The sequence below is a fragment of the Amycolatopsis sp. cg9 genome, assembly GCF_041346945.1.
GTDB lineage: Bacteria > Actinomycetota > Actinomycetes > Mycobacteriales > Pseudonocardiaceae > Amycolatopsis.
In genome coordinates, this window is sequence record NZ_CP166850.1 from 9420832 (window position 1) to 9477070 (window position 56239).

Annotated in this window: 53 protein-coding genes (2 of these 53 running past the window's edge); 27 read left to right on the plus strand and 26 right to left on the minus strand. The window is 72.1% G+C overall.

Annotated elements, in window-relative coordinates; translation table 11 throughout:
* A protein-coding gene (locus AB5J73_RS43200) for a LysR family transcriptional regulator (protein ID WP_370965117.1) crosses the window boundary here: on the minus strand, positions 1–588 show its 5' portion. Its footprint begins 297 nt before the window's first position; only the first 588 of its 885 coding nucleotides appear in the window; the start codon lies at positions 586–588; its stop codon lies off the left edge, out of view.
* Between the two features lie 85 nt (positions 589–673).
* Here AB5J73_RS43200 and AB5J73_RS43205 point away from each other — a divergent pair, with 85 nt between their 5' ends.
* On the plus strand, positions 674–1618 hold the full coding sequence (locus AB5J73_RS43205) for a threonine/serine dehydratase (RefSeq protein WP_370965119.1): 945 nt from the start codon (positions 674–676) through the stop codon (positions 1616–1618).
* Here AB5J73_RS43205 and AB5J73_RS43210 read toward each other — a convergent pair.
* The gene (locus tag AB5J73_RS43210) at positions 1572–2390 is read right to left on the minus strand and encodes an LLM class flavin-dependent oxidoreductase (RefSeq protein ID WP_370965121.1); all 819 of its coding nucleotides are present in this window, start codon (positions 2388–2390) and stop codon (positions 1572–1574) included. The genes AB5J73_RS43205 and AB5J73_RS43210 overlap by 47 nt on opposite strands.
* Before the next feature lie 78 nt (positions 2391–2468).
* The gene (locus AB5J73_RS43215; protein WP_370965123.1) at positions 2469–3299 is read right to left on the minus strand and encodes a peptidoglycan-binding protein; all 831 of its coding nucleotides are present in this window, start codon (positions 3297–3299) and stop codon (positions 2469–2471) included.
* Between the two features lie 416 nt (positions 3300–3715).
* On the opposite strand from AB5J73_RS43215, the gene AB5J73_RS43220 reads away from it, so the two are divergent.
* From AB5J73_RS43220 to AB5J73_RS43235, 4 genes are all read left to right on the plus strand, one after another.
* A complete protein-coding gene (locus AB5J73_RS43220) occupies positions 3716–4768 on the plus strand; it encodes an NlpC/P60 family protein (protein ID WP_370965125.1) in 1053 nt (350 codons plus the stop codon).
* A gap of 61 nt (positions 4769–4829) precedes the next feature.
* Complete coding sequence (locus AB5J73_RS43225; protein ID WP_370965127.1) at positions 4830–5252, plus strand: hypothetical protein; 423 nt, start codon at positions 4830–4832, stop codon at positions 5250–5252.
* Between the two features lie 67 nt (positions 5253–5319).
* Positions 5320–5520 carry a DUF3072 domain-containing protein gene (locus tag AB5J73_RS43230; protein WP_360771644.1) on the plus strand — a complete coding sequence of 67 codons (201 nt, stop codon included), beginning with the start codon at positions 5320–5322 and terminating at the stop codon, positions 5518–5520.
* Positions 5521–5614: 94 nt separating this feature from the next.
* The gene (locus AB5J73_RS43235) at positions 5615–5923 is read left to right on the plus strand and encodes a hypothetical protein (protein WP_370965129.1); all 309 of its coding nucleotides are present in this window, start codon (positions 5615–5617) and stop codon (positions 5921–5923) included.
* A 56-nt stretch (positions 5924–5979) separates the two neighbouring features.
* On the opposite strand, the gene rho is transcribed toward AB5J73_RS43235, so the two are convergent.
* Positions 5980–7041: a transcription termination factor Rho gene (rho, locus tag AB5J73_RS43240; RefSeq protein WP_370965131.1), complete on the minus strand. Its 1062-nt coding sequence runs from the start codon at positions 7039–7041 to the stop codon at positions 5980–5982.
* Between the two features lie 247 nt (positions 7042–7288).
* Between rho and AB5J73_RS43245 the strand changes: the two genes are divergently transcribed.
* Complete coding sequence (locus tag AB5J73_RS43245; protein WP_370965133.1) at positions 7289–7804, plus strand: ATP-binding protein; 516 nt, start codon at positions 7289–7291, stop codon at positions 7802–7804.
* Positions 7805–8369: 565 nt separating this feature from the next.
* Here AB5J73_RS43245 and AB5J73_RS43250 read toward each other — a convergent pair.
* Together AB5J73_RS43250 and AB5J73_RS43255 are read right to left on the minus strand one after the other, a co-directional pair.
* A complete protein-coding gene (locus AB5J73_RS43250) occupies positions 8370–8582 on the minus strand; it encodes a hypothetical protein (protein WP_370965135.1) in 213 nt (70 codons plus the stop codon).
* A 42-nt stretch (positions 8583–8624) separates the two neighbouring features.
* Entirely contained in the window at positions 8625–9797 is a 1173-nt protein-coding gene (locus tag AB5J73_RS43255) for a glycoside hydrolase family 64 protein (RefSeq protein WP_370965137.1), read from the minus strand.
* A 325-nt stretch (positions 9798–10122) separates the two neighbouring features.
* Between AB5J73_RS43255 and AB5J73_RS43260 the strand changes: the two genes are divergently transcribed.
* Positions 10123–11019, plus strand: a complete 897-nt coding sequence (locus AB5J73_RS43260; protein WP_370965139.1) for a glycoside hydrolase family 16 protein — start codon at positions 10123–10125, stop codon at positions 11017–11019.
* 17 nt (positions 11020–11036) lie between these two features.
* Entirely contained in the window at positions 11037–11531 is a 495-nt protein-coding gene (locus tag AB5J73_RS43265; RefSeq protein WP_370965141.1) for a methylated-DNA--[protein]-cysteine S-methyltransferase, read from the plus strand.
* Here AB5J73_RS43265 and AB5J73_RS43270 read toward each other — a convergent pair.
* Positions 11528–13756 carry a PHB depolymerase family esterase gene (locus AB5J73_RS43270; protein ID WP_370965143.1) on the minus strand — a complete coding sequence of 743 codons (2229 nt, stop codon included), beginning with the start codon at positions 13754–13756 and terminating at the stop codon, positions 11528–11530. The genes AB5J73_RS43265 and AB5J73_RS43270 overlap by 4 nt on opposite strands.
* A gap of 135 nt (positions 13757–13891) precedes the next feature.
* On the opposite strand from AB5J73_RS43270, the gene AB5J73_RS43275 reads away from it, so the two are divergent.
* The 4 genes from AB5J73_RS43275 to AB5J73_RS43290 are packed head-to-tail and all read left to right on the plus strand — an operon-like array spanning position 13892 to position 17935.
* Positions 13892–15454, plus strand: a complete 1563-nt coding sequence (locus AB5J73_RS43275) for an alkaline phosphatase D family protein (RefSeq protein ID WP_370965145.1) — start codon at positions 13892–13894, stop codon at positions 15452–15454.
* Between the two features lie 54 nt (positions 15455–15508).
* Entirely contained in the window at positions 15509–16327 is an 819-nt protein-coding gene (locus tag AB5J73_RS43280) for a helix-turn-helix transcriptional regulator (protein ID WP_370965147.1), read from the plus strand.
* A gap of 40 nt (positions 16328–16367) precedes the next feature.
* Positions 16368–17219: an oxidoreductase gene (locus AB5J73_RS43285; protein ID WP_370965149.1), complete on the plus strand. Its 852-nt coding sequence runs from the start codon at positions 16368–16370 to the stop codon at positions 17217–17219.
* Positions 17216–17935 carry an SDR family oxidoreductase gene (locus AB5J73_RS43290; RefSeq protein ID WP_370965151.1) on the plus strand — a complete coding sequence of 240 codons (720 nt, stop codon included), beginning with the start codon at positions 17216–17218 and terminating at the stop codon, positions 17933–17935. Before AB5J73_RS43285 ends, AB5J73_RS43290 begins: the two co-directional genes overlap by 4 nt.
* A gap of 1 nt (position 17936) precedes the next feature.
* On the opposite strand, the gene AB5J73_RS43295 is transcribed toward AB5J73_RS43290, so the two are convergent.
* A complete protein-coding gene (locus AB5J73_RS43295; RefSeq protein ID WP_370965153.1) occupies positions 17937–18806 on the minus strand; it encodes an NAD(P)H-hydrate dehydratase in 870 nt (289 codons plus the stop codon).
* A complete protein-coding gene (locus AB5J73_RS43300; protein WP_370965155.1) occupies positions 18784–19503 on the minus strand; it encodes a histidine phosphatase family protein in 720 nt (239 codons plus the stop codon). The genes AB5J73_RS43295 and AB5J73_RS43300 overlap by 23 nt, the downstream gene beginning before the upstream one ends.
* 82 nt (positions 19504–19585) lie before the next feature.
* Between AB5J73_RS43300 and AB5J73_RS43305 the strand changes: the two genes are divergently transcribed.
* Positions 19586–20809 (plus strand): PP2C family protein-serine/threonine phosphatase, encoded by a 1224-nt coding sequence (locus AB5J73_RS43305; RefSeq protein ID WP_370965157.1) that lies wholly within the window; start codon positions 19586–19588, stop codon positions 20807–20809.
* Positions 20810–20829: 20 nt separating this feature from the next.
* Here AB5J73_RS43305 and AB5J73_RS43310 read toward each other — a convergent pair whose 3' ends face one another.
* A complete protein-coding gene (locus AB5J73_RS43310) occupies positions 20830–21213 on the minus strand; it encodes an STAS domain-containing protein (protein ID WP_370965159.1) in 384 nt (127 codons plus the stop codon).
* A 168-nt stretch (positions 21214–21381) separates the two neighbouring features.
* Here AB5J73_RS43310 and AB5J73_RS43315 point away from each other — a divergent pair, with 168 nt between their 5' ends.
* From AB5J73_RS43315 to AB5J73_RS43340, 6 genes are all read left to right on the plus strand, one after another.
* Positions 21382–21762 carry an STAS domain-containing protein gene (locus tag AB5J73_RS43315; protein ID WP_370965161.1) on the plus strand — a complete coding sequence of 127 codons (381 nt, stop codon included), beginning with the start codon at positions 21382–21384 and terminating at the stop codon, positions 21760–21762.
* Positions 21763–21788: 26 nt separating this feature from the next.
* Entirely contained in the window at positions 21789–23339 is a 1551-nt protein-coding gene (locus tag AB5J73_RS43320; RefSeq protein ID WP_370965163.1) for a PP2C family protein-serine/threonine phosphatase, read from the plus strand.
* Positions 23336–23758, plus strand: coding sequence for an ATP-binding protein (locus AB5J73_RS43325; protein ID WP_370965165.1), 423 nt, complete (start codon positions 23336–23338; stop codon positions 23756–23758). The genes AB5J73_RS43320 and AB5J73_RS43325 overlap by 4 nt, the downstream gene beginning before the upstream one ends.
* A gap of 87 nt (positions 23759–23845) precedes the next feature.
* On the plus strand, positions 23846–27922 hold the full coding sequence (locus tag AB5J73_RS43330; protein WP_370965167.1) for a SpoIIE family protein phosphatase: 4077 nt from the start codon (positions 23846–23848) through the stop codon (positions 27920–27922).
* Complete coding sequence (locus tag AB5J73_RS43335; RefSeq protein WP_370965169.1) at positions 27919–28221, plus strand: STAS domain-containing protein; 303 nt, start codon at positions 27919–27921, stop codon at positions 28219–28221. Before AB5J73_RS43330 ends, AB5J73_RS43335 begins: the two co-directional genes overlap by 4 nt.
* Positions 28222–28555: 334 nt before the next feature.
* Positions 28556–29278 (plus strand): GAF and ANTAR domain-containing protein, encoded by a 723-nt coding sequence (locus AB5J73_RS43340; RefSeq protein ID WP_370965171.1) that lies wholly within the window; start codon positions 28556–28558, stop codon positions 29276–29278.
* A 5-nt stretch (positions 29279–29283) separates the two neighbouring features.
* Here AB5J73_RS43340 and AB5J73_RS43345 read toward each other — a convergent pair whose 3' ends face one another.
* Positions 29284–29694: an ATP-binding protein gene (locus tag AB5J73_RS43345; protein WP_370965173.1), complete on the minus strand. Its 411-nt coding sequence runs from the start codon at positions 29692–29694 to the stop codon at positions 29284–29286.
* Positions 29695–29818: 124 nt separating this feature from the next.
* Between AB5J73_RS43345 and AB5J73_RS43350 the strand changes: the two genes are divergently transcribed.
* Positions 29819–33085 (plus strand): glucodextranase DOMON-like domain-containing protein, encoded by a 3267-nt coding sequence (locus AB5J73_RS43350; RefSeq protein WP_370965175.1) that lies wholly within the window; start codon positions 29819–29821, stop codon positions 33083–33085.
* A 113-nt stretch (positions 33086–33198) separates the two neighbouring features.
* Here the strand turns inward: AB5J73_RS43350 and AB5J73_RS43355 are convergent, their stop codons facing one another.
* From AB5J73_RS43355 to AB5J73_RS43365, 3 genes are all read right to left on the minus strand, one after another.
* On the minus strand, positions 33199–33492 hold the full coding sequence (locus AB5J73_RS43355; protein WP_370965177.1) for a hypothetical protein: 294 nt from the start codon (positions 33490–33492) through the stop codon (positions 33199–33201).
* Between the two features lie 72 nt (positions 33493–33564).
* Positions 33565–34887, minus strand: a complete 1323-nt coding sequence (locus AB5J73_RS43360; protein ID WP_370965179.1) for a sensor histidine kinase — start codon at positions 34885–34887, stop codon at positions 33565–33567.
* On the minus strand, positions 34884–35573 hold the full coding sequence (locus tag AB5J73_RS43365) for a response regulator transcription factor (protein ID WP_370965181.1): 690 nt from the start codon (positions 35571–35573) through the stop codon (positions 34884–34886). The genes AB5J73_RS43360 and AB5J73_RS43365 overlap by 4 nt, the downstream gene beginning before the upstream one ends.
* A gap of 101 nt (positions 35574–35674) precedes the next feature.
* On the opposite strand from AB5J73_RS43365, the gene AB5J73_RS43370 reads away from it, so the two are divergent.
* Entirely contained in the window at positions 35675–36139 is a 465-nt protein-coding gene (locus AB5J73_RS43370) for a hypothetical protein (protein ID WP_370965183.1), read from the plus strand.
* Here AB5J73_RS43370 and AB5J73_RS43375 read toward each other — a convergent pair.
* Positions 36136–37152 (minus strand): aldo/keto reductase, encoded by a 1017-nt coding sequence (locus AB5J73_RS43375; RefSeq protein WP_370965185.1) that lies wholly within the window; start codon positions 37150–37152, stop codon positions 36136–36138. The genes AB5J73_RS43370 and AB5J73_RS43375 overlap by 4 nt on opposite strands.
* A 176-nt stretch (positions 37153–37328) precedes the next feature.
* Between AB5J73_RS43375 and AB5J73_RS43380 the strand changes: the two genes are divergently transcribed.
* The 3 genes from AB5J73_RS43380 to AB5J73_RS43390 are packed head-to-tail and all read left to right on the plus strand — an operon-like array spanning position 37329 to position 39843.
* On the plus strand, positions 37329–37850 hold the full coding sequence (locus tag AB5J73_RS43380; RefSeq protein WP_370965187.1) for a YbaB/EbfC family nucleoid-associated protein: 522 nt from the start codon (positions 37329–37331) through the stop codon (positions 37848–37850).
* Positions 37847–38161: a hypothetical protein gene (locus AB5J73_RS43385; RefSeq protein WP_370965189.1), complete on the plus strand. Its 315-nt coding sequence runs from the start codon at positions 37847–37849 to the stop codon at positions 38159–38161. The genes AB5J73_RS43380 and AB5J73_RS43385 overlap by 4 nt, the downstream gene beginning before the upstream one ends.
* Positions 38161–39843 carry a hypothetical protein gene (locus AB5J73_RS43390; protein WP_370965191.1) on the plus strand — a complete coding sequence of 561 codons (1683 nt, stop codon included), beginning with the start codon at positions 38161–38163 and terminating at the stop codon, positions 39841–39843. Before AB5J73_RS43385 ends, AB5J73_RS43390 begins: the two co-directional genes overlap by 1 nt.
* Here the strand turns inward: AB5J73_RS43390 and AB5J73_RS43395 are convergent, their stop codons facing one another.
* The 10 genes from AB5J73_RS43395 to AB5J73_RS43440 form a co-directional block, all read right to left on the minus strand.
* A complete protein-coding gene (locus AB5J73_RS43395; RefSeq protein WP_370965193.1) occupies positions 39844–41325 on the minus strand; it encodes a PucR family transcriptional regulator in 1482 nt (493 codons plus the stop codon).
* A 132-nt stretch (positions 41326–41457) separates the two neighbouring features.
* Positions 41458–42528 (minus strand): DUF917 domain-containing protein, encoded by a 1071-nt coding sequence (locus tag AB5J73_RS43400; RefSeq protein WP_370965195.1) that lies wholly within the window; start codon positions 42526–42528, stop codon positions 41458–41460.
* A 21-nt stretch (positions 42529–42549) separates the two neighbouring features.
* Positions 42550–43260 (minus strand): SDR family oxidoreductase, encoded by a 711-nt coding sequence (locus AB5J73_RS43405; RefSeq protein ID WP_370965197.1) that lies wholly within the window; start codon positions 43258–43260, stop codon positions 42550–42552.
* A complete protein-coding gene (locus tag AB5J73_RS43410; protein ID WP_370965199.1) occupies positions 43257–44351 on the minus strand; it encodes a DUF917 domain-containing protein in 1095 nt (364 codons plus the stop codon). The genes AB5J73_RS43405 and AB5J73_RS43410 overlap by 4 nt, the downstream gene beginning before the upstream one ends.
* Positions 44348–45418 carry a DUF917 domain-containing protein gene (locus AB5J73_RS43415; protein WP_370965201.1) on the minus strand — a complete coding sequence of 357 codons (1071 nt, stop codon included), beginning with the start codon at positions 45416–45418 and terminating at the stop codon, positions 44348–44350. Before AB5J73_RS43415 ends, AB5J73_RS43410 begins: the two co-directional genes overlap by 4 nt.
* A complete protein-coding gene (locus AB5J73_RS43420; RefSeq protein WP_370965203.1) occupies positions 45418–46959 on the minus strand; it encodes a hydantoinase/oxoprolinase N-terminal domain-containing protein in 1542 nt (513 codons plus the stop codon). The genes AB5J73_RS43415 and AB5J73_RS43420 overlap by 1 nt, the downstream gene beginning before the upstream one ends.
* Before the next feature lie 12 nt (positions 46960–46971).
* Positions 46972–48300, minus strand: a complete 1329-nt coding sequence (locus AB5J73_RS43425; RefSeq protein ID WP_370965204.1) for a cytosine permease — start codon at positions 48298–48300, stop codon at positions 46972–46974.
* 106 nt (positions 48301–48406) lie between these two features.
* On the minus strand, positions 48407–49270 hold the full coding sequence (locus tag AB5J73_RS43430; RefSeq protein ID WP_370965205.1) for an SDR family NAD(P)-dependent oxidoreductase: 864 nt from the start codon (positions 49268–49270) through the stop codon (positions 48407–48409).
* 85 nt (positions 49271–49355) lie between these two features.
* The gene (locus AB5J73_RS43435) at positions 49356–49724 is read right to left on the minus strand and encodes a DUF742 domain-containing protein (RefSeq protein ID WP_370965206.1); all 369 of its coding nucleotides are present in this window, start codon (positions 49722–49724) and stop codon (positions 49356–49358) included.
* A gap of 102 nt (positions 49725–49826) precedes the next feature.
* Positions 49827–50849 (minus strand): LacI family DNA-binding transcriptional regulator, encoded by a 1023-nt coding sequence (locus AB5J73_RS43440; protein WP_370965208.1) that lies wholly within the window; start codon positions 50847–50849, stop codon positions 49827–49829.
* A 130-nt stretch (positions 50850–50979) separates the two neighbouring features.
* Here AB5J73_RS43440 and AB5J73_RS43445 point away from each other — a divergent pair, with 130 nt between their 5' ends.
* The gene (locus AB5J73_RS43445; protein ID WP_370965210.1) at positions 50980–52266 is read left to right on the plus strand and encodes an ABC transporter substrate-binding protein; all 1287 of its coding nucleotides are present in this window, start codon (positions 50980–50982) and stop codon (positions 52264–52266) included.
* Here AB5J73_RS43445 and AB5J73_RS43450 read toward each other — a convergent pair.
* Positions 52256–52945 (minus strand): TetR/AcrR family transcriptional regulator, encoded by a 690-nt coding sequence (locus tag AB5J73_RS43450; protein WP_370965212.1) that lies wholly within the window; start codon positions 52943–52945, stop codon positions 52256–52258. The genes AB5J73_RS43445 and AB5J73_RS43450 overlap by 11 nt on opposite strands.
* A gap of 66 nt (positions 52946–53011) precedes the next feature.
* On the opposite strand from AB5J73_RS43450, the gene AB5J73_RS43455 reads away from it, so the two are divergent.
* Complete coding sequence (locus AB5J73_RS43455; protein ID WP_370965214.1) at positions 53012–54121, plus strand: FAD-dependent oxidoreductase; 1110 nt, start codon at positions 53012–53014, stop codon at positions 54119–54121.
* 1045 nt (positions 54122–55166) lie between these two features.
* A protein-coding gene (locus AB5J73_RS43460; protein WP_370965216.1) for a hypothetical protein crosses the window boundary here: on the plus strand, positions 55167–56239 show its start. The gene runs 2170 nt beyond the window's last position; 1073 of the gene's 3243 nt are visible here — the first part of the coding sequence; the start codon lies at positions 55167–55169; the stop codon falls past the right edge of the window.

Here is a 56239-nt window from a genome sequence, read left to right on the forward strand (position 1 = left end):
GTCCTCCCCGGCGAGCGCGTCCAGGGTGAGCCGGCGGGCCCGCGCTTTCGGGTGGCCCGCCGGGAGGATCAGGCGGAAGCGCTCCGAACGCAGCAGCGTCCGCGTGAGCCCGCGGGGGTCGGGCAGCGGCGCCCCGGGGTAGCGGTGGGTGATCAGCAGGTCGAGGTCGCGCGAGCTGACCAGGCCGTAGCCGTCGGGCGGCTCCAGGTCCAGCAGCCGCAGCGCCACCGCGGGGTGGTCGCGGCGGAAGTCGGCGAGTGCGGCGGGCACGAGCGTCATGCCCGCGCTCGCGAACGTGCCGACGGTGAGCTGCGCGGGCTCCTCGTCGAGCAGCGCGCGGACCGTCCGCTCGGCGGTGCGCAGCTCGCCGACGATCGTCTCCGCGTGCCCGAGCAGCGCCTGCCCGACCGGGGTCAGGGTGACGCCGCGGGCGTGCCGGTCCAGCAGGCGGGCACCCACGTCGCGCTCGAGCTTGGCCAGCTGCTGCGAAACGGCCGACGGCGTGAAGGAGAGCCGCTCGGCGGCCCGGGCGATCGAGCCCGCGTGCGCGACCTCGGCCAGCACGGCCAGGCGATGGGCGTCGAGCACCGCGACCTCCAGCCATCAGCTCCGCTAACGCCAGCATAGGAGACGTCGCTGGTGCTTACGGCCGGCCGGCGCGCATGCTGGACCCGTGATCAGCACTGCGGATGTCGAGCTGGCGGCCGAGCGGATCCGGGGCCGGGTACGCCGGACGCCGGTCCTCGCCGACGAGGGCGTGTGGTTCAAGCTGGAGCAGCTGCAGCACACCGGGTCGTTCAAGGCCCGCGGCGCCTTCAACCGGATCATCGCGGCGGGTGAGCTCTCGGCGGCCGGAGTGGTGGCCGCTTCGGGCGGCAACGCCGGGCTCGCCGTCGCCCACGCCGCCCGCGAATTCGGCCTGGCCGCCCGGGTCTTCGTCCCGGCGAACGCCCCCGCGGTGAAGGTGGCGAAGCTGGGGGCGCTGGGCGCGGCCGTCGAACTGGTCGGCGCCAAGTACGCCGACGCCTACGACGCCGCCGTGAAGCACGCGGCGGACTCCGGCGCGCTCTTCTGCCACGCCTACGACCAGCCGGAGATCTGCGCGGGGCAGGGGACGATCGGCCTGGAGCTGCTGGCCGACGTCGACGGGCTGGACACGATCCTGGTGGCGGTCGGCGGCGGCGGGCTGCTGGCGGGCATCGCCGCCGCGGTCGAGAGCCGGGCGCGGGTGGTCGGCGTCGAACCGCGGACGGCCCCGACGCTGAACGCTGCGCTGGCCGCGGGCGAACCGGTCCCCGTCGAGGTCTCCGGGGTCGCCGCCGACTCCTTGGGCGCTTCGCGGCTCGGCGACATCGCGTTCGCCGTCGCCACCCGCACGGGCGTCGGCTCGGTGCTGGTCGAGGACGCCGCGATCCTCGACGCCCGCGCGGCGCTGTGGGACCGCTACCGCCTGGCCGTCGAACCCGGCGGGGCGACGGCGTACGCCGCCCTGCGCACCGGCGCCTACCGGCCGGCGCCGGGCGAGCGGGTCGCCGTCCTGCTCTGCGGGGCCAACACCGACCCCGCGGCGCTCACTTCCCCGCCAGCCGCGCCACCAGCGGCGCGAACTGCTCGATGAAGGCCCCGTTGACGCTGAAGTAGGAGACGCCGAGTTCGTCGCGACGCCGCTCGAGCTCCTCGGCCATCGCGTCGGCGCTGCCGCGGACCATGGCGAGCGAGTCGTGCGCGATCAGCGTTTCGGCGTCGACCCCGATGAAGCCGCGGATCCACGGCGGTACCTCGTCGCCGACCACCCAGATGTTCATCGCGAACTCGAGGTCACGCTCCCCGGCCGTCGCGCGGACTTCCGCTATCTGGCCGGTCGTCTCTTCGCGGGTGGTCAGCGGGCCGCCGGCGAGGGTGACGATGTCGGCTTTCTTCGCGGCGAGCACCCGCGCCTTGGGACCGCCCGCGGCGATCATCACCGGCGTGTGCACGTCGCCGTCGAGCCGCCGGACGTGGTCGACGGTCTCGGAAATCGAGTCGAGGCGCTCCTGGCCCGAGCCGTAGGGCAGGCCCAGCTCCTCGGCCTGCTGCCGCATCGACGGGAGGCCGGTGCCGAGGCCGAGTTCGAACCGGCCGTCGGTGACGGCGGTCAGGCTGTGCGCCTCCCAGGCCGCCGCCCGCGCGGTGCGCAGCGGGCCGGCCAGGACGAACGAGCCGACGCGCAGGTCCGTGGTCACCGCGGCGGCGGCCGCGAGCGACGCGGTCGGCGTCGGCAGGTTGAGGTTGTCCGGCGAGAGCAGCGTCGAGTAGCCGAGCGCCTCGGCGCGCAGGGCGGTCTCGCGCCACTTCGCGCCGCCCTCCCCCGCCGCCGCGACCACGCCGAACCGGAATGCTTTGCCCGCCATCGGAACACCCCCGTAGTTGGTCCTCCCGATCAAACCACCGGTGCGCCCGGCCGTGCCACCACGACCGGGCGCCCGGGGTCAGCCGCGCTGGTACTCCTCCCACGTCACCTTGGTGACCGACGGGCCGTCGTCCGCGCCGCGGCCGGCGAGGCCGTTCATGCCCAGGTAGTAGTCGCCGGTCTGGTGCTGGGCACCCGACGACAGGTCCGGGTCGGAGATCGCCATCGCGTGGATGTGGTAGGCGAAGCCCTGGTCCGGGGTGCGCAGCCAGGCCGCGAACCCGACCTTGCGCAGCGCCTTCAGCAGGTTCGTCCGGCTCGTCGACGACAGGTTGGACACCGAGATGTCCATCGCGCCGCCGCCGTCGTGCGTCCCGGCCGAAGCGTCGACGCCGCCCGGGTTGTACGAGCCCTGCGTCAGGCTGACCGAGGAACCGAAGAGGCCTTCGGCGGCCACGAGCATCGCCTTGGTGCGGGTGTTGAGCGTGACGCCGTGGTAGGTGACGTGGCTGCCCGCCGAGACCGGGCTGGTGACCGTGTACCGGCCTTCCCCCAGCTTCTCCAGCGACGTCTTGCCCGGCAGGCCGGAAGCGTCGATCCCGGTGTAGCCCAGCGACTTCTGGTACTGGGAGTACGCCGTGATCGTGGTGGTGCCGAAGTAGCCGTCGACGTAGGTGCTCGCCAGGAGCCCCTTCGCCTGCAGCGCCTGCTCGACGAGCAGGACGCTGTCGTGCGCGCCCGGCGTCTGGGTGTCGTCGGCCCGGCGCGGGTCGATCTGGGCCGCCTTGAGCACGGCCTCCATGTTCGCCGTGGGCAGCGCCGTCGTGACCGCGGTCTCGGCCTGAGCCGGTGCGGCCACGGCGAACGCCGCGGCGGTGAGCGCCGTCAACACGGCGGCCTTCGTGAACATCCCTGTCCTCCACTGGTCGGATTCTCTTCGGCCAGGAGGATCACTCCACCGGATACAAGGGACGTACAAACCTCCGCTTATACGGTTGGGGGGTAGGGTACTGAATCGCGGTGACGACATGTAATCCCAGTCACACCCGGTTACATCACCACTGGTCCAGCCGTGTTTCTCATTGTCACGCAGAGTTTCGGGGGACCCCCTCTGGACGTTGCCGTGTTCCTTTCGTAACCTGTTCGAGATCTCGCGGCCCCCGGTCGTCGATGGACGGCGACGCGAGATCGCCGCCGATACCCCCTGCCGGGTACGGACACCCCCAGCGCGCTCTTCCTGTTGCGGTGGAGCGCGCCCGGGCGAGGCCCCCGACTCGCCCGTCCGGACCCGACGGCGGCCGAACAGCAAAGGAGACCCGCGCGAGAATGCGTACGCATCCCGTAAAGCGCGTGGTGTCAGGTGCCCTCGCCGCGGCTTCGGTGATCACCGTCGTCACCATGGCCCAGCCCCCGGCCACCGCCGCCCCGATCCCCGTCCTCCAGGCCCCGCCCGCGGGTTCGGACGCGCTGGCCAAGTACCGCGAACTCGCGGGACAGGCCGAGAAGCTCAACGAGGACCTGCTCAAGGCCCAGGACGACCTGACCGCCAAGCAGGGCCAGCTCGACAAGGCCAACGCCGACGTCACCGCCGCGAAGGACGCCGGCGCCCAGGCGATCGAGGCGAAGCAGAAGTACCAGACGCAGGTGGACAAGTTCGCCGGCGCGTCGTTCACCAGCGGCGCCCAGATGAACAAGCTGTCGGCACTGCTGGCCGGCACGTCCACCCAGGACTTCCTGGACCGCTCGGCGGCGCTCGAGGTCATCGCGACCGACAAGAACGCCGCGATGGACAACCTCAGCGTCGCGGCCGACAAGGCCACGGCGGCCGAGAAGGCGGCGACGGACGCGGCGAAGCGCGCCCAGGACGCCCGTGACGCCGCCGCCAAGCTGGCGTCGGACATCGAGGGCAAGAAGAAGAACCTGCAGGCGCAGCTCGACCAGATCGAGGCGCAGAGCCGGAACCTCAGCACCGCCGACAAGGCGGCGCAGAAGGACACCGGCGGCGCGGCCCCCAACGTCAAGGCGCCGACCGCGGCGGCGCAGACCGCCGTCAACGCGGCGCTGAGCAAGCTCGGCAGCGCCTACGTCTGGGGCGCCACCGGACCGGGCACGTTCGACTGCTCCGGCCTGATGCAGTGGGCGTACAAGCAGGCCGGGATCAGCCTGCCCCGGACGTCCTCGGCCCAGGCGGGCTTCGGCACGCCGGTGTCGCGCAGCCAGCTGCAGCCGGGCGACCTGGTCGCGTACTACTCCCCGGTGTCCCACATCGGGATGTACATCGGCGACGGCAAGATGGTCCACGCCCCGACGAGCGGCGACGTCGTCAAGATCTCGCCGCTGATGAGCCAGTACGCGGGAGCCACGCGGCCGACGGCCTGAGTTTCGGCGGGTGCCCCGTTCCGGGAGGTGTAGAAATCCCGGAACGGGGCACTTTCGCGTCATGGTCGAGAACCCTGACGCCGCCACCGTCGAAGCCGTCGGCAAGGTCACCGAGGCGCTCGAGACGATCGAGCGCGCCCGCGGGCACCTCTACTCGTTCCACCAGCTGACGGGCAGCGCGGACCTCGCCCTCGGCGAAGCCGTGGAGCAGCTTGAGAAGGCGGGCCACGCGGACTGGGCACGGCGGATCTCCACGGAGCTGATCGGGCTCAACGTGTTACCCGATCGGTGGACTTTCCAGGTCGTCGAGGAGTACGACGACGGGTACTACCAGGCGTGCCGGGACCTCGAGCGCGCCCTGCTGGAATCGCTCACCGGAGGCCGTCGCCACCTGCACGAACAGCGGATGAAGGCCGACCGCCGGACCCACGGCCGAGCGGGTCACGAAGCCGGTCCCCCGACCACCCCGCCGGCCGCCCCGTGAGCGGCGATTGTCGGACCCCCGCGCTAGAGTCGAACCAAGACGAACAAGTGTTCGAACAGGAGGAGTCATGACGGATCAGGTCGAGCCCAACCCGGAGAAGGACCCGAGCGACTGGACGACGGGCGACGAGCCGATGACCGGGCCGCAGAAGTCGTACCTGCAGACGCTGGCCCAGGAGGCGGGTGAAGAGGTTCCGGAGAACCTGACGAAGGCGGAGGCTTCGGCGCGGATCGACGCGCTGCAACAGACCACGGGCCGCGGCAGCTGAGTTTCGCGCACCGGCGATCGGCCCGCCCGCTCCGGCTTCGTGTGCGCGACGACACGGCATGCCGTCCCTCGGTCGCGGGTAATTCTCCGGCGAGATGCCCGGCTCCCCGAAGGAGGACATCCCCGTGTACGTCATCGTGCTGCTCGTCGCACTGGCCGGGCTGCTCGTGCTCGGCGGGGCGGCGGTCCGGGAACTGCCGAAGCCGTATCCCCTCACCGCGAAGCGCACTCTCGTCGTGGCGTGGCTCGTGGCCGCCGCCGGGATCGGGTGGTGGGTTGCCGCGCCCGGGGCCGCGGCGCTCGTCGTGACCGTGGTCGGGTTCGGCTTCCTCGTCGCGGCCCTCAACCGCGGGCCCGAACGGCCGTCCTACCCGCGTGCCACGCCTTATCAGCCACCTCGGTGAGGGGGTTCACGGTCCGCGGCGGGTGAATTGCCGAGGGCGGCGCGGAAGCTGAGCCGTCAGGCCGCTTTGGGCGTCGCCGCGCCCATCACGCGGAGCAGGAACTCGGCGTTGGAGCCCGTCTTGCGGAGCTGGTCGAGCAGCTGCTCGATCGCGTGCGGGCCCGAGAGCGCCCGGCGGACTTCGTGCATCGCGGCGAGTTCGCCGGAGGTGACGAGGAGTTCTTCGCGCCGGGTGCCGGACCCCGGGATGTCGACCGCCGGGAAAACCCGGCGTTCGGCGGCCTTGCGGTCGAGCTTGAGTTCGGCGTTGCCGGTGCTCTTCAGCTCCTCGAAGAACACCGTGTCGGCCAGCGAACCGGTTTCCACCAGGGCCGTCGCGACGATCGTGAGGGAGCCGCCGCCTTCGACGTTGCGGGCGGCGCCGAGGATGCGCTTCATCGGCAGCAACGCGGCCGCGTCGACGCCACCGGACAGCGTGCGGCCGGAGGGGCGGGCCGAAAGGTTGTACGCGCGGCCGAGGCGGGTGAGGGAGTCGAGCAGCAGCACGACGTCTTCGCCGCGCTCCACAAGACGTTTCGCGCGCTCGACGGTGAGTTCCGCGACCGCGACGTGTTCGGCGGGTGGCCGGTCGAAAGTGGACGCGATCACTTCGCCGCGCACGCTCCGGGTCAGCTCGGTGACTTCCTCCGGGCGTTCGTCGGCGAGCAGCACGAGCAGCCGGCAGTCCGGGTGGTTGGTCGCGATGCCGTGGCCGATCTCCTGCAGCACCGTGGTTTTCCCGGCTTTGGGCGGCGAAACGACGAGCGCGCGCTGCCCCTTGCCGAGCGGGGTGACGAGGTCGATCACGCGCGGCAGCAACCGCGACGGCGTGGTTTCGAGCAGCAGCCGCTGATCCGGGTGCAGCGGGACGAGGTCGGCGAAGTGCGGACGCGGCTCGTCCGGGCCGGCGCCGTCGACGCTGATGATTTCGTCGGCGGTACCGGTGATTTCGTCGCCGGCGCGCAGCTTGTGCTTGCGCACCAACGAAAGCGGGACCGCGACGTCGTCGGGCGCCCGGCCGCGGCCACGGCGGACGAACGGGGTTTTTCCGGACAGGTCGAGGATTCCGTGAAAAGGCATGGGTTTCTCCTGATGAGGTGCTGGGCCCGCGCACGGAACGGCGCGGGCCGGGGAACGTGGAAAGAGGCTGATCGGCCTGGATCCGGGAGCTTCCTCCGGGCGGCCGTGGGGCCGGCATCCGCGAGGAGCGCCTCCACTGTAGCGAGACATTTCACAAAGCACAACGGGTAAGACGCGGTCGCGGTGGGTAGCTCAGAAGGGAAGCCCGCCGAAACGGGGGAACAGCGGCTGACGATGGGAGCGGATCGTGTATCGACATACCCCGGACACTGGCGTCGATACGGGCGAGAGCACCGACGCCGACCAAGCCGGGACCACGGCCCCGGCGCGCAGCAGCACCGGAGCCGTGGTCGCCTCGACGTTCGAAGAACTGGCGCCGGCCCTGCCGAACGAGATGGCCGACTTGCGCCGCAAGCTGACCCGCTGGCTGGGCGAGCTCCCGCTCGACCCGGAAAGCACGCACGACATCACGCTGGCCACGTACGAGGCCCTGGCGAACGTGGCGGCCCACGCCTACCCGAGCGGCCACGGCTGGGCCCGCCTCCAGGCCACCCGCACCGGCGACACGGTGACGGTGACGGTCACCGACACGGGTTGCGGAATCCCGGCAACCCGCCCGCGCACCGCGGGCCTGCGCACATCCGGCGGCCGCGGGCTGGTGCTGATCGACAAGGTGACGGACCAGTCCGACATCGAGACGAGCGAGACCGGAACAACGGTCCGCATGACGTGGCGCCCGGTTTCACTGCGCGACGCAAGCTGAACCCGAGCAAGACCAGCGCTCATCGCCGGCTCGCCGAGGTACGGGGAAAGCCCCACGACCGAGGCGGGCCGGGGAGCTTGTGCCTGGACGAGGACGGCGACCGGCCACACCCTGCACGAAGGCTCAGCGCGACGATGCGGCCCGCGAACGCCGATGGGCAGCTCGGCTCGGCTCGGCTCGGCACGGCACGGCACAACGCAAACCCACCGGCAAGGCCAGCCGAACGCCGGACCACCAACTCGCGCGCCTACCGGTGCGGCCAGCGCAAAGCGCGGCTACCCAACGCGCACCCAGTGGCAGCACGGCGAGCCGGAAAGCCAGCCCACCAGCTCGCACGCCCACCGGCGCAGGCCAGCCCACCAGCTCGCACGCCCACCGGCGCAGGCCAGCCCACCAGCTCGTACCCCCACCGGTGCAGGCCACCAGCGCAGGCCAGCCCGCCCGCAACTCACCCGTCCGAGCGACCGCTCAACTCACCCGCAACGCAGCTCAGCCCGAACCCACCCCCGGAGCCCACCCCAGCCCCGGTAGCGGTCCTCCACCCACAAACCCCCAAAAGCCCCTCTCAAGCCGCCCCGGCGAGCCGGACCAGCCGGTTCCTCGGGTACGAAACCAGTTCGCGCTCTTCGTCCGTCGTGAAGATCTCGACGGAATCCTCGAGCAGCTCCGCCGATGTCACCTGCAGTTGCCACGCGGGGAGTCCCGGCGCCGGCTCGTGCCAGAACCATTGGCCCTTGGTCAGCTGGTGCGCCGGGACCGTCGCGTCGTCCGTGTTCATGCAGTGAGGCTAGCCGCCACCACCGACAGTTTTCGCACTGCCTCAGCCATGCGTGGCACCCACTGTGATCGTCAGCACGTCCGGGTCGCCCGCGAAGACCGCGCCGCTGAAGTCCGGGCCGGGGCTCACGTCGTCGTAGGGGAACGCGTAACCCCGGTTGTCCGGGAGTTTCGAGTGGACGATGCGCGCGTAGTGATTGGTCGCCTCCCCTGCGTAGAAGCGAGCCGGGTCCTCGTCGGTCGGCTGGTTCGGGTTGGCCAGCAACGTCGTGCGGTTCAGGGCCGCCGCCAAGCGGGGCACGATGGCCTTGCGCGCGTCGCTCGCCCCCGCGGCCAGTGCGAACGGGCCGCTGTCGCAGCTCCACACGTCCGCCGTGGCCGGCTTGGCGAAGGATTCCGAGCCGAAGACCAGCTGGCCGCCCGAGACGCGGCCGGTGAACTTGCCGACGCCCGGGTTCTGCGAGTCGACGACCAGGTCCGTGCCCTCGTACTTCGCCCACACCTGGTCGATGTAGCCGTCGAGGTAGCCACCGAACTGCGCCGCGTGGTGGTGCGGCGACAGCACGCGCAGGGTGCCACCACCGCCGGTCTGGACCAGGTTCGGCCACTCACCGCCCAGCGCCGTCAGCGACGAGGCGATCTGATCCACCGCGCCCGAGGGCAACCCCTGGACCGTCGAGGTGCCGGACCCGGTCGTGGTCAGCGACAGTCCCATCGGGATGCCCACGAAGTCGACGTAGCTGATGTTGGCGAACAGCTGCGTGTCGTTGAAGGTGAACTCGCTGAACGACCAGTTCTTGCCGTAGTTCGCATCACCGGAGTTGAGGAAGCTCGGGTGGACCAGGTTCGGGCCCGGGTCGAGGAAGAAGTCCAGCTTCGCGTCCGTGACGACGTAGATGCGCGCGCCACCCATCTTCGGCACCCTCACCTGGGCGCCCGAGCCGATCGGGATCGCGCAGTCTTCGGGCAGCGGGGTCGTCGGCGCGGACGGCGACGCCGGGTAGTACGGCGTACCGTCGGCGTGCAGCAGCACCAGTTTGCCGTCCGGGGTGGTGCCGGTGACGTAGGCGTACACCGTGCCGGAGCCGGAGTTGTTGACCAGCTTGAGGCCGAAGGTGTCGGGCGTCGCGGCGTTGGCCGGCCGCGCGAGGGGCAGCACCGTGGCCGTGGCGAGCGTCGCCGCCGAGAGGCCGAGGAACGAGCGCCGGGAGATCATGGTGTCCTCCACGTTGAGGAGACGGCGGAGTCCATAAAGGACGTCCGAGGGCGGTGCGCAGGATTCGTTGTGGACGTAAACAAACTATGACTCCGGTTTCGTTACCTGGCAACCCTGCGAAAGAAGGTCCAGACCACCGTTTCACCGGGCCCGCGCGGTGCCCGGCCACCGCGAATTCCAAACGCGACCCTGCCCGGGTGTGCCCACGGGTACCGGGTGCCGGGTACTTCCGGGCACACCCCTTGACGCGGTCGCGGACCGGCGGCGACAGTGGACGGCCTCGCAGGTCGTGGACGGCCCCGTTCCCCTCAGGAAGCGAGATCCCATGTGCACCGTCAAGCGGCTCACCGCCGTGCTGGCAACGTTGTCATTCCTCGCCTCGGCCGCTCCGGCGCACGCCGAGGAAACCTGGACCACCGTCTTCCAGGACGACTTCGACGGCACCGCGGGCACCGGGCTGGACACCCAGAACTGGCTCTACGACAAGGGAACCGGCTACCCGGGCGGCGCGGCGAACTGGGGCACCGGCGAACTCGAGACCGCGACGGACTCCACCGCCAACGTCTACCACGACGGCCAGGGGCACCTGGCGATCAAGCCGCTGCGCGACGCCGCCGGGAACTGGACGTCCGGCCGGATCGAAACCCAGCGCACCGACTTCGCCGCCCCCGCGGGCGGGCAGCTGGAGATCAGCGCGACGCTCAAGCAGCCCTCCCCCGCCGGCGGCCTCGGGTACTGGCCCGCGTTCTGGGCGATGGGCGCGGACGCCCGCCCGGTCGGCGCGACGAACTGGCCGAGCATCGGCGAGCTCGACATCATGGAGGACGTCAACGCGCTGAGCAAGCACTCCACGACGTTCCACTGTGGACAGTGGCAGGGCGAGTGCCACGACCCGGACGGCATCACCAGCGACCTGCAGGACTGCCCCGGCTGCCAGGACGGCTACCACACCTACTCCGTCGTCGTGGACCGCCGCGACGCGAACGCCGAGGAGCTGCGCTTCTCCCTCGACGGCACGCAGACGTTCGCGGTGAAGCAGAACCAGGTGTCCGCCGAGACCTGGAAGGCCGCCGTCGACCACGGGTTCTTCGTCATCTTCGACGTCGCCATCGGCGGCTCGTACCCGAACAAGGTCTGCGGCTGCACGAGCCCGTCCGCCGACATCACGCCGGGTGCCGAGATGAGCATCGATTCCCTGTCGGTCAAGACCAGCCAGGGCTGACCCGTAGGCTGGGCGCCATGAAGCACGCCGTCATCGCGTCACCGATCGGACCGCTGACCCTGGTCGGCGACGGCGAGGCGCTGGCCGGGCTCTACTTCGACGGCCACCTGCGGACACCCCGGATCACCGACCCCGGGCCCCGGGACGACGACGGCTTCGGGGCGGCGCGGCAGCAGCTCGGCGAGTACTTCGCGGGCACGCGGCGCGAGTTCGACCTCGAGCTCGCGCCGCGCGGCTCCGCGTTCGAGAAGCAGGTTTGGGCGCTGCTGACGAAGATCCCGTACGGCGAAACGCGCACCTATGGGCAGCTGGCCGCGGAACTGGGCGACCCGGGCGCCGCGCAGGCGGTCGGGAACGCCAACGGCTGGAACCCGATCAGCGTCGTCGTGCCCTGCCACCGCGTGGTCGGCACGAGCGGCGGCTTGACCGGGTACGCCGGCGGCCTCGACCGCAAGCGGTTCCTCCTGAGCCTGGAAGAACCACCCGCGGCCGAGGTCGGCCGGTTGTTCTAGCCGGCCGAGCAGGTCACGGCCGGCGCCGTCAGGTTCCCGCCGTGCTCGACGGTGAAGCCGATGACGTTGCCGCTGCCGTTGGGCCGCGCGGTCAGCACGTACCCGGTGCTGTCCCAGGTGCCGGTGTAGTTCCAGCTGCCGATGACCTTCTGCGGCGCGTGGAAGGTGATCGTGAGCACCCAGCTGCTGCTCCCGGTCACCGTCACCTGGCCGTTGAAGCCGACGTTCCACTCCGCCGTCTTGAGGTACGTCCCGGTGCACCCGCCCGGCGGCGGGGTCGTGGTCGTCGGCGGCGGGGTGGTGGGTGTGGTCGGCGTGGTGGTCGGCGGCGGGGTGGTGCCGCCGTTCAGCGCGTCGAGCACCGCGGTGTAGGCGGCCTTCTTCTGGCCGTTGCCGTCGAACAGCAGCGGCGTGGCGGACGCCCGCCACGAATCGGTGTCCCGGATGCCCCACACGGTCATGCCGGTGCAGCGCGCCACCGCGAGGCAGGCGTTCGTGACCGTGCGGTAGTTGTTCGCCTGCGCGGTGCCCGACCCTTCGATGTCCAGCTCGGTGATCTGCACGTCGACGCCGAGGTTCGCGAAGTTCTGCAGCGTCGTCTGGTAGTTCGACGGCACCGGGCTGTTGGGGTTGAAGTGCGACTGGAAGCCGACGCAGTCGATCGGGACGCCGCGGGACTTGAAGTCCTGCACCATCCGGTACACGGCCTGGGTCTTCGCCTGGTTCCAGTCGTCGGTGTTGTAGTCGTTGTAGCAGAGCTTCGCGCCCGGGTCGGCCGCCCGCGCGGCGCGGAACGCCGCCTCGATCCAGTCGTCCCCGGTGCGCTGCAGGTTCGAATCGCGCCGGGCGCCCGAACCGCCGTCCGCGAAGGCCTCGTTGACGACGTCCCAGGCGTAGATCTTGCCGCGGTAGTGGGTCGCGACCTGGGTGATGTGGTTCAGCATCGCCGACCGCAGCGCGGAGCCTTCCATGCTCTGCATCCAGCCCGGCTGCTGCGAGTACCACGCCAGCGTGTGCCCGCGCATCCGGGCGCCCTGGCTCGTCGCCTGGCCGACGATCCGGTCGGCGTTGCCGTACGAGAACTGGCCCTGCGTGGGCTCGGTCGCATCGATCTTCATCTCGTTCTCCGGCGTGATCATGGAGAACTCGCGGCTCAGGATGCCGGTGTAGACGCTGTCCGAGAGCTTGCCCGCCGAAACCGCGGTACCGAAGTAGCGGCCGCTCCCACTCGCCGCGCTCCCGAGCGTGGTGCCCGCGGACGGCGGCGGGGAGGTGGTGGTCGTCGTCGAGGTACCCCCGCTGTTCAGGCCGAGGAACGCGATCGCGTAGGCCACCATCCCGTTCTGCGGCAGCGAATGCCCGGCCCCCTGGACGCTGATGCCCTCGACCGGCGCCTGGACGCCGGTGCCGCCGTAGCGCGAGCGCGTCCAGCCGGACTGCGGGGCATCAGTCGACGACGGCGTCTGGTTCAGCCCGTGCAGGTTCGTCCACTGTTTGACCTCTTCGCCGAAGTTCGGGTAGCGCAGGGTGTCGTCGGCGGTGCCGTGCCACAGCTGCATCCGCGGGTACGGGCCGCTGCGCCCGCCGCTCATCTGCCGGGCCTGGTCGCCCCACTGCTGGGCGGTCTTGATCAGCTGGCCGCCCGAGCACTGGCTGTTCCAGCTCGACCCGTCGGTGGTGGCGAAGCAGCCGGCGGGCACGCCCATGAACGCCGAGCCGGCCGCGAACACGTCCGGGTACTCCGCGGCGAGCACGTTCGTCATCATCGCGCCCGAGGAGAACCCCGTGACGAAGACGCGGCCGGGGTCCACGTTGTAGCGCTGCTTGGCCCAGTTCACCATCGACAGGATGCCGACCGGGTCGCTGCCGCCGCCGCGGGTCAGCGCCTGCGGCGACGAGACGTCGAAGCACTGCCCGCTGCGGGTGGCTTCCGGGAAGACGATGACGTAGCCGTACTGGTCGGCCGCGGTGACGTAGTCGCGGGCGTAGCCGTTGAACACCGCAGACGCCGAGCCGGTGCAGTAGTGGACCGCGACCAGCAGCGCCGGCTTCGCCGCCACCCGGTCCGGGACGTAGGTGTACATGTTGAGGTTGCTGGGATTGCTGCCGAAATCGGTCACGCGCGTCAAGGTGGCCGCCGACGCGGGCTGCGCCGAGATCACCAGCACGACGGCGGCGGCGATCGAGAGCGCGGCGGCGAGGAGGGCGGTGAAGAGTCTTCGCACTCGACGAGTCCTTTCCGGGGGCGGGGCGCAGCTGTCACGATCGTTCGTTCGCCGCCCGGGACCGGTCAACGATTTTCGGGATGTTTCGCGGTCTTTCGAACTGCCGAAGAGCCGGACTGCTGCGAGGATTCCGGGATGACCGAGCTGCTCCTGGGACCGCTGCTGCGGCACGTGAACGCCGACTCGGCGACGATCTGGGTGGAGACGGACGGCCCGTGCGAAGTCCGCGTCGCCGAGGCGACCGCCCGGACCTTCGAGGTCGCCGGGCACCACTACGCCCTCGTCGTGCTGACCGGCCTGGAGCCGGGGCGCAGCACGCCGTACGAGGTGCGGCTCGACGGCGAGCTCGTCTGGCCCGAGCCCGACAGCACCCTGCCGCCCAGCCGGATCCGGACGCTGAGCCCCGGCGACCCGCGGTTCCGCCTGGTCTTCGGGTCCTGCCGCAAGCCGCGGGAGCAGGACGCGCTGGGCCCGGACGCGCTCGCCGCGTACGCCCACCGGATGGCCGGGCTCGACGAGGCCGAATGGCCGGAATCGCTGCTCCTGCTGGGCGATCAGGTCTACGCCGACGAGACCACCGACGCGACGCAGGAGTGGCTGGCCGGGCGGCGCGACACGAGCGAGCCGCCGGGCACCGAGGTCGCCGACTTCGAGGAGTACTGCCACCTGTACTTCGAGGCGTGGTGCGACCCCGCGGTGCGCTGGCTGATGTCGACCGTGCCGACGTCGATGATCTTCGACGACCACGATGTCCGCGACGACTGGAACACCTCGCAGGCGTGGCGCGAGGAGATGGCCGCGACGTCGTGGTGGCCGGAGCGGATCCGGGGCGCGCTGGTCTCGTACTGGGTCTACCAGCACCTGGGCAACCTCGGCCCCGACGAACTCGCCGAGGACGACGTCTACCAGCAGGTGGTCAAGTCGGGCGTGGACAACGCCGGGCTGCTGCGCGAGTTCGCCGACCGCGCTGACCGGGAGGCCGACGGCGCCAAGGGCACGCGGTGGTCCTACCGCCGCGACTTCGGCCCGGTCCGGCTGCTGGTCATCGACTCGCGGGCCGGGCGGATCCTCGCCGGCGGCACCCGCTCGATGGTCGGCGACGACGAGTTCCGCTGGATCGAAGAGCAGGCCGGCGGCGACTTCGAGCACCTGCTGATCGGCACGTCGCTGCCGTGGCTGATGCCGACCGCGCTGTCGGCCGCGCAGTCGGTCAACGAGCGGCTCTGCACCCGGCCCGGGCTCGTCGGGCGGATCAGCGAGTGGTTCCGCCAGCTCGCCGACCTGGAGCACTGGCCGGCGTTCCGCGACTCGTTCGACCGGCTGGCGAAGCTCATCGGCGGCGTCGCGGACCGGGGTGTCGCGTCGGTGAACGTGCTCTCGGGCGACGTCCACCACGCGTACGTCGCGCGGGCCGACCTGCCGGGCGCGCCGGTGCACCAGCTCACCTGCTCGCCGGTGCACAACACCGTGCCCTGGTACATGAACCGGCTGTTCCGCGCCGGCTGGGCGCGGGGGCTGACGCGGCTGAGCGAAGGGCTGGCCCGCCGCGTCGGCGTGCCGCCCGCGCCGCTGACCTGGAGTTGCGTGTCCGGGCCGCACTTCGGCAACGCCGTGATGACCCTGGACGTCGACGGGCGCGAAGCCACCGCGACGCTCCTGCGGCCGGAACGGGACGGGGAGCCGGTCCGGCTCACCTGAGGGTGGGTGCGGCGCGGCCACCCAGGTGCCGCGCGGCCGGGTTAGCCTCGGACCATGCCCGCGGAGAACGCTCTTGGTGAGTTCCTCCGGGCCCGCCGCGAACAGGTGGGCCCGGCGGACCTCGGCCTGCCCGCCGGCGGGCCGCGCCGGGTCGCCGGGCTGCGCCGCGAGGAGGTGGCGGTGCTGGCCGGGGTGAGCACCGACTACTACGTCCGGCTGGAGCAGGGGCGGGAGCGGAACCCGTCGGCGCAGGTCGTCGACGCGCTCGCGCACGGGCTCGCCCTGGACGAGGACGCCACCGCCCACCTGCACCGGCTGGCCCGGCCGGGGCCGCGCCGGCGCCGCCGGGCCCGGCGCGAGCAGGTCAGCCCGAACCTGCTGCGCCTGATGGACGGCTGGCCGGACACGCCGGCGCTGGTGCTCGGCCGCTGCCTCGACGTGCTCGCGCACAACGCGCTGGGCCAGGCGTTGTTCGGCGGGCACGCGCACAGCGACGACCTGGTCCGGCTGGTGTTCCTCGACCCGGACGCCCGCGAGTTCTACCCGGACTGGGAGCGCGTCGCCGTCAACACGGTCGGTGGCCTGCGGGCGGCCGCCGGGATCGACCCGGACGACCCGCGGCTGATCGAGACGGTCGGCGAACTGTCGGTCAAGAGCGCGGACTTCCGCCGGTTGTGGGCCCGCCACGACATCCGGCAGAAGACGCACGAAACCAAGCGGTTCCACCACCGGCTCGTCGGTGAGCTCGTGCTGAGCTACGAGGCGCTGACCGTGAACAGCGCGCCCGGCCAGCAGCTGGTCGTCTACCAGGCCGAGCCGGGCAGTGCGTCGGAAGCGGCGCTCGCCCTCCTGGGCAGCCTCGCCGCTTCCTGAACCCGTTTCCTGAAATCCACAATGGACGGAGTACTTCGTCGTGCCCGAAAACGCTGTCTGGTTCATCACCGGCTGCTCCGGCGGCCTCGGCCGCGCACTGGCCGGAGCCGTGCTCGACCGCGGGTGGCGGGCCGTCGTCACCGCCCGCGACCCGGCGCGGGTCCGCGACCTCGTCGACGCGCACGGCGACCGCGCGCTGGCGCTGCCGCTCGACGTCACCGACCACGCCCAGGTCACCGCCGCCGTCGAAACGGCGGAAACGACCTTCGGCCGGATCGACGTCCTGGTCGGCAACGCCGGCTACGGCTACCTCGCCGCGATCGAGGAAGGCGAGGACGAAGAGATCCGGAAGCTGTTCGACACCAACGTGTTCGGCCTCGCCGACGTCACCCGCGCGGTGCTGCCCGGCATGCGGGCCCGCCGCAGCGGGCACGTCGTGACCGTGTCGTCGCTCGGCGGGCTCGCCGCGTTCGGCGCCACCGGCTACTACCACGCGACGAAGTTCGCCGTGGAGGGCTTGTCGGAGTCGCTGGCCGCGGAGGTGACGCCGCTGGGCATCAAGGTGACCATCGTGGAGCCCGCCGCGTTCCGCACCGACTGGTCCGGCCCGTCGATGCGGCAGTCCGCGATCCGCATCGACGACTACGCCGAAACGGCCGGAGCCCGCCGGGAAGCCACCACCGCGACCCACGGCAAGCAGCCCGGCGACCCGGCCCGCGCGGCGGAAGCGATCATCACCGCGGTCGGCGCCGCCGAGCCCCCGCTGCGGCTGCTGCTCGGCGAAGCCGCCTACACCATCGCCACGGCCCGGCTCGAAACCCTCAGGTCCACTTTCGACACCTGGCGCGAGACCACCCTCGGCGCCGACTTCCCCCGAGAGGAAACCCCGTGAAGACCGTTCTCATCACCGGTGCCAGCAGCGGCATCGGGCACGCCACCGCGCTGCGCCTGGCCCGCGAGGGCCACCACGTCGTGCTCGGCGCCCGGCGCGAAGACCGCCTGGCCGCGCTGGCGAAGGAGATCCACGACGCCGGCGGCACCGCCGACGTGCACCGCCTGGACGTCACCGACCGCGCGGCCGTCGCCGCGTTCGCCGACGCCGCCGTCGAAGCGCACGGCCGGCTCGACGTCTTCGTCGCCAACGCGGGCGTGATGCCGCTGTCGCGGCTGGACTCCCGGCACGTCGAGGAGTGGGACCGGATGATCGACGTGAACGTCCGGGGCCTCCTGCACGGGATCGCGGCGGCCCTGCCGCACTTCCGGCGCCAAGGCGGCGGGCACTTCGTGACCATCGCCTCCACCGGCGCGCACGAGGTGGTGCCGACAGCCGCGGTCTACTGCGGCACCAAGTACGCGGCCCGGGCGATCACCGAGGGCCTGCGCCTCGAAGCCGACCCAGGCGTCCGCGTCACGACGATCTCCCCCGGCGTCGTCGAGTCCGAACTGGCCGACACCATCACCGAAGCGGGCGCGAAGGAGGCGATGCGCACCTACCGCGCGGTGACGATGTCGCCGGACACCATCGCCGGCGCGATCTCCTACGCGATCGGGCAGCCGGACGGCGTCGACGTCAACGAAATCGTGGTGCGGCCGACCGCCCAGCGGTGATTCAGCGCTCCAGCTCGGCGATGACCCGCGGGATCTCCGCGACGAGTTCCCGCGCCAGCAGCCCGGTGCTGCCGGTGTCCGGGATCAGCCGCTGCCCCGCGACGGCGTGGACGTGCGTCGCCCAGCAGGCGGCCTGGTCGACGGCGGCGCCGCGGGCGAGGAACCCGCCGGTCAGCCCGGCCAGCACGTCACCGCTGCCGGACGTCGCCAGCCCGACGTGGCCGCTGCCGTCCCGCCAGGTGCGGCCACCGGGTTCGGCGACCACCCCCATGAGCAGCACCACCCCGCGGTAGCGCCGCGCGATCCGCACCGCCGTCGCCAGGTCGTCGACGTCTTCTTCTTCGCAGCCGTCCAGAAAGGCCGCTTCGACCCGGTTGGGTGTGAGGAGGAGCCGGTCCGCCAACGGCTCGGCCAGCTCCGGTGCCCGGCTCAGCGCGCCGAGCGCGAACGCGTCGAGCACCACCCGCGCGTCCGGGGCGATGGCAGGAACCAGCCGCCGCAGCAGCTCTTCGGTCTCCTCGGCGCCGGTCAGGCCGGGACCGACCACCACGGAACCGGCGCCCGGGAGGACGTCGGCCAGCCGGTCGGCCGCGTCGGCGGCGATCGCGCCGGAAGCGTGTTCCGGCAGCCCGATCACCGAGGACTCGGGCACCGAAACGCCGATGGCCGTCGCGTGGCGTTCGGCGACCGCGAGCTGGAGCGTGCCCGCGCCCGCGCGCAGGGCGGCGGTGCCGGACAACGCGGGCGCGCCCGGCACGGTCCGGGCGCCGCCGACGACGAGCACGGTGCCGCGGTCGCCGGTGCCGATCCGCCGGTCCCGCAACAAGGCCGGGCTGATCGGCGCCGGGTCAGGAGAGCTGCCGCGCGGCATCGTCGTCCGCCGTCGGCGGGGTGTCGGTGGCGTGCAGGTGGCCGACCTCCTGGGCGAGCACCATGGTGAACCCGCCGTCGCGGTCGCGCTCCCAGGACGTCACCGAGCCGTTGGGGACTTCGGTCGCGTCGGCGGCGCGGAGCAGGTCGGGCTCCGGCAGGCCTTCGAGGAGGTAGCGCAGGCCGAAGACGGTCATCTCGTGGGCCGCCAGCAGAACGCGCTTTCCGGCGTGCTCCGCGCTCAGCTCGGTCAGCAGGGAACGCAGCCGCAGCACGACATCGGCCCAGGACTCGCCGCCCGGCGGGCGGTAGTAGAACTTGCCGAGCCGCCGTTTGCGGCGCAGTTCGTCGGGCCACCGCTCGCGGACGCCGTGGGACGTCAGCAGGTCCAGGACCCCGAGCTCGCGGTCGCGCAGCCGTTCGTCGGGGACGATCGCGACCCCGTCGGGCGCGGCCAGCCGGGCGGTGTCCCAGGCCCGGCGGTAGGTCGAAGTGACCACGAGGTCCGGCGGGCGCTCGGCGAAGAACTCCCCCGCGGCCGCGGCCTGCTCCTGGCCCAGTCCGGTCAGCGGCACGTCGGCGTCGCGCTCGGCGATGTCGATCACGTCGGCCCCGGCCGACTCCGCTTCCTCCCGGGCCACGTTCCCGGTGCTCTGCCCGTGGCGCAGCACGGCCACCCACTCCAAGTCGACGCTCACGTCCGATCGGTTACCCCGGTGGGCCCACCACCGAAACGCGGGATGGGCGGTCCCGCAACGGGGTTGCGGCTAAGGTCGTCCCATGTCGCGAAGTCTCGGCGCTCACGACCGGCTGCGGCTGGTGGAAACGATCATCGGCGCTCCCGCCGGTCACCTCGTGCTGGCCGAGGTGCTGGTCGAGACGCTGCAGCGCTTGCGCGAGGTCATGGCGGTCGACACGGCGACGGTGCTGCGGTACCAGCCCAGCGCCCGCCAGCTGGTGGCGTTCGCGGCGGCCGGCATCGAGGAGGAGGTCCACCAGGGCGTGCGGATCCCGGTGGGCAGCGGCTTCGCCGGCCGGGTCGCGCTCGAGCGGGTCCCGGTGATCCTCGACCAGGTCGACGAAACCACCGTCGTGAACTCCCTGCTGTGGGAGCGGGGACTGCACTCGATGCTCGGCGTGCCGATGATCGCCGGCAGCGAGCTCGTCGGGGTGCTGCACGTCGGGTCGGTCGAGCCCCGGCCGTTCGGCGAGCCAGACGTGGCCACCATGCAGCTGCTCGCCGACCGCCTCGCGACGGCGATCCAGCTGGAAGCCCGGGAAGAGAACCGCACCGCCACCGTGGCGCTGCAGCGCAGCCTGCTGCCGAGCAGCCTGCCCGAGGTGCCCGGCCTCTCCTTCGGCGCCCGGTACGTGCCCGGCGCGGAAACCGGGCTCGGCGGCGACTGGTACGACCTGTTCACCCTGCCGGGCGACCGGATCGGCGTCGTGATGGGGGACGTCTCCGGCCACGGCCTCGACGCCGCCGTGATCATGGGACGGCTGCGCAGCGCCCTGCGGGCCTACGCCCTCGACTGCGAAAGCCCGGCCGAGGTGCTCGCCAAGCTCGACCGCAAGGCCAACCACTTCGAGCACGGCGCGATGGCCACGGTCGCCTACGGGATCATCGGCCCGGGCCGTGAAGCCGTGACGCTTTCCCTGGCCGGGCACCTGCCCCCGGTGCTGGCCGTGCCGGGGGCCGCGGGCCGGCTGGTGGACGTGCCGCCGGATCCCCCGATCGGGCTGACGATCGGCGAGCCCGAACGGCGGATGACCATCGTCGACCTGCCGCCGGGCAGCGTGCTGGCGTTCTACACCGACGGACTGGTCGAGCGACGCGACCGGCCGGTGGACACCGGTATGCGGCTGCTGGCCGACACCGTGTACGCCGGGGAGCCCGAGCGGCTCTGCGCGCAGATCATGGCCGCGCTGATCGGCGGCCGGGCGGCCCAGGACGACGTCGCCCTGCTGACCATCCAGCGCCGGGCCGTCCCGGCCGGCGGCTGAGCGCGACCGGGACGGCGCGATCAGGAAGCGGCCAGCGCCGCGTCCCGGGTCGGGAAGAGCGAGAGGCTGTCCTCGAGGCCGGTCAGCTGGATCGGGCGCAGGGTGGCCCGGCCGGACGCGACGATCCGCACCGCGGTGCCGGCGGCGGCGTTGCGGTGGATCGTCAGCAACGCGGTCAGCCCCGGCGAGGCGAGGAAATCCACCCGGGTCAGGTCGACCACGAAGACCGGCGGCTCCTCCGCCAGCACCTCGTCCGCGGCCTGCACGAGTGCGGGCGCGGTGGTCGTGTCGACGTCCCCGGCGACGGCCAGGACGACTGTGCCGTCTTGGTCCGTTCGGGCGATCCGGAACTCCCCGAACGGCACAGTGGCCGATGCGCTTTCAGTATGGGTGTGCTCGGTCATGACGTTCGCTCCTGCCTTCGGCAACGCCACCGGGGTGTCCGGTGGGCGTGCGTGATCACGAAGGCTGTCTGCTCAACCGGTGTCAATCATGCCCGCCCCCGCGCCGCCCCGCCGTGTCAGCACCCACCCGGCTTTCGGGCACGCCCGTGAACAGGCAGGATGAGCACCATGGCCGAAAGAGACGTGACCGGGGACGCACTCGGCGACGCGGCTGGTCCGGCGGGGTCGGTGGCGCTGGAGGACCGCGATGGCACCGCGGTGCTCCGCGTGGACGGCGCTCTCGACCTCGCACTGGCACCGAAACTCCGCCAATTGGCCGAACGCGCGGCCCGGGCGCGGCCCGCGTTGCTCGTCATCGACCTCACCGACGTCACCTTCCTGGCGTCGGCGGGCATGGCCGAGCTCGTCCGGGCGCACCGCGGGCTCACCGCGTCGGCGCCGCTGCGGGTGGTGGCCCGCGGCCGGATCACCCTGCGCCCGCTGGAACTGACCCGGCTGACCGACGAACTCGCCATCTACTCTTCGCTGTCCGAAGCGCTGGCGCCCTGATGCCGCCCGGTCCCCGGTCCCTCCCCGTGCTCGACGCCGTGCGCCGCGCGTTCGCCGGCCCCGGCGGGGCACCGGCAACCACCGGGATCCGGCCCCTCTCCCCCGCCGAAGCCGATGCGGTGCTGCACGGCCGGGCCGCGGTGGCCGTGACCGACCCCGCGGTGCTGGCGGAGCTGGTGCCGGGCAAGGAGATCACGCGTGCGATCGCGGTCGCCGACGGCGAGCACGGCACAGTGGTCTACACCACTGAGGAGGTCGGTGAGCTGCCCGCGCTCGTCGCCGCCGCCGTCGAGGCCGCCACCGCGGACCTGGCCGCCACCGTCCGGCGGCTGCGGGGCGAAGCCGTGGTGCTCGACGCGCTGCACTCCACCGGCCGCGAGCTGACCGCCCAGCTCGACATCGACCGGATCGTCCAGGACGCGACCGACGCGGCCACGAAGGCGACCGGGGCCGGCTTCGGCGCGTTCTTCTACAACCTGGTCGACGAGTTCGGCGAGTCCTACACGCTGTTCACGATTTCGGGTGTGCCGCGCGAGGCGTTCACCCGGTTCCCGATGCCGCGCAACACCGCGGTCTTCGCGCCGACCTTCGACGGCGCCGGTACCGTGCGCAGCCCCGACATCACGAAGGACGAGCGGTTCGGGAAGAACGCGCCGTACCACGGGATGCCGGAGGGCCACCTGCCCGTGTGCAGCTACCTCGCGGTTTCGGTGCTCAGCCCGACCACCGGCGAGGTGCTGGGCGGGTTCTTCTTCGGCCACCCCGAACCGGACCGGTTCACCGCCCGGCACGAGTACCTCGCCGAAGGCATCGCCGCGTACACGGCCATCGCGCTCGACAACGCCCGGCTCTACGAACGCGAGCGCACCCTGGCGACCGAGCTGTCCCGCAGCATGCTGCCGGTCGCCCCGCCCACGCCCGGCCTCGACGTGCTCACGCGGTACCTGCCGGCGGTCACCGGCAGCAAGGTGGGCGGCGACTGGTTCGACGTGATCCGGCTGCCGTCCGGCGGGACGGCGTTCGTCATCGGCGACGTCGTCGGCCACGGCGTCACGGCCGCGACGGTGATGGGCCAGGTCCGGACCGCCATCCGCTGCTACGCCCGGCTCGACCTGCCGCCGTCGGAGGTCCTGCGCCACGTCTCCGACCTGACCGGCGGGCTGTTCGGCGAAAGCTTCGTCACCTGCTTCTACGCGGTCCACCGGCCGGACGTCGGCACGCTGACCTTCGCGAACGCCGGCCACCTGCCCGCGATCCTGGTCCGCCCCGGCGAGCCGCCCGAGCAGATCGGCGAGGCGCTGGCGCAGCCGCTGGGCGTCGGTTCGGCGTTCCCCCAGCGCTCCACCGGGTTCCCGCCCGGCGCGGACCTGGTGCTCTACACCGACGGGCTGGTCGAGAGCCGCACCCGCGACCTCACGCTGGGCATCGAATGGCTGCTGGCGGGTATCCCGGGTCTGCTGGCGGCGGCCGACCTGGAAACGGCGTGGGACAAGCTCGTCCAGGAACTGACCCGCGGACGGCACGACGACGACATCGCGGTCATCCACGTGCGCCACCGCGGAGAGGACGCCCCATGACGGACCCCCTCCCCCCGGGAGCGCCCGCCCCCGCGGCGTCGTTCCACCGGCGCACCTCCGCGATCGCCGGCCGCCTGCCGCGCCTGCGCGAAGCACTGGCCGAGTGGCTGCGCGCGCTCGGCCTGAGCGAGGAACGGCAGGAGGACATCGTCCTCGCCGGCTACGAGGCGATGGCCAACTCGGCGGAACACGCTTACCGCGACCGCGAAGCGGGCCCGATCGACGTCCGGGCCGAAGCACTGGGCGGACGGCTGACGGTGACGGTCACCGACTACGGCTCCTGGCGGCCGCCCGCGGCGACCAACGGCCTCCGCGGGCGCGGCCTGCTGCTCATCGACACCCTCGCCGACGAGAGCGCGAAGGTGCACCGCGAGGACGGCACCACGGTCACCATGACCTGGCTGACCGACGGGAACTGACCGGCGTCCCGCCCACCACGGGTCACACGCGCGGCGGGGGCCGTCGGGGTCGAGTAGGCTCGTCCCGGGCCGCGAACCGGGAGTGTGATGAGCGTCGGTGAAGAGTCCGGCCACCGCGCTGTGTTCCCCGGGACCAGCCGGATGGCCGCCCGGATGCGGGACTTCCGCTGGGCGTCCTCCCCGCTGGGCGACCCGGCGGGCTGGCCGGCGAGCCTGACGACCGCGGTCCGCATCTGCCTCACCTCCCGCTTCCCCATGATCGTCTGGTGGGGACCGGAGCTGCGCTTCCTGTACAACGACGCCTACCTGCCGCTGCTCGGCACCAAGCACCCCGCGCTCGGCAAACCGGGTGCGCGGGTCTGGGACGAGATCTGGCACATCATCGGCCCGATGCTCGACAGCGTGATGTCCACCGGCGAAGCGACCTGGTCCGAAGACCTGCTGCTGCCGATGAACCGGCACGGCTACTGGGAAGAGACCTACTGGACGTACTCCTACAGCCCGGTGCACGACGACGAGGGCGTGGTGCGCGGCGTCTTCACCGCGGTCACCGAGACGACCGAGCGCGTGATCGGCGAGCGCCGGATGGCGACGCTGCGCGAGCTCGGCGCCCTGGCCGGGAGCGCCCGGACCGTCGAGGAGGCCTGTGCGCGGGTCGCCGACGTGCTGGGACGGGCCGGAGCCGACGTCCCCTACGCCGCGATCCACGTCCTGGACGGCGAGGGCGGTCGCGCGCCCGCGGTCGTCACCCCGGGCGGCGAGGGCGCGGGCGAACCGGACGCCTGGCCGCTCGCGGAAGTGCTCGCCGACGGGGTGCCGCGGACGGTGTCGGGCGGGGCGTTCGGCGAGCTGCCCCGCGGTGACTGGTCCACCCCGCCCACCGAGGCCGTGGTGCTGCCGCTGCCCGGCGACGCCGGGGACGCCGCCACCGGCGTGATCGTGCTGGCGGCGAGCGCCGGGCGGGCGCTCGACGAGTCCTACCGGACGTTCCTCGGCCTCGTCGCCCAGCAGACGACGGCGCTGGTCAACGGCGCGATCGCCTACCAGGTCCAGCAGCGGCGCGCGGAGGAGCTGACCGCGCTGGACGTGGCGAAGACGACGTTCTTCGCCAACATCAGCCACGAGTTCCGGACGCCCCTCACGCTCATCCTCAGCCCCGCGGCGGACCTGCGCGAGGCGCTGAGCGGCGCCGACGAGCGGATGCGCGAGGAAGCGGACGTCATCCACCGCAACGCGTTGCGGCTGGGCCGGCTGGTGAACAACCTGCTCGACTTCTCCCGGATCGAGGCCGGCCGGATGCAGGCCCGCTTCGAGCCGGTGGACCTGGCGGCGTTCACCGCCGAGCTGGCCAGCGTCTTCCGCGCCGCCGTCGAACGGGCCGGGCTGGCGTTCGAAGTCGACTGCCTGCCGATGGGCCAGCCCGCGTACGTCGACCGCGGGATGTGGGAGAAGGTCGTCTTCAACCTGCTGTCCAACGCGGTCAAGTTCACCTTCGACGGCGCGATCCGGGTGATGGCCGCCCCCGACGGCGAGGACGCCGTGGTCGCCGTGACCGACACCGGGACCGGCATCGACGCCGCCGAGCTGCCGCGCCTGTTCGAGCGGTTCCACCGGATCCCCTCGGCGCGGGGCCGCTCGAACGAGGGCAGCGGGATCGGCCTGGCGCTGGTGCGCGAGCTCGTCGACATGCACGGCGGCACCGTCACCGTCGAGAGCACCCCGGGCGCCGGGACGACGTTCCGGGTCCGGCTGCCGCTGGGCACCGCGCACCTGCCCGCCGACCACCTCGTCGCGGAGCCACCGGTGGCCGGCATCGAGGAGGAGACCGCGGAACCGTACCTGCAGGAAGCCCTGCGCTGGCTGCCCGGCGCGGAGCGGAACTCGCCGTCCGCGCCCACCGCGGCGGCCGGCGCCCGCGTCCTGATCGCCGACGACAACGCCGACATGCGCGACTACCTCGTGCGGTTGCTGCGAGCCGACTACGCGGTCACGTCGGTGCGGGACGGCGTCGAGGCGTTCGAAGCCGCGTCCGCCGAGCCGCCCGAGCTGATCATCAGCGACGTGATGATGCCCCGGCTGGACGGTCTCGGCCTGCTCGCCGAGCTGCGCGGCGACCCGCGCACCGCCGCCGTGCCCGTGCTGCTGCTCTCGGCCAGGGCCGGGCAGGAGGCCGCCGTCGACGGGCTGGCCGCCGGCGCCGACGACTACCTCGTCAAACCGTTCTCGGCGCGCGAACTGCTCGCCCGCGTCCGCACGACCGTCCAGCTCGCGCGGCTGCGGACGCAGCACGCCCGGTGGCGCGCGGCGCTGATCGAGTCCCTGCAGGAGGGCTTTTTCGTCAGCGACGCCGAAGGTCGGATCGTGGAGATCAACGCGGCGTTCACGGAAGTGCTGGGAGCCGGGCCGGACGGGCTGCCCTACAGCGAGCCGTTCCCGTGGTGGCCGGACCGCGAGGCGGATCCGGTCGCGCACCGGCAGGTCGCCGACGCCTTCGCGCGGACCCGGGACCAGCAGGCCGGCAGCTTCGTGCTGCCGCTGCGGCACCGGGACGGGCACCGGGTGTGGGCCGCGATCGCCTACAACGCGCTGCACGACAGCGAGGGCCGCCGCCGGCTGGTCGGCACGGTCCGGGACGTCACGGCCGAGCGCTACGCCGTGCAGCGCGAAACCGCGCTCGCCGCGATGAACCAGCGCCTCGCCGGGGTCAGCGGGGTGCCGGAGGTGCTGCGCACCGCGCTGGAGCTGCTGTGCGAGCTGTGGGAGGCCGAGCGCGTCCTCGCGGTGACCTGGCCGCGGGACGGCGAACCGGAGCTCGCTTCGACCGACTCCCGCGACCACGGCTGGACCGATCTCGCCGCGCCGCTGCGCGCGACCCTCGACCGCCTCCGGTCGCTCCCGGCGCTGCACACGACGGCCGCGGACGGCGGCGCGGGCGCCTCCGTCGACCACCCCGGCGGCCGGCTGACGCTCTGGGTCGAGCCCGCGCGGGACCGTCCCCTCGGCACCGAAGACCGGACCCTGCTGGCGCTGCTGGCCGGCACGCTCGCGCACGCCCTGCGCCGCGCGCACCGCGACGACCGGCAGCGGGAGGTCGCGATCGCGCTGCAGCGCTCGATCCTCGGCCCGGCCCGGCTCCCCGACGGCTTCGCGGTGCGCTACGAGCCGGCGACCCCGCCGCTGGAGGTCGGTGGCGACTGGTACGACGTCATCGCGCTGGGCGACCGGATCGGCATCGTCGTCGGCGACTGCGTCGGCCGGGGGCTCGCGGCGGCCGCGGTGATGGGCCAGCTCCGCAGCGCCTGCCGCGCGCTGCTGCTGGAGGCCAACGGCCCGGCGCACACCCTGGACACGCTCGACCGGTTCGCCGACCGGCTGCCGGGTGCCTTGTGCACCACCGTTTTCTGCGGGGTCCTGGACCCCGCGACCGGCACGCTGACCTACAGCAGCGCGGGGCACCCGCCCGCCACCCTCGTGCACCGCGACGGCTCGTCGGAGTTCCTCGACGCGGGCGCCAGCGTGCCGCTCGCCGTGCGCGTCGAGGCGGACCGGCCGGAGGCGACGGCGGTCGTCCCGGTCGGCTCGCTGCTGATGCTCTACACCGACGGGCTCGTCGAACGCCGCCGCGAGTCGCTCGACGACGGCATCACCCGGGCCACCGAAGTGGCCCACGACGTGCGGGAGGCCGACCTGACCGACCTCGCGGCCGCCCTGATGGGCCGGCTCCGGCCCGACGACGGTTACGAAGACGACGTCGCCCTGCTGCTCTACCGCCGGTCGGTGCCCCCGCTGGCGCTCGACTTCGCGGCGCACCCCGACAGCCTCGCCTCGACCCGCACCTGGCTGCGCGCGTGGCTGGCCAACGCGGAGCTCGAGCCCGACCTCGCGCAGGACGTCCTGGTCGCGACGGGCGAGGCCTGCGCCAACGCCGTCGAGCACGCCTACCCCGGCGCGACCGGCGGCAGCGCACGCCTCGCCGCCCGCTTCACCGGCTCCCACCTGGTCGTCGTGGTCACCGACGACGGCCGCTGGAAGCAGCCACCACCGGACAACCAGGTGCTGCGCGGCCGCGGCATGCCGATGATGGAAGCACTGGCCGACGCGGTCACCATCCGGCACGATGCCGACGGCACCACCGTCACGCTGGAATGGAGAATCGGTTCGTGACGACCGCTCTCACGCTGGTCGCCGGGCGGGGCGACGACGGCGACCGGACGCTGAGCGTCAGCGGCGAAATCGACATGAGCAACGCCGCCGAGTTCGGCGCGGCCCTGGACCGCGAGCTCGCGGCGGGGACCGCGGTCACCGTGGACCTCACCGGGGTGGCCTACCTGGACAGCGCGGGCGTCGCGGTGCTGTTCGACCGGACCGAGGAGCACGACCTGCGCCTGATCGCCCCGAGGCTGCTCGAGCGCGTGCTGCGGGTGTCCGGTCTCGTGCAGGTCGCGAAGGTGACGGTCCGCTGAATGATTGACTCGCTCCGCACTGGGTAAGTCACTCGAAGCGACGGTCTCGGGGTGGGTTGTGCCGGCGGCCGCCGCGAGGTGGTTCCCGGCGCCAACCCACGACGTTCAGCAGCGAGCGCCGGGCCGGAGCCACCGCTCTCTCCCCTCCCTCCGCTCCCGTCCCGACGTCGTGAACGAGTCGTTCACCGCGCCGGACGTCCTGAAAGACCCATTCGTGGCATCACCACGCGCCGGGTGTTGCGGAAGACGCACCACCCGCGGGTAAGGTTTCGCCGTTCCGTTGAAGCAGCAGCGGTGCGCTCGACCACCGCTATCCGGGACGGGAGATGATCGCGTGACCGGGGAACCGATCCCGCCGGAGCACCTCGACGAGCTGACCGCCGCCATGGCGGGGCTCACCGGCGCGCTGGAGTCCGAACCCGCCGAGGCGGAAATACTGGAAGCCGTCTGCGCGGAAGCCGTCCGCGCCGTGCCCGGTGCCGACATGGCCAGCATCACCGCGATCCGGGACGGCGAGCCGGAGACCGCGGCGTCCACCGACGAGCGCGCCGTCGAGATCGACCGGTTCCAGTACGCGGCCGGCGAAGGCCCGTGCCTGCGGGCCGCGGCAACCGGCGAGATCGTGCGGCTGCCGCTGGCCGCCGCGGACGCCGCGTGGCCGTCCTTCACCGCGCACGCCCGCGGTCTCGGCGTCGGCAGCTACCTCGCCGCGCCGCTGCGCGTCGACGAGCACCTCTCCGGCGCGCTGAACCTCTTCGGCTACGGCGACCACGGGTTCGCCGAGACCGACTCGCGGTTGCTGCAGCTCTACACCACGATCGTCTCGTTCGGGCTGCGCACCACCCGGCGGTACCGCCAGGCCCGGCGGCAGGCCACCGAGCTCGAATCGGCGATGCGCACGCGAGCGGTGATCGAGCAGGCCAAGGGCATCCTGATGGCCGTGCACCGGATCGATGCCGACGACGCCATGAAGCGGCTGGTCACCGAATCCCAGCGCACCAACGTGAAGCTGCGGGAGATCGCGGCCAAGTTCGTCGAAGAGCTGTCCGCCGGCTGAGCCGGTCAGGCGGTGCGGCGCACCGGGAACGGCCAGGTCAGGGTGATCACCGTGCCGTCGTCGGTGGAGCGGAGGTCGAGCCCGTCGACGAGCGCCTGGATCAGGCGCAGGCCGCGGCCGCCGTCGTCGCGCTCGGTGATCGACTCCCAGCGGCCCTGGTCGGCGACGGTGATGATCAGCACGTCGTCGTCGATCCGCGCGCGGACGTCGATCAGTCCCGGCCGGCCGCGGTAGGCGTGGCCGAGCACGTTGGCCATGGCTTCCCAGCACGCCAGCACGACGTCGTCGGCCTGCCTGCCGACCTCGTCGCCGGCCCGCCGCCGCAGCCACGAAATCAGATGACGGCGCAGGCTCGGCAAGGTCCGCTGCGAAATCGTGCCGCGGTACCGCCAGCCGTCCGATCCGAGCTCTTCCACGTTCACCTCCCCGGGGGACTGTGGGTTTGCTACCCACCGGTTCGATATCTCAATCGCGGGTAACGACTTTCCCTGCTGCGTTCGGCCCTGGTGCATGGTGCGCCCGCCGTGATCGGATGGGCGGATGACTCGGTCGACGTGGTCCGTGGTGCTGTGCGCGGTGCTGGCCGCGCCCCTCCTCTCCGTGCCGGCGGCCGCCGCGGCGCCCGCGCCGGGGCCGGGTGCGGTTTCGCACTTCGGCCTGGCCCGCAAGGACTGCCTGGGCACCGCGCGGAACTCGGCGAGCAAGGCGTGGTTCACGGTGGCGGGCGGCGTGCTGTCCGACGTCTACGCACCGGTGATCGACAACACGAACGTCGAGTCGCTGCAGTTCGCCGTCACCGACGGGCGCAGCTTCACCGACCTGCAGGCGCGCGACATGACCTACACGGTCCGCACGAGTGCGGGCGGGATGGCCTGCGAGGTGACGTCGACCGCGCGCAGCGGGAAGTACCGGCTGGTCACCGAGTACCTGGCCGACCCGGCCCGGACCGGCGTGCTGATCCGCACCCGCCTCGAACCGCTGCGGGGCGCCGGCGGCGACCTCCAGGTCTACGTCCGGTACGACGCGAGCATCAACGGCAACGGCGGTGGCGGCCCGGCCAACGGCGGCGGGGACACCGCCACCGTCGACGCGGCGACGAGCGCGCTGGTCAGCGCCGACGCGAACACCGTCTCCAGCGCCCCGGCCCGCGACTACGGCACGCCGCTGGCCGCCGCGCTGCGCGCCGACCGCCGGTTCCTGGCCACGTCCAGCGGGTTCGCCGGCACCGCGGGCGACGGGCTCGCGCAGCTGGACCGCGACCACCGGCTCACCGACACGACGCCGTCGGCGGTGAACGGGAACGTGGTGCAGACCGCGCGGCTGGATCTGCAGCCGCGCCGGCCCGCCGTGCTGGCGCTCGGGTTCGGCGCCGACGCGCGGGCGGCCGTCGGCACGGCCGGGGCGAGCCTGCGCACGCCGTTCGACCAGAGCCTCCGCCGGTACGCGCGCGAGTGGCGGGACTACGACAACGGGCTGATCCCGGTGCGCGGCAAGGACTCCGACGCGTACTTCCAGTCGGTCAACGTGCTGAAAGCCAGTGAGGACAAGACGTTCCCCGGCGCGGTGGTCGCGTCGCTCGGCAGCCCGTGGGGACAAGCGGTCTCGGCCGGTGACGCCCCCGGCGGCAAGCCGGTGTACTTCGGGTCCTACCGCGAGATCTTCGCCCGCGACCTCTACGAAAGCTTCTCCGGCCTGCTCGCGGCCGGCGACCGCGAAACGGCGCGGGCGAGCGTGCGCTGGCTGTTCACCCGCCAGCAGCAGCCGGACGGCCGGTTCCCGCGCAACTCCATGCTCAACGGGAAGAAGGCCCCCGACTCCGGCGGCGACCAGCTCGACGAGAGCGCGTACCCGATCCTGATGGCGCTGCAGGCCGGCCTGGACCGCGATCGGACGCTGTACACCGACCACATCCGCGCCGCCGCGGACTTCGTCGTCGCGCACGGGCCGGCGTTCGGCTCCGAGCGCTGGGAAGAACAGGGCGGCTACTCCCCCTCGACCATCGCCGCCGAGATCGCCGGGCTCGTCGCCGCGGGCGTGATCGCCGACCGCAACGGCGACCCGGCGCGCGCGAACGTCTACCGGGCGGCCGCGGACCACTTCCAGCGCGGCATCAAGGGCTGGACCGTGACGTCGAACGGCCCGTACGGCGGCCGGTACTTCCTGCGGCTGACCAAGAACGGCGATCCGGACTCCGAATGGATTTACAACCTCGGCAACGGCTCGGTCGACGCCGACCAGCGCGCGGTCGTCGACGCCGGGTTCCTCGAGCTGCCGCGCCTCGGCGTGCTGCCCGCGAACGACCCGGACGTCGCCGCGTCGCTCGCCGTCGTGGACCGCGTGATCAAGAAGGACACCCCCGCCGGGCCGGGCTGGTACCGCTACGGCACTTCGGCGGCGGGCAGTGAAGACGGCTACGGCGACTGCTACGAGCCGGACCCGACGAACTGCGGCCCGACCGGGGCACCGTGGCCCTCGACGAACACCGGGTCCGGGCACCTGTGGCCGGTGCTGGCCGGCGAACGCGGCGAGCACGCCGTGCAGACCGGCGACCGGGCGGGCGCGGCGGCCCTGCTGCGCGCGATGCGGGCCCAGACCGGCGGCACCGGGCTGATCCCCGAGCAGATCTGGGAGAACCCGGCGCTGCCCGCGTCCCCGTACGGCGCGGACCCGCGGACGGCGTCGATCGGCTTCACCCCCGGCCGGTCCGTCGGCTCGGTGGCGCCGCTGAGCTGGGCGCAGTCGCAGTCGGTGCGGCTGGCCAGGGCGCTCGACGACGGGCGGCTGCCCGAGCAGCCCGCCGAGGTCCGCGCCCGGTACGTCTCGCACGCGCCGCCCGCGGCACTGGCGGTGACCCTCGACGCGCCCGCGTCCGTGTCGGCCGCGACGGCCGAGGTCACCGGCACCGCACCGGCCGGCAGCCGGGTCGACCTCGCCGTGTCGGCCACCGACGCCGGGACGACGACGGTGCTGTCGACCCGGGCGTCGGCGGCGGGGACGTTCCGCGCGACCGTGCCGACCCCGCTCGGCGCGAACGTCGTCACGGCGGCCGCGACCGGCGCGGGCACCGGGTACGCGCAGAAGACGATCAGCTCGGACTTCGTCACCGGCACGGTCCTGCTCGACACGACCGACCCGGACGGCGACGACAACGGCCCGGGCACGTTCACCTACCCGACGGCGGGCGACTTCCACGCCGGCGCGTTCGACCTGCAGCGCTTCCAGGTCATCGATTCGGGGCCGAACCTGGTGTTCCGCGCCCAGCTCCGTGACCTGTCCCCGACGTTCGGCTCGCCGCTGGGCGCCCAGCTGCTGACGATCTACGCGCACGACCCGGCCGCGACGGCGACGTCGACCGCGCCGCCGTTCCCCAGCCGGGCGTACACGATCGCGGCCCAGGACGCCTGGAGCAGGCGCATCGAGGTCCAGGGCTTCGCCGAACCGGCGCTCGTCGACGCTTCGGGCGCTTCGCTCGCTTCGCCGTCCGTGCAGGCTTCGCAGGCGACGCGATACATCACGGTCAGCGTCGCGAAGTCCGCGCTGGGGACGCCGGGCCCGGGCTGGACGTTCGCGGTGGTGCTCACCGGCCAGGACGGCAACTCCCCGGACCAGGCGCGGCCGTTCACGCCGACGGCCGGGCAGTACACGTTCGGCCTGTGCGCGGCGGGCGGCACGGCCCCGGTGTGCGCGGCGGACCCGGCCACGGCACCGAAGGCGTTCGACGTGCTCACGCCGGCCGGGGTCGAGCAGGCGGTGGAGCTGGACCCGACCCGCGGTCCGGTCCAGGTGCGCGGGGTGCCGGTGGGCTGACGGGTTTCGCCTGGTCGGTCCACTGTGGACCAGCGCGGTTCCGGTGCCGTGAACGACTCTTTCACCGCGTCGGACGTGGTGAAAGAGTCGTTCACGGCGTTCGGCGAGCCGGGTCAGTGGTCGCGGCCGTGGCGCCCGTGGTCGTCGCCCGGCTCCGCGGTGCGGCCGCCGTGGTCGTCACCCAGGTCGTGCGTGCGGGACGGGTAGCTGCTCGAGGTGGTGCGGCCACCGTGGTCGTCGCCCGAGTCGTGCGTGCTGCTCGGCCGGGAGTCCGTGGTCGTCGCCGAGCTCGAGGGGGTGCTGGTCGGGGGGCGCCCGTCGTCGGCGCCGGACTGGGCCAGGGCCGCCGTCGTGCCGCCCACCGCGAGCGCGGCACCGGCCGCGGCGATCACCAGGATCTTGCGCATGTGCGTTCCTTCCGTTGTCCGTCAACGAAAAGAGCTTCACGCACCGGACGCTAGCGGCGCGCTGCCCGCACCTTAAGGCATCCCTAACGCCGCGCCGAGCTCCAGCGCGATCCGGGCGCCGTGCGGCCGCGCGCGGGTCACCGTGAACGTCCCGCCGGACGCCCGCGCCGTCTGGCGGGCGATGTCGAGCCCGAGCCCGGTCGAGCCGGCGCCGCTCGCGCCGCGCGGGACGTCGTCGAAGCCCGGCCCCTCGTCCGAGACCTCCAGGGAGGCGCCCGCCGGCGTCGCCGAGAGCCGGATCGCGTAGGCCGTTCCCTCGGGGGTGTGCGCGAAGACGTTGCCCAGCAACGCGTCCAGGCACGCCGCCAGCTCGGTCTCCCCGACCGCGACCGGCAGCGGACCCGGGTCGATCGCCACCGTCACCACGCGGTCCTGGTCCTGGGCCAGCACCGCCCAGAAGTCCGCCCGTTCGCGGACGACCAGGGCCGCGTCGCACGCCCCCGGCGCCGCGTCCCGCGCCCGCGCCTGGTCGATGAGCGCGGTGACCTGGCGCTCCAGGCTTTCGGCGTGGCCGGTGATCCGGTCCGCTTCCTCGGGGTCGCGCAGCGCCTCGGCGTCCAGCCGCAGCACGGTCAACGGCGTCCGCAGGCGGTGCGAGATGTCGGCCACGGCTTCGCGTTCCTGCCGGACCAGGTCGCGGATCCGGGCGGCCAGGAGGTTCACCGCGGCGGCGACCGACCGCACCTCCCCCGGGCCGCCGGGCCGCGCGCGGGCGTCGAGGTCACCGTCGGCGAGCCGGCGCGAAACCGCCGCGAGCTCGTGGACCGGCCGCACGATCGAGCGCGCCAGCCGGTCGGCGACGAACACCCCCAGGGCCAGCAGCAGCACCCCGATCCCGGCCAGGACCAGCCAGGCCGCGCCCAGCCCGCGGGTCAGCTCCGCCCGGTCGACGAAGGCCCGCACGACGGCGGTCCCCCGCGGCAGCCCTTGGACGGCGACCAGGATTTCCCGGCCGTCGTCGCCCTCGACGGTCAGGCTGCTGCCCTGGGCCGCGGCCAGCGTGACCCCGGGGGTGCGCGGGCCGGGCGCGCCCAGCACGGTGCCGTCCGGCAGGAACACGGTGACCGGATGTCCGGCACATTCTTTCGGGGGTTCCGGGTGGCGGAGCCCCCGGCCCCGGTCGTCGCAAGCCGTGTTGAGCTGGTCGACCGCCGGCCGCAGCGCCGCGGTCCCCGCCGTCGCCACCAGGGACGTGAGGGACTGGGCCTTCGCCGTGGCGGCGGTGACCGCGCGGTCCGCGGTGACCGACTTCAGCAAGATCGCCAGCGGCACCAGGAACGCCACCAGCACCAGGCTCATCGCGGCGGCGACGAGGACGGCGAGCCGCTTCCTCACGCGCCGGCCCCCGGCTCGGCCAGCCGGACGCCGACCCGCCGCACGGTGTGCAGGTACCGCGGTTCCTGCGCCGTCTCGCCGAGCTTGCGCCGCAGCCACGACAGGTGGACGTCGACGGTCTTGTCGGCGCCGGCGTAGGGCAGCTTCCAGACGTCGGTGAGCAGCTCGCGCTTGCTCACCACGGTCCCCGCCCGGCTCGCGAGGTAGTGCAGGAGGTCGAACTCGCGCGGGGTGAGGTCGAGCGGCTCGCCCTCGAGGGACGCCTGCCGGGTGCGCGCGTCCACGCTCAAGCCGCCGACCACGACCGGCGCCGACACCTCCTCCGGCTCGCTGCGCCGCAGCACCGCGCGGATCCGGGCGTCGAGCTGGGCGCCGCCGAAGGGCTTGACCACGTAGTCGTCGGCGCCTGCGTCGAGCAGCCGGACGATCTCGTCCTCGGCGCCGCGGGCGGTGACCACGATGATCGGCACGGCACTGACCGCCCGGACCATCCGCAGCACCTCGCGGCCGTCGAGGTCGGGCAGGCCCAGGTCGAGCAGGACGACGTCGGGCCGGTCGGTGACGGCGGCCTGGAGCCCGGCCATCGCGGTCGGCGCGGACGTCACCGCGTGCCCGCGCTCGGTCAGCGCGCGCAGCACGGCCGTGCGGATGGTCGGATCGTCCTCGACGAGCAGCACGGTCGCCATGTTCGGGAGGCTACACACGCGAAGCCGCTTCGCCGGGCTCCGGACGAACGCTAACGTCGGCTTAGCCGCGCTTTAACCCGCCCGGATGGCACAGTGGACGGATGAAGCGGCGCGGGGTGCTGATGGCGGCGGGCTGGCTGCTGGCCGCCGCCGCGACCGCGGGCGTCGGCACGGTGGCCCTCGACGTCGTCGGCGCGGGCATCCTCGGCCCGCAGAACCAGCCACTCTCGGCCGACGACGTGGCCCGCGCCCTGGAAACGCTGCCCGCGAGCACCTCCGCACCGGTCCCGCCGGCCACGACGCCGCCGCCGAGCGCCCCCGAACCGCGTGGCCTGTCCGTCCCCGGCGGCAGCCTGGTCGCGAAGTGCACCGGGAACCAGGTCGAGCTGCTGTCGTGGAGCCCGGCCCCCGGCTTCCGCACCGACGACGTCGCCCGCGGCCCGGCCGCCACTGCGTCGGTGAAGTTCAAGAACGACGGAACCGAGAACGTCTCGGTCGTGACGTGCCGAGACGGAGCGCCGCACGCCGACACCGTCGCCGACGAGGGCCACCACGGCCGCGGCTAGCCGGGCAGCCCGGCGTTGAGCTTCGCCAGGATGCCGTGCGGGAACGGCAGTTCCGGTGCGCTCACCTCGGTCAGCCGGTCCAGCTGGGCCTCGGTCACGTCGAGCGTCAACGCGCCCAGCGTCTCGGCCAGCTGCTCCGGTGACCGCGCGCCGATCAGCGGGGCTGGCATCGACGGGCGGCGGGTCACCCAGTGCAGGGCCACCTGGGCCGGGGTCGCGCCCACCTCGGCCGCGACCTCGCGGACGACGTCCAGCACGGCCCAGCGGGTCTCGGGCAAGGCGCGGAAACCGGCGTCGCCCGGACCGGCCAGCCGGCCGGTGCCTTCGCCGTCGCGGGTGTACTTGCCGGTGAGGAAACCGCCGCCGATCGCGCCCCACGGCTGGACCGCGATGCCGAACTCCCGTGCCAGCGGCACGAACTCGGCCTCGATCGCGCGCTCGATCAGGGAGTACTCCAGCTGCAGCGCCGTCACCGGCGGCCCGCCGAGCATCGCGGCCTTCGTCGCGTACCACGCCGGGACGTCGCTGAGCCCGGCCGCGCGGATCTTGCCGGCGCGCACGAGGTCGTCGAACGCCGCCACGACCTCTTCGGCCGGGGTGCAACCGTCCCAGATGTGCAGCCAGTACAGGTCGACGTGGTCGACGCCCAGCCGGCGCAGCGACGCTTCCAGCGAGGCGACCATGTTCTTGCGGCCGTTGCTGCGGCGGCGGGGGTCGGAGTGCGGCCGGCCGTCGCGGAAGCCGGGCCCGGAGTACTTGGTCGCGAGCACGACGTCGTCGCGGTCGACGTCGCGGAGGAACTCGCCGACCAGCTCCTCGCTGCGGCCGGCGCTGTAGTTGTCGGCGGTGTCGACGAAGTTGCCGCCGCGCTCGGTGTAGGCGCGGAAGACCTTGCGGGCGGTGTCGTCGTCGGCGCAGAGGGGGCCGGTGCCGAAGGTCAGCGTGCCCAGCGCCAGCGGTGAGACGCGCAGTCCGGAACGGCCCAGCGGCCGGTAGTCGTCCAGTTCGGTCATGACTCGATCGTGCAACCCGGAGCGCGGACCGGGTCAACCCGATCGAGGGCATTCGCGGGCAACTTCGGGGAGTCATCCAGGCATATCCCCGGCTAGCACCGGATGAACGTCCGGGGTGCGCTAGCCTGGCCGGATCACGGGCGCCGGCCCGATCCCCGTCTCGAGGAGTCGAATTCGTGCAACCGAACCTGGGGCCAGGTGAAGACTTCCAGCTGCTGCTCGAACGGCAGGTCCGGGAAATGCAGTCGAAGGCCGCGGCGCTGAACGAAGCGATTTCCGCGGCCGGGGCCACGGTCCGCACCCGCGACGGCGCGGTCACCGTGACGCTCGCCCCGAACGGCGCCCTGACGAACCTCGAGCTCGGGCACCGCGCGTGCGAACTGGGTCCGGCGCGGCTGACCAAGGCGATCATGGGCGCGGTGCGCGACGCGCAGCGCCAGACCGCCCGCGCCGTCGCCGACTCCTTCGCGACCATCAACGGCGACGGCGAGTCGACCGAAATGGTCCGGTCCTTCCTGCCGCCGGACCCGCCGCCGGACGGCGACTTCGCGGCCCCGGAGAACGCCGAGCCCGAGCGCACCCCGCCGCCGGCCCCGCCCGCGCCGCCGCGCCCGTCCGGGCCGCCCGCGCCGCCGGCCGCCCCGCGTCGCCGTCCCCCGGCCGACGACCACTTCGACGACGAATCGAACCCCTGGTGAGCGGCGGCGGCTTCAAGGTCTCTTCGGAGCCCCTGGCCACCTTCGGCAAGCACCTCGACGAGCTGCAGAGCAACCTGAAGAGCACCTCGGACCTCGTCGGCGGCATGGTCTGCGACCCCGGCATGTTCGGGATCAACCCGGCGTGCCAGCTGATGGCCGCGGGCGCGAGCACCTGGACGGACAAGGCGCGCCACCAGTTCGACGCCTATTCGAAGACCATCGGCGAGTTCGCCGACAAGGTCACCGAGGCCGCGAAGCGCTACCAGTCGGGTGAAGAGGACGCCGTGAACTCGATCGTGAGGTTCGACTAGTGGGCGACGACTACCAGAGCAAGGACGTCAGCCTCCACGGCTCCGAGCTGTTCAACAGCGACAACGCGTCGTCCGGCGCGGGCTTCTTCGAGGCGGCGATCGGCCTCGACAAGGCCGTCAAGGAAAACGACAAGGTCGCGATCGGCATCGGCTCGGCGGGCATGGCGCTGGAGACCATCGGTCTCGTGCTCGACCCGATCGGCAGCCTGCTCACGGCCGGGATCGGCTGGCTCATCGAGCACATCACGATCCTGCGCTGGCCGCTGGACATCCTGATGGGCGATCCGATCGGCATCGCGGCGGCCAGTGAAGCGCTTACCGCGGAGAAGAAGAAGCTCGAGGAGTGGTCGACGCAGCACCAGCAGGCCCTCGACACGCTGCTGAAGGAGTGGAGCGGCAACGCCGCGGACCAGTTCAAGAAGGACATGGACGCGGTCACCGAGCAGCTGGGCTCCCTCGGCTGGTACCTCGACCAGGCCGGCAAGAACATGAAGATCGCGGGCGGCATCGTCGGTGCCTTCCGCGGCATCCTCCGCGACCTGATCGCGATGCTCCTCGCGACGATCATCAAGGGCGCCCTGATCGCGGCGGCACTGGCCCCGGTGACGTTCGGCGCGTCGATCGCCATCTTCATCGGCACGACCATCGGCACGGTGGCCACGGCGCTGGGCAAGATCGGCGCGAAGCTGGCCCAGCTCGCCAAGAAGCTCGGCGACCTGCTCCAGGCCCTGACGAAGATGGGCAAGGCGGGCGACGACCTGGCGGGCGCCAAGCCCCCGTCGAGCAGCCTCACCCCGACGCCCACCCCGAAACCGGACACGACCCCGGCCCCGAAGCCGGACACGACCCCGGCGCCCAAGCCCGACACGACGCCGTCCTCGGCGACGCCGGAACCCAAGCCCGACACCACCCCGGAGCCGAAGCCGGACACGACGCCCGAGCCGAAGCCCGACACCACCCCGTCCTCGGCCACGCCGGAACCCAAGCCCGACACCACCCCGGAGCCCAAGCCCGAGCCCAAGCCCGACACCACCCCGTCCTCGGCCACGCCGGAACCCAAGCCCGACACCACCCCCGAGCCCAAGCCCGAGCCGAAGCCGGAACCCGCGCCGTCCTCGTCCTCGGCCACCCCGGAACCCAAGCCCGAGCCCAAGCCCGACTCGACTCCGGAGCCCAAGCCCGACTCGACCCCGGAGCCCAAGCCCGAGCCCAAGCCCGACTCGACCCCGGAGCCCAAGCCCGAGCCGAAGCCCGAACCCGCGCCCTCGTCATCGTCGGCGACCCCGGAACCCAAGCCGGAGCCGAAGCCGGACACCACGCCCGAGCCGAAGCCGGACTCCACGCCGTCGTCGTCCACACCGGACCCGGCGCCGGCCCCGGATCCCAAGCCGCACAAGCCGTTCACCGATCAGATGACCGACGTCATCAAGAACAAGCTGTCCCAAGTGGACGGTGTGACGCCGGAGATCATGCAGAAGTTCGACAAGATCAGCAACTTCTCCGTGCACGAGCTCGGCAAGCTCTTCGGCAAGGAAGGCGCCGAAAAGTTCGAGTCGGCCATCAAGGTCATGACCGACCCGTGGTTCGGCAAGTCGGGCCTGGCCGGCAAGACCGTCGTCGACATGATCAAGGGCGTGCCCGCCAGCATCGGCAACGTCACCGGCGGCGGGGACGACGACTAGTCACTCCAGCGTCACCGCCCGGGACGCGAGGTGCAACGCCAGCCTCTCGTCCGGGCGGGACAGGTCGACGCCGAGCAGCTGCGAGATCCGCGCCACCCGCGCGGCCACGGTGTTGCGGTGCACGCCCAGCACCGTGGCCGTCTCGGCGAGCGACGACTCCGCGTCCAGGTAGGCCGCCAGGGTGCGGACCAGGTCGCCCGGGGCGTCCAGCAGCGGGGCGATCAGCGCCCGCGCGGCCGGTTCGAACGTGTCCGTGCGGGTCCACTCCAGCAGCAGCTGGGCCATGCCGAGCTGGTCGACGTGCAGGAAGTGCCCGGTTTCCGGCCGGGTCGCGGCGAGCCGGGCCGCGTCGCGGGCTTCCGCGACCGTCGCCGCGAGGCCGTCCGGGCGCGCGTGCGGCCGGCCGACGCCCATGTGCGCGCCCAGGCGCAGCGTCCGGTGCGCGGCCTGCAGCCGGGTCGCCAGCGACCGCACCCGGGCCGCGGTCGGCTCGTGGTCGAAGGTGACCCAGCCGGTCCAGCCGTCGCCGTGCTCGACGACCACCGCCTCGACGTCCTCCGCCCGCAGCGCCCGGACCACGTCCTGGGTGCGGGCCACCGTGTCGACCGCCGCCGGGGCGCCGATGTGCAGCCCGACGTGCCAGCCGCCGAGCCGCCAGCCCGCGTCCGCGACGCGGCGGCGCAGGTCCGCGCCGGGCTCGGTGTCCAGGCGCAGCAGGTCGCCGAGCAACGCCGTGCGCGAACGCGCGTCGCGCTCCAGTTCGAGCCGGTTCGCGAGCAGCCAGCGCTGCAGCACGCCGGCCGCCACGGCGAGCGCGGGCGGGACGACGTCGGCCCGCGCGGCTTCGGTCCCCCGCAGCTCGGCCGCCAGCCACAGCGCCGGCCGCTGCAGCAGCACCGGGTGGGCCACCAGCACGCCGTCGTCGAGCTCGGTCCGCTGCGGGACCGGCTCGTCGAGCCGGACGCGCCCGGTGACTTCGCCGGCCAGCGGCACCCCGCGGTCGTCCAGCACGGCGACCGGGGAGCGCAGCAGCCGCCGCAGCACCGCGACGACCTCTTCGGGCGGGCGCAGCCGGTCGCCGAGCGCGCGGTGGGTGGCCAGCAGCAGGTCGGCGCGGTCCAGTTCGGGTGCCGCGAGCAGCAGCCGGGCCTCGACGAGCAGGTCCAGCGGCGACGCATCGGTACCCAGCAACGGAACGGCCAGCCGATCGGCGAGCAGCCGTGACGCGGTGAGCGGCGCGGCTGCGGGCAGCAGCACCGCGGTCGCCCCGGCGTCGGCGCAGCGGCGCAGGAGCGCGTCGATCCGCCAGTCCGTCCCGGCGACCGGTCGCACGACGACGGTCAGCTCGCCCGCCTCCGGCGCGCGGGAGGCGTCCAAAGTGGCCTGAACCGTCGCGAGTGGACGGTCGAGTCCGGCCGCACCGGCGAGCAGCCGGACGTGCGCCGCCCAGCCCGGCAACGCGAGCACCCGCCGCAAGCTCACCCGCGCCCCCTCACTTTGCGCCCCTCACTTGCGCCCCAATGTGGCGTTCGGTGCGTTGAACGCACCGAACGCCACATTGGGTGCGCTGGACGCACCCAACGCCACATTGGGGTGCTTGCGGGGACCGGGGGCTCACGGGAGGCCCACCGGGTCGCAGTCGATGCCGTACGCGCGTGGGCGCACCACCGGCAGCCAGCGCGGGTCGGTCCAGAACGGTGCCGCCGCCAGGCGGACCACGTCGACCTCCACGCCGGCGCGGATCGCGTCGCACGACACCGGCACGCCGGTGCGGTGGTCGAGCACCGACAGCACGTCCGGGGTGGACGCCACCGGAGCGCCGTCGCGCAGCGCCAGCAGGTACTCGTTCTCCATTTCCAGCCGCAGCAGCGCGCCGTCGCGGTGGTCGGCCAGCGTGACGCTGCCACGCCCGAAGCCCGGGCTGCCGTGCTGTCCCGGCCCCACGTGCCGCGTCACTTCGAGGACCCGGCCGCGGGCCAGCACCGAGCCGGCCAACGCCGCTTCGAGCGCCGCGCGCCCCGGGCTCTCCCCCGCGGCCAGCACGCGGCGGCCGAGGGCGAGGGCGCCGCTCGTCGTCCCCGGTACCGCGCACGCGGCCAGCTCACCGGCCGGGAGGGGGGCGAGGGCGAACGCCGCCCAGCCGCCGGAGCCGGCCAGGAACGCGCGGGTCCCCCGCTCGATGACGGCGTCGGACCCGGCCGCCAGCACCACCACCTGGCCGCCGGGTTCGGCCAGCGCGGCCGGTGCGATCCCGCGGCCGGTCGCCGCGACGGAGAACTGGTCGAGCCGGGGCAGGCCGCGGCCGGAGAGGTCGGCGTCGGCGTAGGCGAGCCCGAGCTGCTCGGCGACGACCAGCGGCAGCAGCCCGTTGAGGCCGCCGATCTCGATGGACATCAGCGCGTCGGCGCGCTCGCCGGTCCAGCGTTCGACGGCGGCCACGGCGGCCGCGAACTCGTCGCCGCCGGGCAGCTTCTCGGTGAACGCCGCCGTGGCGCCGACGACGCCGACCGGCACGACCCGCGCGTCCGGCGCCAGCTCCCCGATCGCGGACACCTCGGGCTCCCGGCCGCCCTCGGTCAGCCGGCGCAGCAGCACGGCGGCGGTGACGGTGTCCCCGCCACCGCCGGACCCGAGCAGGGCCACCCCGCGTTCGAGGGCGGCCACGTCACCGGCGGTGATGCGCATGACTGACCACAGTAGACGAACTCAGCGCAGGGCGTACCCACCGTCGGGGTAGAGCGTCGACCCCGTGGTGTACGTGCTGCCGAACAGGTACAGCACCGCATCGGCCACTTCGGACTCCTTCCCGACGCGGTGCAGGAGCGTGTCACGCGAATACTGGTCGAAGCTCGCCTCCCGGGCCGCGGCGGGCCGCCCGGCCCAGAGGTTCCCGTCGATGGTCCCCGGCGCGACGACGTTCACCCGGACCGGTGCCAGCTCGACCGCGAGTCCCCGCCCGAGCCCCTCGACGGCGGCGTTGCAGGCGACGTACGCGGGCGCGGCGCCGGGCGGCCGGACGCTCGCCGCGCCGGACATCAGCACGATCGACGCGTCGCGCGCCAGCTTCGGCGCCGCGTGCTTGACGGCGTGGTACTGGCCCCAGAACTTCGTCACGAACGGGCTCGCGGCGTCGGCGTCGCTGAGCTCCCGCAGCGGCCCGACCGTGTAGGACGCGCCGGGCGTGAAGAGGTGGTCGACGCGGTCGAGGGCACCGAAGAACGCCGCCAGCGAGTCCTGGTCGGTGCTGTCGACGACCTGCCAGGTCCCGCCCACTTCTTTCGCCGCCGTCGACAGCTTCTCCGGCGTCCGCCCGCCGAGGTGGACCGACGCACCCGACGCGGCGGCCCGCCGGGCCACTTCCAGCCCGATGCCCGACCCGCCGCCGATGATCACGACCTGCTTCCCGGCCAGGCTCATCCGATCTCCTCCACGGGAACGAAGTCGTGCGCCAGCCCGAACGCGCCCGGGCCGAAGGTGTCCAGGGCTTCCGGCGTGCGCATCAGCGGCGGGGTCGAGATGCCGACGACCGTGACGCGCTGGCCGTACCGCAACGTCTCGGTGGTGATCGGCTCGGCCGTCGAAGACTCCAGCACGCAGATCAGGTCCGGCACCAGGCAGCGCACCGCACCGTCCACAGTGGCCAGCAGGTTCTCGTTCTGGAACAGGATCTCCAGCTTGCTCGAACCGTCGAACGACACCGCCGCCGCGCGTCCGCGCGCGAAGCCCGCCTCGGTCCGGCGCTCCACATCGGACACCTTGCCGCGGAACAGCACCCGCAGGTGCTCGTACGGCGTCGCGCGCAACGCCGCGGCCAGCCGGTCGACCGGGTCCTCGTTGGCCGCCCGCGCTTCCCGGATCGTCCGGCCCACGGTCAGCGCCAGCGAAAGCGTTCGCGGCACGGCGGTCCGCTTGACGTCGGCGCCGCTCATCGCGTACTCGGCGATGTGCGCCACCCCGCCGAGCCGGATGGTGACCCCGCGGGCCAGCCACTCCATCCGCTTGTTGTCCGCGCCGGTGTCGATCACCGTCGTCTCGCCGCGTTCACCGCCGATCGCCATCGGCGAGCCCGGGATACCGTATACACCGAAGGTCTCCATCTGCAGCTCCGGGAACGCCCGCCCCATGCCGTCGGCGTCGACCACCGGCAGCCCGAGCCGGGCGCCGACGATCAGCGGGATCATCGAGTTGATGCCCCCGCACTCGATCGGCATGGTCGCGTCCGCGCGCTTCCCGAGGTGCCCCTCCAGCGTTTGCAGCGCCAGAACGGGTTCGGCGCCGTTGGGCAGCTTCTCGTGCACGACGGTCGGCGCGCCCATCTGCGCGGTCGGGATCACCAGGGCTTCGTCGTCCACTTCGGACGGATCGAGGATGGTGATCGGCCCGTGCTCGCGGATGGCTTCGCGCACGAGCAGCCGCCCGACGTAGGGGTCGCCACCGCCGCCGGTGCCGAGCACGGCGGCACCGCGGGCGAGGTCGGGCAGGTCGGCTTCGGTCAGGGTCCAGCTCACCCGGCCACCCCGATCGGGTCGATGTCGTAGCCGAAGTACCGCGGGCCGGCGAGCGCGATGCCCTCCGGGGTGTGCCAGCGCGGATCGGCGGGCGCGGCGATCACCGTGACGCGCTGGCCGTACCGCAGCCCTTCGGTCGTCACCGCCTCGCCGGACTCGCGTTCCAGCGTGCAGATCAGGTCGGGCACCGACGCCTGGACGACACCGTCGCGCTCGGCCACCAGGTGCTCGTTCTGGAAGCGCAGCACCAGTTCGGAGCCGCTGTCGCCGTCCATCCCGGTCAGTTTCGCTTCGCCGCGGGCGAACCCGGTGACCGTCCGGCGGGCGACGTCGACGACCTTGCCGCTGAACAGCCGCCGTCCGCGCAGCCGGGAAACGACCCGGGCGACGGGATCCTCGTGCGCGGCACGCGCGGCGCGGACCAGCGCGCCCAGTTCGGCGCACAGGCTCAGCGTCCCCGGCACCAGGGATTCCCGCGCCTGGCCGCCGGACATCGCGTAGTTGCTGATCATCGCCGAGCAGCCCATGTCGATGGTCGCCGAGCGCGCCAGGCGCTCCGCCCAGCGATTGTCGACGGTATCCAATACTCCGCGGTTGCCCTTTTCGTCGGCAATGGACATCGGAGTCGCGCGGATTCCATACAATGTGGGAAGTACCATTTGCAGCTCGGGGAACGCGCGCCCCATCCCGTCGGCGTCGACCAGTGGCAACCCGAGCTGCGCGGCCGCGACGACCGGGATGAGCGAGTTGACGCCACCGGCTTCGGCGCACGCGATGTGCGTCAGCTCCTTGCCGAGGTACCCGGCGAGCGTGCGCGCGGCCAGGCCCACCTGCTCGGCCGAAGGCAGCTTCTCCACCATGACGGTCGGCGCGCCCATCATCGCGACCGGCAGCACGACGGCGTCGTCACCCACCTCCGCCAGCGGAACCAGCGGCACCGGACCGTGCTCCCGCACCGCCGAAAGCGCCAGCAGCCTGCCGATGTACGGGTCGCCACCGCCCCCGGTGCCGAGGATGGCGGCACCGCGGGCGATGTCGTCGAGGTCGTGCTCGGTGATCTCGCGCATCACGCCCCCAGCTGCAGGTCGCCGACGGCCTTGACGCGAATGCGCGTGGCGTTGCCGGGCAGGTACGGGATGGGCACCTCGTCGAAGTCGACGATGCCGACCGACGCCGGCGACGCACCAGCGGCGACCGCGCGGTCGACGGCCTCCTGCTTCGCCTCGTCGACGACGGCTTCGCGGCGGCCCGGCTCGATCACGTAGACGCGGTCCACTTCACCGCCGATCTGCGCGATGGCCGCGCCGATCGCGTTGGCCACGGCGTAGTTCTCCGGCCGGTGCACTTCGCCGCACCCAGCCAATTCGTCGGGCAGCAGCACCGAACCACCGCCGACCGCGACCACCGGCAACGGCTCGGCCGACGTCCGCATCCGTTCGACCACATCGGACACGTCCGCGGCGATCCGGTCGAGGGCCGCACGGACCAGCGAGCGGTCCAACTGCGCCACCAGGGCCGGGTCACCGATCTCCGCGCGCCCGGCGGCGACCGCGATGTCGGTCGCGGTGAGGGTGTCCCCGCCGAAGACGAGCGCTTTCGACGTCAGCTCGTAGCCGACCGAGTCGGGGCCCACCGTGACGTTCCCGCGCACCCGGCTGCCGCCGCCGATGCCGATCGACAGCACGTCCGGCATCCGGAAGTTGGTCCGGATGCCCGCGACGCTGACGTCCGTGGTCGCCTCGCGCGGGAAGCCTTGCCGCAGCACACCGACGTCCGAGGTCGTGCCGCCGACGTCGACCACCGCGCAGGTGTCCAAACCGGACAGCACGGCCGCGCCGCGCATCGAGTTCGTCGGCCCCGACGCGAAGGTCGCGACCGGGTAGCGGCGGGCGAAGTCGACGTCCATCAGCGTGCCGTCGTTCTGGCTCAGGTACAGCGGCGCGGTGATACCCGCGCCGGTGACCGACGCGGACAGCCCGTCGACGATGTGCGCGGCCAGCTCGCGCAGCGCCGCGTTGATCACCGTCGCGTTTTCCCGCTCCAGCAAGCCGATCCGGCCGATCTCGTGGGACAGCGAGATCGCCACGTCCGGCAGCTGCGCGGCGATGATCTCCGCCGCGCGGGCCTCGAACTCGGCGTTGACCGGGGAGAAGACCGAGGTGATCGCGACGCTGCGCACCCCGGCCGCCCCCATGTCGTCGGCGGCCTTGCGCAACTCGCTCTCGTCGAGCTCCGCGATGTGCCTGCCGTCGAACTCGTGTCCACCGTGGACCAGGTAGCTGCGCCCCGACACCGCGTCGACCAGCCGCTGCGGCCAGTCGACCATCGGCGGCAGCGACGCCCCGGCCGGCAGGCTCAGCCGCACGGCCGCGGTCGGCGCGAGCCGGTGGGCCTCGACGAGGGCGTTGATGAAGTGCGTGGTGCCGATCATCACCGCCCGCACCGCCGCCGGGTCGAACGCGCGTTGCCGCTGCAGGCCGTCGATCGCGGCGACGATGCCCGAGGTGACGTCCGCGGTCGTGCTGGTCTTGACCGAGGCGAGCACCTGACGGCCGTCGAGCAGGACAGCGTCGGTGTTGGTGCCGCCGACGTCGATGCCGATGCGCACGAAGATTTCTCCTTAAGCAGACTGGACGGCGGGAGCGGCCTCGGCGGTCCGGCTGCTGCCGATCCCCCGCACGAGCCCGAGCTTCCCGGCGACGACGTACAGGACGAAGGCCACGACGAGCGAGTTGATGCTCGGCAGGCCCCAGTCGACGAACTCGCCGAACAACGCGGCGGCGATCCAGACGACGATGGTGGCGGGCACCCACACCGGGGCGTCTTCGGGAACCGTGCCGCGGGCGCGGGCGGATTCCAGGTCCCCGCGCCACTTCTTCACGACGAAGTATTCGGCGACCATGATCCCGGCGATCGGCGGGAACGCGACGCCCAGCACGGTGAGGAAGTCGGTGAACTTGGCGAGGATCCCCGCCGCGGCGAGCAGGCTGCCCGCGACGCCGAGCACGGCCGTGACCAGGCCGCGGTGGGCCTTGCGCCCGGACACCGTGCCGATGAAGTTCACGACCCCGAGCCCCGACGAGTACAGGTTCCAGTCGTTGATCTTCATCGTGCCGGCGATGACGATGAGGAGCCCGACCCAGCCGACCGACGAGGTCACGATGGTGGTGATCCCGGCGCTGCCGACGGCGTGCGCGAGCAGGACGCCGGACAGGCCGATGACGTACTCGCCGAGGGTGATCCCGACGAGCGTCTGCTTGACGACGTCACCGGTGGTGCGGTTGAAGCGGGTCATGTCCGGGGTGATGACGGCGCCGACGATGAAGCCGCCCGCCACCAGCGTGGTGCCCTGCAGCAGGCTCAGCGACGGGCCCGGCGGGGCCGACGAGACGAGCGTGCCCAGGTCGTGGCGGGTCAGCTCGGAGACGACCGACCAGCCGACGAGGATCAGGAACGCCGGCACGGTCAGGTACGCCGTCCAGGCCATGGAGTGGAAGCCGCGCACGACGATCGCGGTGACGAGCAGGCCGAACAGCAGCGCCCAGCCCCACTCCGGGAGGCCGCCGATGAGCGCGACGAGCCCCTGCGCGGATACTGCCGACTGGATACCGAACCAGCCGATGAGGCTGATCCCGATGGCGAGCCCGATGAGCGCCGAGCCGCCGCGGCCGAAGCCGGTCCAGCGGGCGATCATGGACGTCGAGAGGCCCTCGCGGACGCCGATGACGCCGACGAGGATGGTGATGAGCTCCAGGATGACCGAGCCGAGCGTGAAGGCCAGTACCGCGTTCCAGAAGCTCATCCCGAAGCCGACGGTGGCTCCGAGCAGGAACTGGGACAGGGCGGACACCTGGCCGAACCGCTGGACGGCGACCGACCACCACGAGTACCGGGCGTGGTCCGGCACTCTGGTGAGGGCATAGTCATCGACACCGACTGATGAGGCCACGCCGACCTCCTATTCCGGGCGGGGGAAACGGTTCCCCGCACCGTAAGCAGCGGTCCCGGCGACGTCACCGTGCGATGCGCACAGTCCGAGCGTCGGCGCTGTGCACTCAGGCCAGCGGGTCAACTCCGGTCAGCGTGACACTTTCCGCCCAGAGCCGCCCGGCGGCCGCGTCGTCGGTGAGGTTCGCCCAGCGCTCCTCGAGCTTCGGCCGGCCGCGGAGGCCGAACACCCGCGGGCCCCAGAGCTGCCCGCCGGCGACGTCCGGGCCGAGCACCGCGCGGACGGCGGGCCGCGCACCGGCGTCCTTGCCCTGCAGCAGCACCCCGGCCGGTCGCCCGCCCAGCCACTGACCGGCGGTGCGCGTGTGCACCGGCGGCCGCGACGGCGTCAGCGAGTCGAGCGCGCCGCCGGGGTGGGCGAGCACGCTGAGCCGTTTCGAGCCCGCTTCCCGCAGCCGCCGGTCGAGCTCGATCGCGAAGAGCATCTGGGCCAGCTTGGACCGCTCGTAGGCGCGCTTCGGCACGTAATCGCGTTCGCTCTGCAGGTCGGCGAAGTCGAGCTTCGCCGACTTCGCCGCGAAGCTGCCGGTGGTGACGATGCGCGCGTCCGGCGCCAGCGCCGGCATCAGCCGGGCGATCAGCGCGAAGTGGCCGAGGTGGTTGGTGCCGAACATCAGCTCGTGGCCGGCGGTGGTCTCGCGGCGGGGCGGGTGGTCGAGCAGGACTCCGGCGTTGGCGACCACTGCGTCCAGCTCGCCGGGGTCGGCGGTGGCGACCTGGGCCAGGTCGGCGAGGTCCAGCCGGAGGTGCGTGACGCGCGCCCCGGCGACGTGCGAGCGGATCGACGCGATCGCGGCCGCCGCCTTCGCCGGGTCACGGCTGCCGAGCACGACTTCCGCCCCGGCCGAGGCCAGCTGTTCGGCGGCGAAGTACCCGATCCCCGCGTTGCCGCCGGTCACCAGCACCCGCATCGACGTCCCCTCCCCGTGCCCCGCCGTCCTCGCGGACAACGCTACCGGGCCGGCGGGAGTTCATCCCGGGGGAAGCGGAAAGCGCTTACAGCCGGCTCAGACCGTGGAGGATGCGCTCCATCATCTCGAGGCTCGGGCGGTTCCCCGCCCCCTTCCGCGCGGTGTGCACAGCGACGATCCCCCGGTCCGCCAGATCCGACAGCAGGACCCGCGCCACCCCCAGCGGGATCCGGCGCCGGGCGGCGACTTCCGCGACCGACTGCGAGGTCCGGAGCAGCGCGCAGATCTCCGACTCTTCCCGTGAGCTCCCCCGCACCACCGCCCGCCCCCGCTGGGTGATCGAGACCAGCGTCTCGACCGGCAGGTCACGGGTCGGGCGGGTGCGGCCATGGGTGCGGAAGTACGGACGGACCATCCCCGCTCCGCCTTCTTCGAGCACGGACCCCCAGTGCACAGCCAGCTCCTCACGGCGATTAATCCTTGTCGGCGATTATTTGACCCGGTGATCGACTCGGCCGCAATCGACCGGACGGAGTAGCGCCGGAAAAACCGCTGATCAACGCCGTGGCGGCGGCGCAGTACTACCCCGAAGGACCAGGTGCGTCCCGGCAATCGCGGGCGATGCCGCGATTTTTCCGCCGGACAACCGCGCCAGCAGGAGGCGGCCGGCCCGCTCCCCGAGCTCGGTCACCGGCTGCGCCACCGTGCTCAGATCGAGCAGGTCGGCGAGGTCGTGGTCGTCGAAACCGACCACCGAGACGTCCCCCGGCACCCGCAGCCCGGCCCGGCGCAGCGTCCGCAGCGCCCCGAACGCCATCTCGTCGGACGCGGCGAACACCGCGGTCGGCCGGCGGGGCAGCCCCAGCAGCGTGCCCATCGCCCGCTCCCCGCCCGAGACGGTGAAGCCGCCGCCGGTCTCGAACGCCGGGTCCGGCTCGCGACCGTCCGCCCGGCACACGGCGTGGTAGACCTCGCGATAGGCCGCGAGCCGCCGCAACGGCGTCGGGAAGCCGAGCGGGATCGGGTCGTTCTCGCCGATGAACGCGATTTCGCGGTGCCCGAGCTGGACCAGGTGCCGCATCGCGGCCACTGCCGCAGCGTGATCGTCGATGCCGACCGAGTCCGCGCCGGGCTCCTCGGTGCCGACCGTGACGAGCGGGGCACCGAGCCCCAGCAGCAGCTCGCGTTCGGCCGCCGCGAGGGGCAGGGAGAGCACGAGCACGGCGTCGACCCGGCGGCGCAGCGGCAGGTCGGCGAAGAACCGCGCGCGGCCCGCGTCGTCCCCGAGGTTGTAGAGCAGCAGGCTGGTCCCGGCCTCGCGCAGCACCCGCTCGACGCCGGAGATGAGCCGCGAGAAGTACCAGCGGTCGACGTAGGGGACGATCACGCCGACCGTCCCGGTCCGGCCGGTGGCCAGGCTCGACGCCGCGGGCGAGATCGCGTAGCCGAGCTGCGCGGCGGCCGCCAGCACCCGGGACCGCGTGCGCTCGGCGACGCCCGGCACCCCGCGCAGCGCCCGCGACACGGTGGCCGCCGAAACGCCGGCGACCCTGGCGACGTCGTCGAGCTTCTCCGGCATTCCCCGCCCCCGTCCGCTGCAAGCGCTTGCAACCATCCGTGTTGCCGGCATTGACACCAGCCTTGATCAAGGCTAATCATCGATGCAAGCGCTTGCAATCGTGCGCCGCCCGTGCGGCAAGGAGGCCGACATGCGCCAGCTCCTCCCCCTCGCCGGTGCGGCCGTGCTGGCGAGCACCGCGCTCGTCGCGTGCTCCTCCGCCGCGGGCCTGACGATCAACCTGTACATCTCGCCGGAGGACCACCTGCAGACGGTGGTCGACCGCTGCACCGCGGCCGCCGGCGGCAAGTACAAGATCGTCTACAACAAACTTCCGCGCGGCGCGGACGGCCAGCGCGAGCAGATGGTCCGCCGGCTCGCCGCCGGCGACTCGTCCCTGGACGTGCTCGGCCTCGACGTCACGTGGGTGCCGGAGTTCGCCGAAGCGGGCTGGGCCGAGGAATGGACCGGCGCGAACGCGGCCGCGGCCACCCAGGACGTGCTGCCCGGCCCGCTGGCCACGGCGAAGTGGAACGGGAAGCTCTACGGCGCCACGAAGAACACCAACGTCCAGCTGCTCTGGTACGACGACCGGATCACGCCGTCGCCGCCGAAGACGTTCGACGAGCTGATGACGCAGGCGGACCGGCTGAAGGCGGCCGGGAAGCCGTACCAGGTGCTGTTCACCGGCGCGCAGTACGAGGGGCTGGTCGTCTTCTACAACACGCTGGTCGCGTCGGCGGGCGGGCACATCCTGTCCGACGACGGCCGCTCGGTCGTGATGGACGACGGCGCGGTGCGGGCGCTGGAGCTCCTCAAGCGGCTCACCACGGCGGGGATCACCGACCCGTCGCTGACGAACCAGAAGGAGGACGACATCCGCCAGGCGTTCCAGCGCGGCCAGGCGGCGACCGAGCTGAACTGGCCGTTCGTCTACGCCTCCTACGCCAAGGAAAAGCCGCAAGAGCTGGCCCACTTCAAGTGGACGCGCTACCCGTCGGTGACCGCGGGGCAGCCGAGCCGGGTGACCATCGGCGGCTTCAACCTCGCGGTCAGCACGTACTCCGAGCACAAGCCGGAGGCGTTCGAAGCGGCGCTGTGCCTGCGGAACGCGGCGAGCCAGAAGTACCAGGCGCTGGTCGACGGGATCCCGCCGAGCATCTCGACTATCTACCGCGACGCCGGTCCGCTCGACCCGGCGAAACCGGCCGACGCCAAGGAAAACCCGACGATGGCCGACCAGTACCCGATGAAGGACGACATCCAGGCGGCCTTGACGGACGCGGCGGTCCGCCCGCTCACCCCCGCGTACCAGAACCTGTCGACGGTGATGTCGAAGGTCCTGTCACCGCCGGCGGAGATCGACGTCCGGGCCACAGCTCAGGAATTGCGCGAACGCCTGGCCGACGCCCTGGCTTCGCGGGGCATCATTCCGTAGCCCGCGCCAGGCGCGCCGCGATGCCGTCGAGGACGAAGTCGAGGCCCATCCGGAAGGTCTCGTCGGCGTCCAGGTGGACGGCGTCGCGGATGACCGTGGCGAGCGCGGGGAACCGGCCGGTGGCGAAGGTCCGCTCCAGGTACGGCCCGTAGGCCCGCTGCCACTGCTCCTTGTCCAGCCCGGAGGCGCGCTCGGCCCGGCGCTCGGCGGTCTCCCGCCGCACCGCGCCGATCACGTACGCGTCGACCGCGGAGACCACCGGCATGACGTCGTCCACGTCGACGCCGTCCATCGCGGCCACCACCGCCTCCCCCCTGGCCAGCGCGTTCGGCCCGAGCGACGGCCGCCCGCCGATCAGGTCGGCGAACCATTCGTGCCGCCGCACGGCCTGCCGGGTGCTTTCGGCCAGCGAGCACAAGACCTCCCGCCAGCCGTCCCCGGTGGGCCGGATCCCGGCGTGGACCGCGTCGGCCATCAGGTCGAGCAGCTCCTCCTTGGTGGCGATGTAGCCGTACAGCCGCATCGGCCCGACGTCCAGCGCCGCGGCGACCTTGCGCAACGACACCGCCGCCAGGCCGTCCGCGTCGGCCAGCCGGACCGCGGCCTGGACGATCAACTCCCTGCTCAGCGGGGCCGGCACCGGCCGTTCCGGCGGCTCCGGCCGCTCCCACACCACCATGCCGCGGACAATACAACGCCCACTGCGATACAGTGTATCGATCGATACGGTGAATCGGAGGACGCCATGGACATCGCCATCGTCGGAGCCGGCCTGGGCGGCTTGGCCCTGGCCCGGGTGCTGCACGTCAACGGGATCGACGCCGTCGTGTACGAGCGGGAGTCCTCGCGCGAAGCCCGCGGCCAGGGCGGCATGCTGGACATCCATTCCGGGCAGCAGGCACTGCGCGAAGCCGGCCTGATCGACCGGTTCTTCGAGATCGCCCGCGGCGAAGGCCAGGACATGCGCCTCCTCGAACCGGACGGCACCCTGCTGCTCCAGGAGGACACGCCCGACGACGCGCCGATGTTGCGCCCCGAGGTCGACCGCGCCGACCTGCGCGACCTGCTGCTGGACTCCCTCCCCGAGGGCACCGTGCGCTGGGGCCACGCGTTCGCGTCGGCGAGCGACGGCGTCCTGCACTTCGCGAACGGCACCACGGCGACGTACGACCTGCTGGTCGGCGCGGACGGCGCGCAGTCCCGCGTCCGCTCCCTGCTCACCGACGCCCGCCCGGTCCACATCGGCCAGAACATCGTCGAGGTCGGCATCCCCGACATCGACCACACCCACCCGGACCTCGCGGCCATGGTCGGCCGCGGCAACTACTGGGTGTTCGGCAAGGGAATTTCCCTGGCGGCCCAGCGCAACGGCGACGGCCGCGTCCGCATCGGCCTCAGCTTCTACAACACCGGCGAGGACTGGTTCACCACCACCGAAATCCCGTTCGACGACCCGGCCGCCGCCCGCGCCCGCCTGATCGACCTCCTGCCCGGCTGGGACCCCGGCATCACAGCCCTGATCGAGGCCTGCGACGACACGGTCATCCCCCGCGCGATCACCACCCTCCCGACCGGCCTCACGTGGCCACCGAAGCCGGACGTCACACTGGTCGGCGACGCGGCACACCTGATGCCCCCGGTGGGCGAGGGCGCGAACATGGCCTTGCTCGACGGCGCTGTGCTGGGTCTCGCGCTGGCGTCACATCCGGAGGACTTCCCTTCGGCGGTGGCGGAGTACGAGCGGGAGATGTACGAGCGGACGGGGACTGCCGCGCGGATGTCGGCGAAGATGCAGGAACTGCTGATGTCACCGGATGCGAGCCGCCGGCTGCTCGAGTTCTTCCAGCCGAATTGAGGCTCAGAGGCGGATGGGCTTCTTGTTCATGAACTATCCAGGCGGTCAGTGGGCCTGGGGACGTTCTCGGGCACACCGCCTCTGACCTGCTCTTTTGCGTCTGTTGGGTCCGGTCGCGTCCGGCCCTGTCTGGACGTCTGACGGCCTGTAGACGGCCTGGCTCCTCGCTGCCCCTGTGCCCGTCTGGCCTGGTGGCAGCCCTGCCCCATCTTCCTCGTCCCCGCTGCTGTTAGCGCCGGAGGGCCGGTGTCAAGGGTGGGCGCTTGCGTCCATCGCGCAGCGACGCCGTAGGCGCCCTTGATGGCGGCCGGCCGGTGTTAAACGATCGCCGACGAGGGAGCGGTCACCCGATCGTGCCCCTGTTCGGCGTAACACTGATCGACTCGCCGACGTCTCTGGGCGTATGAGGACGAGTGGATCAACCAGCTCGCGGCGGCGCGCGTACGCAGCCGGCCTTCCGGCGGGCCGCCCGGCGACCGGCGGCCGGAGCGGAGCGGCAGGCCGTCCGTGTCGCATGAGGGCGAGCCCGCCGCACGGGTGGTGACGTGCGCGCCGCCGTCGGCGGCGCGCCTTGATCCCATAGAGCTAGATTCGGCAGTAGGCGGCATCGGTAATCGACGAACACAGACAGCGGAATGGAGATGCGCCGGTGAGCACAGGCTTAAAGGACTCGATGCCTTGGTCAGGGGTAGACGGACCGTCGCTGGCAAGGGCTGCTGCCGCCCTTCAGCTGATCCCAAGAAACATCGCCTGCATACTTCGTCTTCAGCGACTAGCCGCGATTGGCGCCTCTCTACCGATCCGAGAAACCGCGCACAGATTGTCGCCAACTAGACTTAAGAGTATCATAAAAGATCCGCTCATTAGCGCCTCCAATATCATTTCACAAGAGGATCCTTACGACGACATATATTCCGTCGAGATGCCATTCTTTGGCGGACCAAAGATGGTATTACAAGGTCTCAGCACGCGCTCAGCGCACTCGTTGTCATTGTTTCTATGCGCACTACGGGATCATGAAGAAGAATTTCCAGAAGACTACTTCATGGATTCCATCGTTGCCGCCACCGCCGTGTTGACCATAAGTGACGCTATCTGCTCGAAAGCGGGCATCAAGCGCGGCACGCCTCCACCCGAATTATCCGCGCGCGCCCCAGTTTATGTCCCCAGTGCAGCAGGTCTTGAACCACTTCTTCACGCAGTATCATTCAGCAATGAAGAACTATCTAGCACGCTACAAAACAGCGATCTCATCGCTTCGCTCCAGAGGTTTTCCGTACGCGCCGGATTCCATGATCTAAATCTAGGAATCGACACAGATAACACGTTTGTGATCACGCCAATTGTGGAAACAGACGATGAATTGATCATCGCAAACCCTGGAGAACTTGCCGCATCTCTGCGTCATCACCTAATCAAGTCAGCAATAGAGCACGGCTGCCTTGAGGTTCTCCGAGACGCTTTTCACTCTGAGGTTGTGGCCCAAGTTGACAGTTTATTCAAACTCATGGGCACAACTCGCATTGCGACAGATGAGCAGGAAGAAGGATTTATTCGTCGCAGATATAAACTCCTGGAGGATAAGTATGTAGACGTCGCAATCGTTATCGACAACCTAGGCGAATACGACGTCGCAGACCCGTTCGGCAGATGGCGCACTGACGATTTAAGTGTCAGAGTTCAGGACAGTATAGACCCCGCAAGGAATCCTACCGAAGATGACCATAAGACACTTCGGATAGTTATTCTCGAAGGCATCGGCCGACATGTGTTCTTTGGATATGAGAAACCTAGGCTTCCAGGCCCATTTACGACACTATCACTAGATGAGCTGCAAGTTATGGCAGAACTTGACGGCTCAGATCCGCTTTTCCTGTGGAAGTTTGCTCAGGCAGATTCCGATCTTCATGACAGAACTACAGTTCAATCATTCAGCACACTTGACAACTATGCGATATACCGCGATGCAAACCACAGTTACTACGTTGGCGATGATCGACCCCCTACGTTCTTCTCAATCGTAAACGGAAGCGGCACTGCTCTCCGAGTCGAAGCTCAAAAGCGCATAGACTCACATGAAGTTCTTGGCCCCGACGGCCAGCGGTACATTGAGGTCAT

What these genes read in the sequence shown, in the direction of transcription:
- AB5J73_RS43210 (WP_370965121.1), bottom strand. Translation starts at nt 2,390, where the DNA reads ATGGCGGGCAAAGCATTCCGGTTCGGCGTGGTCGCGGCGGCGGGGGAG.
- AB5J73_RS43215 (WP_370965123.1), bottom strand. Translation starts at nt 3,299, where the DNA reads ATGTTCACGAAGGCCGCCGTGTTGACGGCGCTCACCGCCGCGGCGTTC.
- AB5J73_RS43220 (WP_370965125.1), top strand. Translation starts at nt 3,716, where the DNA reads ATGCGTACGCATCCCGTAAAGCGCGTGGTGTCAGGTGCCCTCGCCGCG.
- AB5J73_RS43225 (WP_370965127.1), top strand. Translation starts at nt 4,830, where the DNA reads ATGGTCGAGAACCCTGACGCCGCCACCGTCGAAGCCGTCGGCAAGGTC.
- AB5J73_RS43230 (WP_360771644.1), top strand. Translation starts at nt 5,320, where the DNA reads ATGACGGATCAGGTCGAGCCCAACCCGGAGAAGGACCCGAGCGACTGG.
- AB5J73_RS43235 (WP_370965129.1), top strand. Translation starts at nt 5,615, where the DNA reads ATGCCCGGCTCCCCGAAGGAGGACATCCCCGTGTACGTCATCGTGCTG.
- rho (WP_370965131.1), bottom strand. Translation starts at nt 7,041, where the DNA reads ATGCCTTTTCACGGAATCCTCGACCTGTCCGGAAAAACCCCGTTCGTC.
- AB5J73_RS43250 (WP_370965135.1), bottom strand. Translation starts at nt 8,582, where the DNA reads ATGAACACGGACGACGCGACGGTCCCGGCGCACCAGCTGACCAAGGGC.
- AB5J73_RS43255 (WP_370965137.1), bottom strand. Translation starts at nt 9,797, where the DNA reads ATGATCTCCCGGCGCTCGTTCCTCGGCCTCTCGGCGGCGACGCTCGCC.
- AB5J73_RS43260 (WP_370965139.1), top strand. Translation starts at nt 10,123, where the DNA reads ATGTGCACCGTCAAGCGGCTCACCGCCGTGCTGGCAACGTTGTCATTC.
- AB5J73_RS43265 (WP_370965141.1), top strand. Translation starts at nt 11,037, where the DNA reads ATGAAGCACGCCGTCATCGCGTCACCGATCGGACCGCTGACCCTGGTC.
- AB5J73_RS43275 (WP_370965145.1), top strand. Translation starts at nt 13,892, where the DNA reads ATGACCGAGCTGCTCCTGGGACCGCTGCTGCGGCACGTGAACGCCGAC.
- AB5J73_RS43280 (WP_370965147.1), top strand. Translation starts at nt 15,509, where the DNA reads ATGCCCGCGGAGAACGCTCTTGGTGAGTTCCTCCGGGCCCGCCGCGAA.
- AB5J73_RS43295 (WP_370965153.1), bottom strand. Translation starts at nt 18,806, where the DNA reads ATGCCGCGCGGCAGCTCTCCTGACCCGGCGCCGATCAGCCCGGCCTTG.
- AB5J73_RS43305 (WP_370965157.1), top strand. Translation starts at nt 19,586, where the DNA reads ATGTCGCGAAGTCTCGGCGCTCACGACCGGCTGCGGCTGGTGGAAACG.
- AB5J73_RS43310 (WP_370965159.1), bottom strand. Translation starts at nt 21,213, where the DNA reads ATGACCGAGCACACCCATACTGAAAGCGCATCGGCCACTGTGCCGTTC.
- AB5J73_RS43315 (WP_370965161.1), top strand. Translation starts at nt 21,382, where the DNA reads ATGGCCGAAAGAGACGTGACCGGGGACGCACTCGGCGACGCGGCTGGT.
- AB5J73_RS43325 (WP_370965165.1), top strand. Translation starts at nt 23,336, where the DNA reads ATGACGGACCCCCTCCCCCCGGGAGCGCCCGCCCCCGCGGCGTCGTTC.
- AB5J73_RS43330 (WP_370965167.1), top strand. Translation starts at nt 23,846, where the DNA reads ATGAGCGTCGGTGAAGAGTCCGGCCACCGCGCTGTGTTCCCCGGGACC.
- AB5J73_RS43350 (WP_370965175.1), top strand. Translation starts at nt 29,819, where the DNA reads ATGACTCGGTCGACGTGGTCCGTGGTGCTGTGCGCGGTGCTGGCCGCG.
- AB5J73_RS43355 (WP_370965177.1), bottom strand. Translation starts at nt 33,492, where the DNA reads ATGCGCAAGATCCTGGTGATCGCCGCGGCCGGTGCCGCGCTCGCGGTG.
- AB5J73_RS43365 (WP_370965181.1), bottom strand. Translation starts at nt 35,573, where the DNA reads ATGGCGACCGTGCTGCTCGTCGAGGACGATCCGACCATCCGCACGGCC.
- AB5J73_RS43370 (WP_370965183.1), top strand. Translation starts at nt 35,675, where the DNA reads ATGAAGCGGCGCGGGGTGCTGATGGCGGCGGGCTGGCTGCTGGCCGCC.
- AB5J73_RS43375 (WP_370965185.1), bottom strand. Translation starts at nt 37,152, where the DNA reads ATGACCGAACTGGACGACTACCGGCCGCTGGGCCGTTCCGGACTGCGC.
- AB5J73_RS43400 (WP_370965195.1), bottom strand. Translation starts at nt 42,528, where the DNA reads ATGCGCATCACCGCCGGTGACGTGGCCGCCCTCGAACGCGGGGTGGCC.
- AB5J73_RS43405 (WP_370965197.1), bottom strand. Translation starts at nt 43,260, where the DNA reads ATGAGCCTGGCCGGGAAGCAGGTCGTGATCATCGGCGGCGGGTCGGGC.
- AB5J73_RS43415 (WP_370965201.1), bottom strand. Translation starts at nt 45,418, where the DNA reads ATGCGCGAGATCACCGAGCACGACCTCGACGACATCGCCCGCGGTGCC.
- AB5J73_RS43430 (WP_370965205.1), bottom strand. Translation starts at nt 49,270, where the DNA reads ATGCGGGTGCTGGTGACCGGCGGCAACGCGGGGATCGGGTACTTCGCC.
- AB5J73_RS43440 (WP_370965208.1), bottom strand. Translation starts at nt 50,849, where the DNA reads ATGCCGGAGAAGCTCGACGACGTCGCCAGGGTCGCCGGCGTTTCGGCG.
- AB5J73_RS43445 (WP_370965210.1), top strand. Translation starts at nt 50,980, where the DNA reads ATGCGCCAGCTCCTCCCCCTCGCCGGTGCGGCCGTGCTGGCGAGCACC.
- AB5J73_RS43450 (WP_370965212.1), bottom strand. Translation starts at nt 52,945, where the DNA reads ATGGTGGTGTGGGAGCGGCCGGAGCCGCCGGAACGGCCGGTGCCGGCC.
- AB5J73_RS43455 (WP_370965214.1), top strand. Translation starts at nt 53,012, where the DNA reads ATGGACATCGCCATCGTCGGAGCCGGCCTGGGCGGCTTGGCCCTGGCC.